This window comes from Fodinicola feengrottensis (assembly GCF_039530045.1).
In the GTDB taxonomy this organism is placed as follows: Bacteria; Actinomycetota; Actinomycetes; order Mycobacteriales; family HKI-0501; genus Fodinicola; species Fodinicola feengrottensis.
In genome coordinates this window covers 219,825-277,495 of the sequence record NZ_BAAANY010000008.1, presented here as the reverse complement: position 1 = coordinate 277,495, position 57,671 = coordinate 219,825, and the positions used below count along the sequence as shown (strand labels likewise).

The 57,671-nt window shown below is 64.5% G+C and carries 56 protein-coding genes, 1 pseudogene and 1 riboswitch (1 of these 58 only partly in view); of the genes and pseudogenes, 35 read left to right on the top strand and 22 right to left on the bottom strand.

Translation table 11 applies throughout. The features are described 5' to 3' along the window. Window positions 1-48: 48 nt before the first annotated feature. Both ABD301_RS42375 and ABD301_RS10990 read left to right on the top strand, forming a co-directional pair. Window positions 49-384, top strand: a complete 336-nt coding sequence (locus tag ABD301_RS42375; RefSeq protein ID WP_425551930.1) for a sigma factor — start codon at window positions 49-51, stop codon at window positions 382-384. Further along, window positions 338-445: pseudogene (locus tag ABD301_RS10990) on the top strand (transposase); the annotation flags it as partial. The gene ABD301_RS42375 and the pseudogene ABD301_RS10990, both read left to right, overlap by 47 nt. Window positions 446-811: 366 nt before the next feature. Here ABD301_RS10990 and ABD301_RS10985 read toward each other — a convergent pair. The 4 genes from ABD301_RS10985 to ABD301_RS10970 form a co-directional block, all read right to left on the bottom strand. Next, on the bottom strand, window positions 812-958 hold the full coding sequence (locus ABD301_RS10985; RefSeq protein WP_279582345.1) for a hypothetical protein: 147 nt from the start codon (window positions 956-958) through the stop codon (window positions 812-814). 23 nt (window positions 959-981) lie between these two features. Beyond that, window positions 982-1,776, bottom strand: a complete 795-nt coding sequence (locus tag ABD301_RS10980; protein WP_344309514.1) for an arginase family protein — start codon at window positions 1,774-1,776, stop codon at window positions 982-984. A gap of 13 nt (window positions 1,777-1,789) precedes the next feature. Then, the gene (locus ABD301_RS10975) at window positions 1,790-1,921 is read right to left on the bottom strand and encodes a hypothetical protein (protein ID WP_279582331.1); all 132 of its coding nucleotides are present in this window, start codon (window positions 1,919-1,921) and stop codon (window positions 1,790-1,792) included. 696 nt (window positions 1,922-2,617) lie between these two features. Next, window positions 2,618-3,514, bottom strand: coding sequence for a hypothetical protein (locus ABD301_RS10970; RefSeq protein WP_344309511.1), 897 nt, complete (start codon window positions 3,512-3,514; stop codon window positions 2,618-2,620). 749 nt (window positions 3,515-4,263) lie between these two features. Between ABD301_RS10970 and ABD301_RS42370 the strand changes: the two genes are divergently transcribed. The 7 genes from ABD301_RS42370 to ABD301_RS10935 all read left to right on the top strand — a co-directional run bounded on the left by ABD301_RS42370 (window position 4,264) and on the right by ABD301_RS10935 (window position 7,468). Continuing rightward, window positions 4,264-4,587, top strand: coding sequence for a CsbD family protein (locus ABD301_RS42370; protein ID WP_425551921.1), 324 nt, complete (start codon window positions 4,264-4,266; stop codon window positions 4,585-4,587). 324 nt (window positions 4,588-4,911) lie between these two features. Then, on the top strand, window positions 4,912-5,361 hold the full coding sequence (locus tag ABD301_RS10960) for an Asp23/Gls24 family envelope stress response protein (RefSeq protein ID WP_163572256.1): 450 nt from the start codon (window positions 4,912-4,914) through the stop codon (window positions 5,359-5,361). After that, entirely contained in the window at window positions 5,358-5,717 is a 360-nt protein-coding gene (locus tag ABD301_RS10955) for a hypothetical protein (protein ID WP_279582330.1), read from the top strand. Before ABD301_RS10960 ends, ABD301_RS10955 begins: the two co-directional genes overlap by 4 nt. 70 nt (window positions 5,718-5,787) lie before the next feature. Further along, window positions 5,788-5,964 (top strand): DUF2273 domain-containing protein, encoded by a 177-nt coding sequence (locus ABD301_RS10950; protein ID WP_163572275.1) that lies wholly within the window; start codon window positions 5,788-5,790, stop codon window positions 5,962-5,964. A 3-nt stretch (window positions 5,965-5,967) separates the two neighbouring features. Further along, a complete protein-coding gene (locus tag ABD301_RS10945) occupies window positions 5,968-6,375 on the top strand; it encodes an Asp23/Gls24 family envelope stress response protein (protein ID WP_344309507.1) in 408 nt (135 codons plus the stop codon). After that, entirely contained in the window at window positions 6,372-6,899 is a 528-nt protein-coding gene (locus ABD301_RS10940; protein WP_163572255.1) for a DUF6286 domain-containing protein, read from the top strand. The genes ABD301_RS10945 and ABD301_RS10940 overlap by 4 nt, the downstream gene beginning before the upstream one ends. Continuing rightward, window positions 6,896-7,468 (top strand): Asp23/Gls24 family envelope stress response protein, encoded by a 573-nt coding sequence (locus ABD301_RS10935; RefSeq protein WP_344309505.1) that lies wholly within the window; start codon window positions 6,896-6,898, stop codon window positions 7,466-7,468. The genes ABD301_RS10940 and ABD301_RS10935 overlap by 4 nt, the downstream gene beginning before the upstream one ends. Window positions 7,469-7,830: 362 nt before the next feature. Here ABD301_RS10935 and ABD301_RS10930 read toward each other — a convergent pair whose 3' ends face one another. Then, window positions 7,831-7,986 carry a hypothetical protein gene (locus ABD301_RS10930; protein ID WP_344309503.1) on the bottom strand — a complete coding sequence of 52 codons (156 nt, stop codon included), beginning with the start codon at window positions 7,984-7,986 and terminating at the stop codon, window positions 7,831-7,833. Between the two features lie 668 nt (window positions 7,987-8,654). Here ABD301_RS10930 and ABD301_RS10925 point away from each other — a divergent pair. Both ABD301_RS10925 and ABD301_RS42365 read left to right on the top strand, forming a co-directional pair. Further along, the gene (locus ABD301_RS10925; RefSeq protein ID WP_279582329.1) at window positions 8,655-9,653 is read left to right on the top strand and encodes a ferritin-like domain-containing protein; all 999 of its coding nucleotides are present in this window, start codon (window positions 8,655-8,657) and stop codon (window positions 9,651-9,653) included. 1,013 nt (window positions 9,654-10,666) lie between these two features. Further along, a complete protein-coding gene (locus ABD301_RS42365) occupies window positions 10,667-11,164 on the top strand; it encodes an ATP-binding protein (RefSeq protein ID WP_425551920.1) in 498 nt (165 codons plus the stop codon). Window positions 11,165-11,385: 221 nt separating this feature from the next. Here the strand turns inward: ABD301_RS42365 and ABD301_RS10920 are convergent, their stop codons facing one another. The 5 genes from ABD301_RS10920 to ABD301_RS10900 form a co-directional block, all read right to left on the bottom strand. After that, a complete protein-coding gene (locus ABD301_RS10920; RefSeq protein WP_279582326.1) occupies window positions 11,386-13,188 on the bottom strand; it encodes an ABC transporter ATP-binding protein in 1,803 nt (600 codons plus the stop codon). 159 nt (window positions 13,189-13,347) lie between these two features. Next, window positions 13,348-13,983, bottom strand: coding sequence for a fasciclin domain-containing protein (locus tag ABD301_RS10915; RefSeq protein ID WP_344309499.1), 636 nt, complete (start codon window positions 13,981-13,983; stop codon window positions 13,348-13,350). 246 nt (window positions 13,984-14,229) lie between these two features. Further along, a complete protein-coding gene (locus tag ABD301_RS10910; RefSeq protein WP_344309497.1) occupies window positions 14,230-14,811 on the bottom strand; it encodes an RNA polymerase sigma factor in 582 nt (193 codons plus the stop codon). 163 nt (window positions 14,812-14,974) lie between these two features. Then, window positions 14,975-15,427: an anti-sigma factor domain-containing protein gene (locus ABD301_RS10905; RefSeq protein WP_425551919.1), complete on the bottom strand. Its 453-nt coding sequence runs from the start codon at window positions 15,425-15,427 to the stop codon at window positions 14,975-14,977. 635 nt (window positions 15,428-16,062) lie between these two features. After that, window positions 16,063-17,535 carry a hypothetical protein gene (locus ABD301_RS10900; protein ID WP_344309494.1) on the bottom strand — a complete coding sequence of 491 codons (1,473 nt, stop codon included), beginning with the start codon at window positions 17,533-17,535 and terminating at the stop codon, window positions 16,063-16,065. 979 nt (window positions 17,536-18,514) lie between these two features. Here ABD301_RS10900 and ABD301_RS10895 point away from each other — a divergent pair. From ABD301_RS10895 to ABD301_RS10885, 3 genes are all read left to right on the top strand, one after another. Continuing rightward, on the top strand, window positions 18,515-19,891 hold the full coding sequence (locus tag ABD301_RS10895) for a DUF4331 domain-containing protein (protein WP_344309492.1): 1,377 nt from the start codon (window positions 18,515-18,517) through the stop codon (window positions 19,889-19,891). Then, window positions 19,888-20,274, top strand: a complete 387-nt coding sequence (locus tag ABD301_RS10890) for a hypothetical protein (protein WP_344309490.1) — start codon at window positions 19,888-19,890, stop codon at window positions 20,272-20,274. Before ABD301_RS10895 ends, ABD301_RS10890 begins: the two co-directional genes overlap by 4 nt. Before the next feature lie 154 nt (window positions 20,275-20,428). Continuing rightward, window positions 20,429-20,815, top strand: a complete 387-nt coding sequence (locus tag ABD301_RS10885) for a twin-arginine translocase TatA/TatE family subunit (protein WP_344309488.1) — start codon at window positions 20,429-20,431, stop codon at window positions 20,813-20,815. An 844-nt stretch (window positions 20,816-21,659) separates the two neighbouring features. On the opposite strand, the gene ABD301_RS10880 is transcribed toward ABD301_RS10885, so the two are convergent. From ABD301_RS10880 to ABD301_RS10850, 7 genes are all read right to left on the bottom strand, one after another. Further along, complete coding sequence (locus ABD301_RS10880; protein WP_344309486.1) at window positions 21,660-22,391, bottom strand: MerR family transcriptional regulator; 732 nt, start codon at window positions 22,389-22,391, stop codon at window positions 21,660-21,662. Between the two features lie 36 nt (window positions 22,392-22,427). Next, window positions 22,428-23,612 carry a cytochrome P450 gene (locus ABD301_RS10875; RefSeq protein WP_344309484.1) on the bottom strand — a complete coding sequence of 395 codons (1,185 nt, stop codon included), beginning with the start codon at window positions 23,610-23,612 and terminating at the stop codon, window positions 22,428-22,430. Between the two features lie 1,070 nt (window positions 23,613-24,682). Further along, window positions 24,683-25,867: a C40 family peptidase gene (locus tag ABD301_RS10870; protein WP_279582319.1), complete on the bottom strand. Its 1,185-nt coding sequence runs from the start codon at window positions 25,865-25,867 to the stop codon at window positions 24,683-24,685. Between the two features lie 1,249 nt (window positions 25,868-27,116). Next, window positions 27,117-27,701, bottom strand: a complete 585-nt coding sequence (locus ABD301_RS10865; RefSeq protein WP_344309482.1) for a GNAT family N-acetyltransferase — start codon at window positions 27,699-27,701, stop codon at window positions 27,117-27,119. Window positions 27,702-27,719: 18 nt separating this feature from the next. Next, window positions 27,720-27,833, bottom strand: a riboswitch (SAM riboswitch). A 150-nt stretch (window positions 27,834-27,983) separates the two neighbouring features. Beyond that, window positions 27,984-28,880 carry an alpha/beta fold hydrolase gene (locus ABD301_RS10860; protein ID WP_163572241.1) on the bottom strand — a complete coding sequence of 299 codons (897 nt, stop codon included), beginning with the start codon at window positions 28,878-28,880 and terminating at the stop codon, window positions 27,984-27,986. Window positions 28,881-28,893: 13 nt separating this feature from the next. After that, window positions 28,894-29,301 (bottom strand): VOC family protein, encoded by a 408-nt coding sequence (locus tag ABD301_RS10855; RefSeq protein WP_344309479.1) that lies wholly within the window; start codon window positions 29,299-29,301, stop codon window positions 28,894-28,896. 91 nt (window positions 29,302-29,392) lie between these two features. Further along, window positions 29,393-30,376, bottom strand: coding sequence for an AraC-like ligand-binding domain-containing protein (locus ABD301_RS10850; protein WP_344309477.1), 984 nt, complete (start codon window positions 30,374-30,376; stop codon window positions 29,393-29,395). Between the two features lie 509 nt (window positions 30,377-30,885). Here ABD301_RS10850 and ABD301_RS10845 point away from each other — a divergent pair. Then, the gene (locus tag ABD301_RS10845; protein WP_279582315.1) at window positions 30,886-31,263 is read left to right on the top strand and encodes a DUF6283 family protein; all 378 of its coding nucleotides are present in this window, start codon (window positions 30,886-30,888) and stop codon (window positions 31,261-31,263) included. A gap of 218 nt (window positions 31,264-31,481) precedes the next feature. Here ABD301_RS10845 and ABD301_RS10840 read toward each other — a convergent pair whose 3' ends face one another. Further along, entirely contained in the window at window positions 31,482-32,504 is a 1,023-nt protein-coding gene (locus ABD301_RS10840; protein ID WP_344309474.1) for a DUF2637 domain-containing protein, read from the bottom strand. A 535-nt stretch (window positions 32,505-33,039) separates the two neighbouring features. On the opposite strand from ABD301_RS10840, the gene ABD301_RS10835 reads away from it, so the two are divergent. The 7 genes from ABD301_RS10835 (at window position 33,040) to ABD301_RS10805 (ending at window position 38,501) form a co-directional block, all read left to right on the top strand. After that, window positions 33,040-33,375 carry a DoxX-like family protein gene (locus tag ABD301_RS10835; protein WP_279582314.1) on the top strand — a complete coding sequence of 112 codons (336 nt, stop codon included), beginning with the start codon at window positions 33,040-33,042 and terminating at the stop codon, window positions 33,373-33,375. Then, entirely contained in the window at window positions 33,368-34,267 is a 900-nt protein-coding gene (locus ABD301_RS10830; protein WP_344309471.1) for a DUF3419 family protein, read from the top strand. The genes ABD301_RS10835 and ABD301_RS10830 overlap by 8 nt, the downstream gene beginning before the upstream one ends. A 4-nt stretch (window positions 34,268-34,271) precedes the next feature. Beyond that, the gene (locus ABD301_RS10825) at window positions 34,272-35,042 is read left to right on the top strand and encodes a DUF2071 domain-containing protein (protein WP_344309469.1); all 771 of its coding nucleotides are present in this window, start codon (window positions 34,272-34,274) and stop codon (window positions 35,040-35,042) included. Beyond that, window positions 35,039-35,758, top strand: a complete 720-nt coding sequence (locus ABD301_RS10820) for a class I SAM-dependent methyltransferase (protein WP_344309467.1) — start codon at window positions 35,039-35,041, stop codon at window positions 35,756-35,758. The genes ABD301_RS10825 and ABD301_RS10820 overlap by 4 nt, the downstream gene beginning before the upstream one ends. A 43-nt stretch (window positions 35,759-35,801) precedes the next feature. Beyond that, window positions 35,802-36,221 carry a hypothetical protein gene (locus tag ABD301_RS10815; protein ID WP_344309465.1) on the top strand — a complete coding sequence of 140 codons (420 nt, stop codon included), beginning with the start codon at window positions 35,802-35,804 and terminating at the stop codon, window positions 36,219-36,221. Next, a complete protein-coding gene (locus ABD301_RS10810; protein ID WP_163572233.1) occupies window positions 36,218-36,619 on the top strand; it encodes a TetR family transcriptional regulator in 402 nt (133 codons plus the stop codon). Before ABD301_RS10815 ends, ABD301_RS10810 begins: the two co-directional genes overlap by 4 nt. Before the next feature lie 343 nt (window positions 36,620-36,962). Then, a complete protein-coding gene (locus ABD301_RS10805) occupies window positions 36,963-38,501 on the top strand; it encodes a M4 family metallopeptidase (RefSeq protein ID WP_344309463.1) in 1,539 nt (512 codons plus the stop codon). An 80-nt stretch (window positions 38,502-38,581) separates the two neighbouring features. Here the strand turns inward: ABD301_RS10805 and ABD301_RS10800 are convergent, their stop codons facing one another. Both ABD301_RS10800 and ABD301_RS10795 read right to left on the bottom strand, forming a co-directional pair. Further along, window positions 38,582-39,532, bottom strand: coding sequence for a hypothetical protein (locus ABD301_RS10800; RefSeq protein ID WP_344309462.1), 951 nt, complete (start codon window positions 39,530-39,532; stop codon window positions 38,582-38,584). Between the two features lie 320 nt (window positions 39,533-39,852). Further along, window positions 39,853-40,737 (bottom strand): aminoglycoside phosphotransferase family protein, encoded by an 885-nt coding sequence (locus tag ABD301_RS10795; protein ID WP_163572272.1) that lies wholly within the window; start codon window positions 40,735-40,737, stop codon window positions 39,853-39,855. Window positions 40,738-40,917: 180 nt separating this feature from the next. On the opposite strand from ABD301_RS10795, the gene ABD301_RS10790 reads away from it, so the two are divergent. The 7 genes from ABD301_RS10790 (at window position 40,918) to ABD301_RS10760 (ending at window position 50,857) form a co-directional block, all read left to right on the top strand. Continuing rightward, window positions 40,918-41,292 carry a type 1 periplasmic-binding domain-containing protein gene (locus ABD301_RS10790; RefSeq protein ID WP_344309461.1) on the top strand — a complete coding sequence of 125 codons (375 nt, stop codon included), beginning with the start codon at window positions 40,918-40,920 and terminating at the stop codon, window positions 41,290-41,292. Between the two features lie 642 nt (window positions 41,293-41,934). Next, window positions 41,935-44,445, top strand: coding sequence for a hypothetical protein (locus ABD301_RS10785; RefSeq protein WP_344309460.1), 2,511 nt, complete (start codon window positions 41,935-41,937; stop codon window positions 44,443-44,445). Between the two features lie 168 nt (window positions 44,446-44,613). After that, window positions 44,614-46,524 carry a hypothetical protein gene (locus ABD301_RS10780; protein WP_344309458.1) on the top strand — a complete coding sequence of 637 codons (1,911 nt, stop codon included), beginning with the start codon at window positions 44,614-44,616 and terminating at the stop codon, window positions 46,522-46,524. A 41-nt stretch (window positions 46,525-46,565) separates the two neighbouring features. Further along, complete coding sequence (locus tag ABD301_RS10775) at window positions 46,566-46,868, top strand: hypothetical protein (protein ID WP_344309457.1); 303 nt, start codon at window positions 46,566-46,568, stop codon at window positions 46,866-46,868. Window positions 46,869-47,034: 166 nt separating this feature from the next. Next, window positions 47,035-49,683: an ATP-binding protein gene (locus ABD301_RS10770; RefSeq protein WP_344309454.1), complete on the top strand. Its 2,649-nt coding sequence runs from the start codon at window positions 47,035-47,037 to the stop codon at window positions 49,681-49,683. A gap of 42 nt (window positions 49,684-49,725) precedes the next feature. Beyond that, on the top strand, window positions 49,726-50,181 hold the full coding sequence (locus ABD301_RS10765) for a hypothetical protein (RefSeq protein ID WP_163572221.1): 456 nt from the start codon (window positions 49,726-49,728) through the stop codon (window positions 50,179-50,181). 94 nt (window positions 50,182-50,275) lie between these two features. Next, window positions 50,276-50,857: a DUF6891 domain-containing protein gene (locus tag ABD301_RS10760; protein WP_344309451.1), complete on the top strand. Its 582-nt coding sequence runs from the start codon at window positions 50,276-50,278 to the stop codon at window positions 50,855-50,857. A 10-nt stretch (window positions 50,858-50,867) separates the two neighbouring features. Here the strand turns inward: ABD301_RS10760 and ABD301_RS10755 are convergent, their stop codons facing one another. Both ABD301_RS10755 and ABD301_RS10750 read right to left on the bottom strand, forming a co-directional pair. Next, on the bottom strand, window positions 50,868-51,272 hold the full coding sequence (locus ABD301_RS10755) for a hypothetical protein (protein ID WP_344309449.1): 405 nt from the start codon (window positions 51,270-51,272) through the stop codon (window positions 50,868-50,870). An 11-nt stretch (window positions 51,273-51,283) separates the two neighbouring features. Next, window positions 51,284-51,676, bottom strand: coding sequence for a hypothetical protein (locus ABD301_RS10750; protein ID WP_344309447.1), 393 nt, complete (start codon window positions 51,674-51,676; stop codon window positions 51,284-51,286). A 205-nt stretch (window positions 51,677-51,881) separates the two neighbouring features. Here ABD301_RS10750 and ABD301_RS10745 point away from each other — a divergent pair, with 205 nt between their 5' ends. The 6 genes from ABD301_RS10745 to ABD301_RS10720 form a co-directional block, all read left to right on the top strand. Next, complete coding sequence (locus ABD301_RS10745; protein WP_344309445.1) at window positions 51,882-52,319, top strand: GNAT family N-acetyltransferase; 438 nt, start codon at window positions 51,882-51,884, stop codon at window positions 52,317-52,319. Between the two features lie 130 nt (window positions 52,320-52,449). After that, window positions 52,450-53,970, top strand: coding sequence for an HNH endonuclease signature motif containing protein (locus tag ABD301_RS10740; RefSeq protein ID WP_344309443.1), 1,521 nt, complete (start codon window positions 52,450-52,452; stop codon window positions 53,968-53,970). 90 nt (window positions 53,971-54,060) lie between these two features. Then, window positions 54,061-54,978: a right-handed parallel beta-helix repeat-containing protein gene (locus ABD301_RS10735; protein ID WP_344309441.1), complete on the top strand. Its 918-nt coding sequence runs from the start codon at window positions 54,061-54,063 to the stop codon at window positions 54,976-54,978. A 93-nt stretch (window positions 54,979-55,071) separates the two neighbouring features. After that, a complete protein-coding gene (locus tag ABD301_RS10730) occupies window positions 55,072-56,142 on the top strand; it encodes a hypothetical protein (protein ID WP_344309439.1) in 1,071 nt (356 codons plus the stop codon). A gap of 19 nt (window positions 56,143-56,161) precedes the next feature. Then, the gene (locus ABD301_RS10725) at window positions 56,162-57,130 is read left to right on the top strand and encodes a threonine ammonia-lyase (RefSeq protein WP_344309437.1); all 969 of its coding nucleotides are present in this window, start codon (window positions 56,162-56,164) and stop codon (window positions 57,128-57,130) included. 27 nt (window positions 57,131-57,157) lie between these two features. After that, window positions 57,158-57,671, top strand: partial view of an amidohydrolase family protein gene (locus tag ABD301_RS10720; RefSeq protein ID WP_344309435.1) — the 5' portion only. The gene runs 467 nt beyond the window's last position; only the first 514 of its 981 coding nucleotides appear in the window; its start codon is at window positions 57,158-57,160; the stop codon falls past the right edge of the window.

Here is a 57,671-nt window from a genome sequence, read left to right as displayed (position 1 = left end):
GACCCAATCGCGGTGACGTCAAGCTGCTGGGGTTGATCGCGGCCGGCGATCACGCCGCCGTCGAACCCTTTCTTCCACCGACACCACAACGCCTGCCTCGCATCGGGGGCCCGCATCGTCACCGACCCCAGCGCCACAGCGGACATCTCACAAGAAGCATTTCTCTCAGTCTGGCTCCAGGCGAAGCGCTTCGACCCCGCACTTGGGACCGTCCGCACCTGGCTCGTCACGATTATCCACACAAGGCCACCGACTACATACGCCGCGCACGGCGCGACTGGAGGGATCCCGTTTCCGTTGATAGTGATGTTGATGTTCACTGGTCGTGACTGGGAGGATGGGAATGGGGACTCGGCGGAAATTCACCCCGGAGTATCGGGGTGAGGCTGTGGCCTTTGTTACTGATTCGGGTCGTGCCGTTTCGGATGTTGCTCGGAGTCTTGGTATTCGCGAAAATGCGTCGCCGTCAAAATTACTCAATCTGGCGCCCGAATCGTTGGACGGGCTGTACACCAGTTGGGGCATGGAAGGCTTGAATGACCGCCGTGCCTCATCGGGGCGACGCTCAATAGCGGGTTCGGCTGTCACGGCGCCGGTCTTGGTGGACAGCAGGATCAGAGCGGGCGAGCGGCTGTTGATCTGGGTCGATCGGCACGGCCGGCAGGCTGTGCCTCGCCACGTAACGGCTGCGGCCTCGTCGGCGATGGCGGCACAGTCGCTGCGGGTTGCGCTTTGTCGGCAGGCTACGACGCCGTTGTCAGTCGCCGACTCGACCGGGCCAGGACTGACCGATGGGCTGTGGCCTGGCCAGCTATGCCGCGTCTTTGCAGGCCACGTTCAGCTCATCGCTGCGACCTGCGGCGAGGGTCATATACGCCACGAAAGCCGCGATCAGCACTGCGAGCGCCAGACTGACCGGTCCGATTCCCCCCCAGCCGAGTCCATCTCTGCTGGCCACGCCAACCACAAGGTCGCCGCCAGCTAAGCCTGGCCACGCGTCATCGCCGCTGCCAGCCTGCGGATCACCGCAAGCTCCGAAGGGTCGTCGGCGACTGGCGCGTACTCGGTGATGGCTGCTCCGACCACGTTGCCCAATCCGCTGATCAGGTCGACAAGCTGCTGCGAGCGGACACCATCCGGTTCGGGATAGCCGACGGAGGCGAACTCGGTGGGATCGAGCACGTCCAGATCGACGTGGACATACACCGGGCCGATGACCGCTGCAAAAGCCTCTTCCAGATCAACGACACCGTATCTGCGCAGCCCCGTTTTCCTGATATATTCGTGCTCTGAAGCACCGCCAGCCCGCTCCCCCGCAAGAATCACCTGTCCTGGAGCCAAAGTCCAGCTCGGGGTGAGGGCCGGCGGGCCATCGCCGAGAAGTGTACGGACGCCCATCGCGTGGAACGCGCCCGTCTTGAGCTGTCCCGGTCCATACACGTCCGGATGGGCATCGATCCACAACACGGTCAATGCATCCCCGTAGCGTTCAGCAATGGCCGCGATAGGCAGCACGTCCACACTGCATTCACCTCCGATGATCAGGACAAAATCATCGAGCTGGGCTAGCGCGGCACCAATTTGTCTCTGGTTACCCACCAGGGTGTGAAGCGCACGCACACCGTCGACGATATCCACGGCACCGTCGCCGGTCGGGACAGTGACCACGGAATCGGCCGGCACCAGGTCGGCCGCCCTCCGCGCCCCCGACACCAGCCGGGGCGCCGTCGGCACCGCCGATCCTTGCCATTGCGGAACAGAAAGCACAATTGTCACGAAGTTGTCCTTTTCAGAGAACCAGAGAAGCGATCAGCATCAGCGGCGATCCGATCCAGCGACATGACTCGTCTTCATCTGTCCAGCCGGACCGGTGCTCGCGCAGCTGCCGCCGCATCTCGTCCACCTGCCAGGAAACCTCCACTTCCCCACCCTACGGGCAGACTTTGATCACCACCATGCCCAGGGAAAACGGCCGGCAGCTCTCCTCCGACGCTCGACCTCTGGTGTGCGACGGCACAGTGACCAAGCCCAGACCCACTGACTGGCAGAGATCCTCGCTTCGCGGACGCCCGACAAGCGTTCGGCCACCCGCCCAGCTCCTACCTGCCGACGAACTGGTCGGCTTCGGCGAGCTGGTACGAAAAGAATGTGCCGGGATAGGTGTGCGAAGGGCGACATCCCTATCGAGAGAGTGGAAGTGGCACACACGGACCTGCAGACCTTGGATCCGTCCGGGGAGTGCTCTCACCTGCGCAACTGTGGGCGCTGATGGCCGCAACCACACAAAACCTCGCCACCACGCACGTGCCCAAATGACGATTGTGGCCACGACCATCGTCACACCGCGACCCCTTGGACAGCGGCAGGCGAATGACAACTAAAAGTAGCGCGACATCGATCTGACAGCGCAGCCCCCTAATCTCAGATGTATGCACGGTAAGCGCTCCGGAGATCCTTGTAGAGGCCCGCGTCGCGCAGGGCATGGGAGCCGTCATGCTGACCCTGGCGACGTGAGTCTTGATAACACCCAAAATCTTGATCCACGGGTCTTGACTATTTCTCGTGGGTCCGATGCCGACCCGCTGACCGTTAACCGCTTGGAGGCAATTGGCGCCAGCTACCAGAGCGTAGTTGCCGCAGCACTGGAGAGTCGGCGGGTGGATCCGGCGAGGAACAGGCCCGCGAGGGTGGTATTGAGGGCGACCAATAGGAGTGGCAGGCCCACGGTCCCGTGATTGCTAAGCGCTATGAGGGTTGGCCCAGCGGTCACGGCCACGCCCGTGCCAATCCAGGCGAAGGTCGCCGGGAGATGGAGGCGTTTGTTGCTTCTGTCCCACACCAGCGCCATGACAGCGAGGCCTCCTGTAAAGATCAGCACGCCGGTGACAAAGAGAAGAGTCCGTTGCGCGACGGTGTCGAAGCCGCCCGGAGCTCCAGCGGCTCGTCCGAGTACTGACCACGCGACAAAGGCCATGGCACTGCCCACGGCAACGATCGTGCCTATGGCGGTCAACCAGCGCCGGCACCGAGATGCCGTTGCCAGACTCGCTGTCCGCGCCGAGAATGCCTCAGGCCAGCGATCGCGCACATAACCGGGAAACGCCGCGAGCAGGCCAATTGCCTGAACAACAAAGCCGCCGTACACAACGGCATAAACCCAATACTGGAGTCCGTTGCCGGCCGGAATCGCGGGTCCGCCCACGGTCGCCTGCGCTAGCAGGCCCAAGGGAATGCCCACCGCTATCGGTACGAGCAAACCGCTGCCTATCCACATGGGGACCAGCACCAGCAGCACTGGCAAGCGGCGTCCCCACCGGAATGTCAGCCCCAGCACCAGTGTCATCGCGCCCAATTCCATGGCAGCCGTGACAACATCCCCGACGACGTGCCGAAAGTCGATCAGCTCGGCTGCACCTGCCGGTCCAGCCGCCCCGGTGCTGATCCCCAGCACCCACAGTACTTTCAGTACCAAGTAGGGAAGGCAGGCCGTGATCGTCGCCCAGCAGACGGCCAACCGGAGCACCCCAGGTCGGACGTACCTCGTACGTACACGATCCCGCCCGGGTTGTTCCATTCCGCGGTCCTCACCGAAAACTGCGTACCGCCGTGGCAGCTTGCTCTCGTTCACCACAGTCACTCCAACCGCTCCAGATGTACTACCTGCCTTCTTTGTAGTGTCCCAGGCCGCGGCCAACCTCAGCCAAAAGAGGGAGACTCTTGACCAGAAGACCGATCCTTGATCCGTCCGGATCGTCCTCCGACGCTTCCTCACAGTCTGGGCAAGCACGCCGGCCGACCGCCAACGGACAAGACCTCGGGGTGATCGGCGGATCGCGCTCGGCGGGAGTCTCGGCCGAGCATCTCTTCTTAATATCTGTTGACGATTTCCCTGAACCGCATCGAGGGTCCGCAACGAAGGTTCCATGACGGTACAAACAAGGGTTAACGAGACAGCACTCCACTTCGCCTCGTACGACTCACAGACAAAGGGAGAGACGTTCATGAGCAGCAAAAGTAACCGACGGCGCTGCAACGGCGGCAGCATTTTCGGCTTCCTCAGCATCGTTCTGAACATCCGCGGTGGATACCGCGGCGGCTACGACAACTAGGTCCCCTTCACACGCACCGGGTTCCCGTGCCGCCTCCAGCGCGCGGGGGCCCGGTGTTTCCACACCAGCAGGATTCTTCCAACCTACGAAAACGATTGCACCGACGAGCCAAGATTTTCATGGCTGGATGCATGCTGTCAGCTAGAGTTCCGCAGTGAGCGCCGTCACATTATTGGTGTTGGTGGTGGCCGTGATGAATACGAATGGACGGGTTCTTTCCTGGTGTACGGCGCCCGATCGGCGCGCGCCGGTATCCGTGAGGAGATGTGCGATGTCGTTGGGTGACAGGATCGGCAACAAGGCCGAAGATCTGGGCGGTAAGGCCAAGGAGGCGACCGGCAACGTGACCGGCGACGAGAAGCTGCAGGCCGAGGGCAAGACCGACCAGGCCAAGGCGGGTCTTAAGGACGCTGTCGAGGACGTAAAGGATGCTGTCGGTGACGCCGCCGACAAGCTCAAGGGTGTCTTCAAGAAATAGAACACAATCGCAACCACGTCGCCAGTGGCAACTCGGGATTCTGGGTCGCCGCTGGCGACATTTTTATCTGGAGCCACAGCGATCGCCGCGTCGTTCTCCCATCCCACGCCGAGACCATCTCTTAAGTGCACGATCGAGCAATAGCAATAAATACTCGCCACGCCGCACTCTCTGGGGGTCACCTGGAATCCGCTTCGACTGAGACCCACGCCACACCGATGCTGCGTGACGATCGCGTCGCCACTGGGTCCTACTGGTGTGCATGACAGCGAGAGGCGCCCGGTTTCTGCCGCAGACAACAATTTTCTAGCCGAGGAGAATGAGATGACGAACCCGACCAGCACCAAAACTCCGGCGACCGTGCCCACCGGGGCGTTGGTGTCCACACACGGTACGACGACGGTCTCGGACAGCGTCGTGCAAAAGGTCGCCGGGTTGGCCGCACGCGAGATCCCGGGTGTGTACGACTTGGGCGGCGGCGCAGCGCGGGCGTTCAGCGCGATCCGCGAGCGGATTCCGGGGGCGTCTGCCAGCGCCGGTCAGGGCGTATCGGTTGAGGTGGGCGAAAAGCAGGCGGCGGTCGATCTGCAGATCCTGCTCGAGTACGGCGTACCAATCGCCGATGTCGCGAACGCCATTCGCCGCAACGTGATCAATGCGATCGAACGCATCACCGGCCTAGAGGTCGTCGAGGTCAACATCAACGTCAGCGACGTGCACATCCCGGGCGACGGCGCTGGCACCGATCCGGCCGACACCGCTCGGGTCCAGTGATCGCGGACACCCAGGTCGACGCTGATCGCATCGCTGTCGCTGTGCAGGCCGGGCGGCACGTCGCGCGCCTGCACAGCGGCCGGTTCGGCGAGCTCGCCACCTACCTTCCCGGCCGCCGGATTCCCGGCGTACGAATCGGCCTCGCCGAGGTCAGCATTGGCGTCGTCGGGATCTACCCGGCCACGGTCGCTGAGATCGCCCGTGACGTACGTACCGCCGTCGCCATCACTGACCGGCCCGTTCACGTCCACATCTTGGACATGGTCATGACCACACTCGTCGTCCCGATCGTGCTCGTGGCACCGGTGGGACCCTCGGTGTCGGCCGTAGTGGCAACGCCGTCCATTCATTCGTAGTTCCTCGACCGGCCTTGTGTGCTGCTGGCCGATCGGCACCACCCATCGGCACCAGCAAAGGGAGAAACCCATGACGACCACACAGCTCGGTCTGTTGACCGGCCTACTTCTTGGCATCGCCGCCGCATTCGGCGGGTTCGGCGCATTCCTGCTCGTACTCGTCCTGGGCGCGATCGGTCTGCTCATCGGCCGGTACTTGGACGGCAAGCTAGACCTGTCCCAGTTCACTGGCCGCGACCGTTTCTGACCGATGACCACTACCGCCGTCCTGAGCCCACCGAGGCTCAGCGCAGATTTCGACCAGCCTGCGCCTGGCACAACCACGATCGCTAACCGTACGGTCGAACGCATCGCCGGCCACGCCATCACCGAACTCGACGGTGTCGGCGGCTCGGCCCGCCGCGTCCTGGGCGTCGCGCTCGGAAACGAAAACCTCGACGCCTCAGCGAACGTCGCCGCGACCGTCACCGGCAACAGCGTTGTCCTCACTGTCCAACTGTCTGTGTCCTACCCGCAATCAGTCACCAGGACCAGCGAAGATGCCCGCACCCACCTGATGCGCCGGATCCACGACTTCACCGGCCTGGCGGTGTCGCGGGTGGACATCACCGTCACCGCGTTGCACAGCGGCGCCCCGAGCAACAGGAGAGTCCTGTGAAACGCCGACCTCGCCGCAGCATCCCAGCCACTATCTGTGCGCTTGCCGCGCTCGCCGTCAGTGTGGTGGTCGGCGTGGTCGCGGTCCAGATGATCCTTGGCCAGACGCCTTGGATCAACTACCTGGTCGCCGCACGCTCGCTCCACGAGATCCACTGGAATGACCTGATTCCGGCAGTCGCCGGCGCGGTCATCGCCGGGGTGGGCGTAGTTCTCTTGTTGACCGCCTTACTGCCAGGAAAACCGACTGTCCTCCCGCTGGCCGGCGATCTACCCTCGGGCGCGACCCGCCACAGCCTACGGTCCACCCTGCGTGCCGCTGGGTCCACAGTGGACGGAGTGAACGGTCTCGCATTGAACTTACGTGGCCGAAAGATCTCGGCCACCGTGCGCACCGACCGAACCAACACCTCGGGCCTGGCCGACGCGGTCCGCGCAGCCCTGCAGAACCGACTCGACCAGATAGATCCGGCCAGAACTCCGAAAATCAGGATCCGCGTACGCGCGACCAGGAGCCAGTCATGACCAGCCTCAACCGCCCCGCCCGCCTCAACCGCGCCCTGCTGAGCATCCTGGGACTGGTCCTAGTCGGCAGCGGCGGCCTCGCCATCGCCCTCCACTTCGGCAACGTCCCGATGCTCCCGGCCAGCTCACCTCTCGTACCCGGCACTGACGCACCACCGGTTTGGTCCCTGTACGTCACCGTCGCGGTCTGCGTCGTGGTGGGGCTGCTAGCGCTGCGCTGGCTGGTCGCACAACTCGCTCGCAAGCCCAAAAGTCACACCTGGCGAATGGAAAACGACCCCGACCGCGGCCGCACCGAACTGGCCGCCAGCACCGCGATCGCTCCGTTCCTGGCCGAAACCCGCGGCTACCCTGGTGTCCACGACACGTTCGGAACGCTGGCCGGTACCAGGCAATCCCCCGCCCTCGCCCTAGTCATCACCACCGAACAAGACGGCAGCCCCACCGACATCCAGGAACGGCTCGACAGCCACGGCCTACCGCGACTGCGCCAAGCCCTGGACCTCGACACGCTCCCGGTCACGGTGGAATTCCGATTCACCGACAAAACCCACGCACGCGTCCGCTGAACCCCGAATATTCCCACCCCCGGGAGCTCGGCGTCACCATCGCGACAAAGGCGTTTCGCCGGCTCTGGCGCCGAAAGCGATACCCTTCGCTACCCAATGACGAGCTGAGCCCGGGTATCTCAGTGCGGCCGCCCCACCGAGAAGTGATGGACTTGCTGCTGCCGACGCCCCCAGGAATCATCGTGCTGGTGAATTTCATGGACATAGTCAGGTCCAGCATCGCCGAACGCATTGGTTTCTCATCCGTACCGTCAAGATGCGGGCGATCGCGTACCGGCCGGCGCTGGGGAAAATGCCCGGGAATTCGATGACTCATTGTCCTGCTAGGACTAAAGAGTTATCGACGAAGAAAGCTTCTTTGCCTAGCGGACCGCGCCGGTCGCGGCCACGGCACTCGGCGTGACCGGGACGCTGCGCCCCTGCTCGACGCTGACCGCAAAAGCTGTCGCCAAGCTGGCTGGTCCGACACCGGACGCGATGACCTTGATGCGATGGAGCGACGTGCCCGTGTCCGTCACGTCGAAACTCTCGACCGGGACTGGTGGGCTGCCCTTCCCGCGCAGCGCACATAACCAACCGGCATCGACCAGACACCCCAGTAGTCAGTGCTTGCAGAAACGGCGCGCCAAAGTCGGCGAAGAATATCCGTCCCGAACCAAACCGATTCGGTCTCCGCGACGAACACCATTCGAAGTATCCCACTCCGTTCGCCGCCGTCAACGCACCCGGCCTGCTCGACACGATCAACAACCTGCCCGTGCCGACCGGCTTCGTGCCCTCCGCCGAAGTTCTCGCCACCGTCGGAAAAGGCACCTCGACGTGACCGGTAGCAGCCAAGACCTCACCGTCAACGGGAACGCCAAAGTTATGTGCGGCAACGGCCAAAGCACCAATGCCACCGTCTACATCATCGACACCGCCCAAGACGTTACTCGCCGTAGCAACTGTGGAGCTGAACAACCCAAGGGGCTGGTTTAGCTCCGTTCTTGTGCTGTGGTAATGCGAAAGCAAAGTCAAAACTTATCGACTGAAATCAGAACCAGGTAGCCAGTGATCACGAACTAGTAGTAGCGAGGAGTCCCACCTCGGCAACAGATAGGGGGTGTTTAGTCAGCGGCGTCCGGGAGGCGCACACGAGTGCCGCGCTTCAACTCTGGATCCGTGACCACCGGGCGACATCTCGACGATGAGGGTGATCGCCCAGCAGTTCGAGAAAGGCCCATCTGTGTTCGGAAAACGCTTTGTCCGTGATCTGATCAGTCGCAGCGCTGAAAACGGCCCGGACCGTCGCAAGTTCCTCGTGGCCGCTGGCGCGGCCGGGCTCGGCCTGGTCGGTACGGGTGCGCTCGCGACCGCCATCGCGCCGGTGGCCAACGCCGCCACCCGGCCCCCAGCCCAAAAAGAGACCGTGTCGTCAGCGGCGATCAGTGACGCGGCGATCCTGAATTTCGCGTTGAACCTGGAATATCTGGAGGCGGAGTTCTACTCGTACGCCGTCCACGGTCACGGTCTGGCCGACAGCCTGACCACCGGCACCGGCGCCCGAGGTGGTGTCACCGGCGGTCGCGCGGTGCCATTCCTGTCCCGTACGGTGCGCCAATTCGCCCAGGAGATCGCGGGCGATGAGCTCGCCCATGTGACGTTCCTGCGCACCGCGCTGGGTAGCGCGGCCGTCTCGCGGCCAGCGATCGACATCAAGAACAGCTTTACCGCGGCTGCGCGGGCTGCTGGTCTGATCGGCGCCCACCAGACTTTTGATCCATATCAGAACGAGAACAACTTCCTGCTCGCCGCGTTCATTTTCGAAGACGTCGGCGTGACCGCTTATAAGGGCGCGGCGCCACTGGTCAGCAACAAGACGTATTTGGAAGCCGCCGCCGGGATCCTGGCGGTGGAGGCGTACCACGCGGCCACCATCCGCAGCTCGCTCTACCAGCGCGACCTGTGCACCGCGGCGAACAAGATCTCCAATGCCAGGGACAGCCTGGACGGAGCAAGCGACGATGACCAGGGCATCACGCTCAAGGGCCAGGCGAACATCGTCCCCACCGACAGCAACGGTGTGGCCTATTCCCGCAGCGCCGGCCAGGTGCTGAATGTTGTTTATCTCAACCCGAAGAAGACCACCTCCGGCGGATTCTTCCCCAAGGGCGTCAACGGAGCCATCAACACCAGCGCCGGCTGATCCACAGGCTGACAGAGCGAGCCCGGCGCCCGTTGCTCGCACGAGCGCCGGGCCGCGATGAAAATGTGTTGATAACCCTGACGGGCAGCGTCATCCGCCCAGCGTTTGTGGCCGTGAAACGCGTACGTCGCTCCTGAACGTAGCAACCAAGCTCACCGCCGACGCCGGCGATGCCTGTTCATATGACTGATCACGGCTGCCAGCATGTGCCCTGACGATATGGTCGGATGCATGGATCGAACTAGGCGGCGCAAAGTGGAAGCTTCGCGATGAGTGTAGGAGACTATCCGCGGGTGCGTCTCGCGCACGTCCATAGTGAGACGAGCCTTGAGCTGGTTGTCTTCTCTTCGACCACGACTCGCTATTCATTACATCCGTTGCCCGTGCGCCGGCCAGCGAGTGGAGTCGTCGAAGATGTGGTGAGCTGTGGTTCCTGCGGTACGACGGTAAAGATACGGGTCTTCAGTCCCAGGCTGCGATGGCAACTGAAGCTGTGTTGGTTCAGCGTATTCTTGATCGGCGTGGTGATCGAGGCAGTAGCAGTCAACTACCAAGTTGTGCTGGACGACCAGGACAAGGCACGTGCGTTGCAATATCTGCTCTACATTCCAGGCTGTATCGGCCTTACCGCTGCGATCATCGGACTCATAAGGTTCTTCACGGAGGACGGCGTACGCCTTCCCTCATACCTGCGGGACTCTCGTCACCGATTGCGGCGCAGGTGAAGGAGCAGATCGAACAACGTTGACCGGCTCCGCCAGACGTAAGCTGGAACTACTGACTGAATCACACCGTGCACCCGGGCTGCCGATCAGATCCTGTGTCCCGGACGTTTCGCGGCTTTTAGGTGATACCACTGTCACCTCCCGGTTTGTTCGTTCACGACTCGTTTTCGGGTCCGAGATCGCCGTCACAGTCGGGTTCTGACAGTCGCTTCACCGCTCTTGTGACTGGTGGGTTTAGTCAACACGTGGGCGGGTACTAGTGCTTCAGAACCACGCCGTGTCGGGGGGATGAACATGTCGGTGCGACCGACCGCGCCCAACGCTGGCCACCAGAACGAGTACGAGCTGACGGTTGTGGACGGGGATTCCTTGGAGTTGGTTCGACGTTCAGTTCGCGAGCTGATGGCTGGCTATGTCGGCATCGCGATCGATGACGCTGTCTTGGTGGCGTACGAGTTGGTCAGCAACGCTCTACGCCATGGCCTTCCACCTTGTGCATGCCGGCTGATAGCGGTTGACGAAAGCCGTTCCCTCCGCATCGAGGTGGACGACGCATCGGCTGATACTCCACGGGTACGAACACCAGACCTGTCTGGCGGACGAGGACTGTTCATCGTGAACCAACTGGCATCATCCTGGGGCGTCATTTGCCAGGACGCCCACAAGACGGTCTGGGCCGAAATGAATCTGAGCCACTCCGGTGATAGGCACGCCGACAACGATGTTATGGACAGCAACGGACTCCCGCACCGAGGAGGTGGTTTGGGAGTCCATCGAGCTGAATGACGAAATTTGTTCTGAGGTGGGTTTAGCGGCGGCCGTAGCGCCCGCCGAGCCCGCCACGGATACTCAGGACGATGTCCAGAAAGCCGAAGATGCTGCCACCCCGGTAGTTCCGACGGTTGCTGTTGCTCTTGCTCATATTTTCACCTCCTCCTAGTTTTTCGTTGTGCCCTAACTTGTCTTACATAAACTATTCGTTTTGGGGTTGTACGCGGTTCAGTGTTCTAAGCGATTTCTTTTACGGGTTCATCCGTGGTCAGGAGTTGGGTTTGCGCCAGGGTGCGGTAGAGGTCGCTAGCACTCAAGAGGTCTGTGTGTGAGCCGGCGGCGTCGACGGTGCCGTTGTTCATAACGATAATCTGGTCAGCGGCGACCACTGTGGACAGTCTGTGCGCGATAGTCAGTACGGTGGTGCTATCGCGCAGGTCGTCCAGCGCTTCGATGAGAAAGCGTTCGTTGATGGCGTCCAGGTTCGCGGTCGCCTCGTCCATCAGCAGGATTCTCGGCCGTCGAAGGAAAGCACGGGCTATCGCGACCCGTTGTCGTTCGCCGCCGGACAGTCGGGTGCCGCGGTGGCCGACCAAGGTGTCCAGCCCGTCGGGCAGCCTGTCGACCAGTGCGCTGAGTCTGGCCCGGCTCACAGCGTCGTCGATCTGCGTCGAACTGGCTTGGGCGTCGGCCAACAGAAGGTTGTCCAGTAATGAACCCGAAAGAACAGGCGCGTCTTGTTCGACGTAAGAGATCATCGAACGGAGTCTGCGCAACTTCCACTCCTTTATATCTCGGCCGCCTATCGTGATCGTGCCGGCGTCAGGTTCGTAGAACCTCTCCAGCAGAGCAAAAACGGTCGATTTCCCGGCGCCGGACGGCCCGACGAACGCGGCTGTACTGCCGGCCGGGATCTGGAAACTGAGATTGCGGTGCACCGCGGCCGTCGTATCCTGGTACCCGAACCACACTTTGTCGAACCGGATTCCGGCGGGCCCGGGCTGCGCGGGTCGGCTTCGGGTTTCCTTGCGCAGCTCGAATGACTCGATTGGCAGCGTGTCGACCTGGTGGATGCGGGCGACGGCCGCCGCGCCAACCTGCAGTTGTGAGATGGCTTGGACCAGTTCGGTGAGCGGTTCGGCGAGATAGAAGAGATACAGCAGGAAGGCGATGAGGTCGGAGACCTTGAGTCCGCCTGAGGCCACTCGGGCACCGCCGACACCGAGGACGGCAAGGAATGCGATCTGTAGCGAGAGGCCGGTGGATGTGCCGGCGATGGCCTGCCATTTGGCTTCGAGTACGCCCTGTTTCCAGGCCGCGCGGGCGGTGTCACTGATTGCGTCGATCTCATGGGATTCGGCTCCGGCGGCTTTGACCGTACGGAACGCACCAAGAACTCTTTCCAGCGCCGATCCCATGGCGCCGACGGCTTCCTGCGCGCGGCGGGTTGCCTCCCGTATACGGGGCATCATCGCCGCGGCGATCAGCCCGATGACCGAGACGACGCCGACCGTGACACCCAGCAGTGGCAGGTCGACGACCCCCATCAGCACGATGGTGCCGACCAGCATCAGTGAGTTTGTCGCGAGTTGGACCAAGGACTGGGTGGTGACCTGGCGCAGCAGGGTGGTGTCCGCGGTAACCCGGGACATCAGGTCACCTGGCTCGAACCTGTCCACGTCACGCATACGCAGCCGCATGATCCGGCCCACCAGTTGCCGACGGGCGGCCAAGACTACAGATTCGGCGGTCCTTTCCAGCAAGTAATACCCCAGTGCCGAAATCACTCCGGCACCGATTACCAGGGCGGTCAGTAGGGTGACCGCGAGCCACACCGAGCGGTGTTGCCCGAGCGTGTCAATCACCGCGGCGGCGGCAAGTGGCTGGGCTAGGCCCGCAGCGCCGCCCAGCAGGCTCAGCATGCCACCGAACACCAGTACCCGGCGTAGACCCTTGGTGTACGCCAGCAACGCCCGCCACGGCCGTTCCTGCTCGACCACCGCGTCCGTGGATTCGGGGACCGCATCGCTGTTCGTCACCACCATCGCCTCCCGGGCCTCGTAGGACGTTCGCTGTCAGCCATCAGTTGGCTTGCTTTCGCGTTTTTCGTGACAAACAGTGAATGGACCGGCCCGGGAAATACTTCCCGGGCCGGTCCAGTCATTGTTCGTTAACTTGGTTGTCCGTGCCCCGAATGCTTATTTGGGCATCAGGACGGTGTCGATGATGTAGACGGTGGCGTTGGCGGTCTGGACGTTGCCGCAGATGACCTTGGCGTTGCCGTTGACGGTGAGGTCTTCGCCGCTGCCGGTGACGTCGACGGTGCCTTTTTCGACGGTGGTCTGCATGCCGATGACCTGCTCGGGGGTGAGCTTCTTACCGGCGATCACGTGGTAGGTAAGGATTTTGGTGAGCATTGCCTTGTCGGCGAGGACCTTTTTGAGGTCGGCGGCCGGGATTTTGGCGAAGGCGTCGTTCGACGGGGCGAAGACGGTCGCGGCGGGCAGGCTGTTCAGGGTGTCGACCAGGCCGGCTGCCTTGACGGCGGCGACCAGGGTGGACAGCACCGGGTTGGCGGAGGCGGCGTTGGCCACCGACGCGCCGGACATTCCCTGGAAGCTGCCCGCGCCGGTTTTCGGTACGGCCGCGCAGCCGGTGCCGAAGTTCTCCCCGACCGGAGCAGTCGCGGCCGCTGAGGTCGGCGCAGTGGCCGGCGCCGACGTGCCACTAGCCGTGGGAGTCGAGCTACTGCACGCGGTCATGCCCAACGCCAGTGCACCAGCCGCGGCCACCACACCAATACGAGCGATCTTGCTGGTGCTCCACAGATTCACGGTGGAACTCCTTTCCTGAATACCGGCCCAGCCGGGAACGAGGTACGCCCGGACGGTGTCCAGACGCAAAACGAGTTAGTACGGCTTTCTTGTCGCGCTTCCGAGCTATGTTCGAAGCACCAGCCAAAGCGGATTGCGTGTCGACGAATAAATTCACTGACTGGCTTGGCCACCTGTAGGTCGTGTCGCAAGATGGACAGATACGGAAAGGTGGTAAGTGGCGTGACTGGTGAGATCGGCGGCCCGTTAGTCGCGATCGTCGACCAAGTCACCGAGGGTCCGCTTCAGCGCCCGCAAAGCGGTGATGGTGCGCGTCTTTACAGTGCCCAGCGGAATGCCGGTGGCCGCTGCGATCTGGGTCTGGCTATAGCCGCGAAAGTACGCCAGCACAATGAGTTCTTGCTGGCGCCGCGGCAGCCCGTTCACCGCATCCAACGCACGCAGCACCGTTTCCGCTGTCCACACCTCCTGAAATGGACTCGGCCAGGTCACACCGGACGCGCTGGCGTCAAGGTCGTGCAGTGACCCGACGCTGGTCGACTTTTCTTTCAAGGAGCGCCGAATGTGATCAATGGCCCGATGGTGGACGATCGTACGCAGCCAGGTGACCGCGCGGCCCCGGCCCGCCTGAAACCTGGCAGACCCGGTCCACACGGACAAAAACACGTCCTGCACCACGTCCTCAGCGCCGGCGGCATCGGGAATGATTCGACACGCGTACCGAATGCAGAAGTCGTGGTGCCGACGAAAGAACAGTCCGAACGCTTCGTGATCCCCCATCGAGATCCGCCGCAGCAGATCGACGTCGTCCGTTCCCCAATTGGTCACTGGTGGAGTTGCGGCGATGTGAGACGTCTTGCCTGCCCGCATCCGCACATCACCTCTCGTTCCTGTATCCCACAAAGCCGTCGTCTTTTACTTCCGGACAATAAAATCTGAACGCGTGCCACTAGCTGGTCCGCGTTGATGGAAAACGAGCCTTTTGGAAGATCTAGACCTGGCTGACTCCAGTGGCCACAATCTGTGTGGGCCGGGCCGGAGTGGCCGTACCCGGCTCCAGACTGATAGCGAACGTCGACGCGGCCGAGACCATGGCCAGCGAAGCCGCGAGCCGGTGAACGACCGGGCGCTGGTTGCTCGTGTCGAAACCGGCCAGCGGGCGCGCCACGGTCGTACGGCCCGCGTTGATGGCCCAGGCCCAGTATTTGGTCCCGGCCGGGCTCGGCAGCAACCCATCCGCGATGAACTCGACTGTTGCACCGCTGGCCACCAGATAGCCGACCGGTTCACCAGACGGCGTGGTGAGCGTAGAAATACGCGACCGCGGCTGCTCCAACTCCCTCACCAACTGTTGCTCGGCGGCGGCCCGCCCGCTTTCCCGGCTGTCGACAGCCACGTACGTGCCACCGGCCGCCGTGACAACCGCCACCACGGCTGCCGCCACCAAGAGACGGTTTCGCACCTGCCTTTTTCGCGGCGGTACAGGGTCTTCCCGGCTGGCAATTGGCTTTCCCGGCTCTTGCACCGTTATCACAGATGTCGGGCATTGATAGTGGGTCCGCCGGTGAGCACGGATCAGACCGTCCGCCACTATCGTGAGCCGAATTCGGTCCCCCAACTCCGGCGGCGGGTCGTCATCATCGCCGTCTAGGAAGAGCCCATCGAGCACAGGCAGACCCAGCGCCCCAGTCAACAAGATGGCCTCTTCCTGGCAAACCGAGCAATGGGCCAGGTGATCGGCAAATATGGCTTCCTCCAACGGTTCCAGTGCGTTCAGCGCCCATCCCGCTGCCAGGAGTTCATAATCCACATGCCGGGGATCGTCTTCGGCGGCATTCACCGTGCGTCTCGTTCACTGCCGACTGACGCAGACACAGCCCGCGACCCATCACGGTGATGGCCGGTGGAGATCATCGCTCGGCTGACTTTCATGTCTGTCGTTCGCGCACAAACGGCGTCTGGATGTGACGCTTTCCCCGATCGCGGTCCGCCGGCCCACACGGACCAAGATTTAGCTGTGGAATAAGGAAGTCGGGGCGACGGACCAGCCGTCACCCCGACTCTTTGACTCACTTGCGACTAGCGCTGCGAGCCGAACACGTCGTGGTCAGCTGAGCTGTAGCCGTACTGCGGGGCGAACGAGGAGCCATCGAGCCCGAACGGCAGGCTGGTGGCCTTGCGCGAGGCGGTGCTGTCCGACTGCGTGTCGGTGCCGTGCCGGTTGGTGACCGTCGAGCTGTTGTCTGCGGTGTCCTGGTGCGCCTGGTTCAGCACACCGGTGAAACCGTCGTAGTTCGAGTTGCCGGTGGCCAGGAAGTCCACCGAGCGATCCACGCTGCCGCTGACGCCGTGCCGGTCGCCGCTGAACAGCGACTCGGCGGCCTGGTCGTATGTGACGCCGGGCGCGCTAGCGAAGCCGCCGCCGGTGAACGCGCCGGACAGCGAGTCGACCGAACTGGTGGCGTGGTGCTCGCTGCTAGCACCGTGCCGGTTCGCCTCGACCGAGTCGGTGCTGTGCTTGTTCGCTTGGGTGTGCGCGAATGCGCCGGTCACGCCGTCGAAGGACACCGGGATGGCAGCTGAGCCACTGTTCTCGATGGCGGAGCCGCCGTCGATGTTCCGGCCGTTGGTGTTGACCAGGCCCGCGGTGGCGTTGTGGAAGTCGCCCTGCGGGTTGGCGGTCAGCTCCCCGATGCCGAAGCCAGCTGCGGTGTCGCTCGCGTTCTCGTTGTGCTCGGAGGTCGCGGACGTGCTGTGTCGGCCGACGTACGACTCGGAACGGTCCGAGGTGTTCGCCGAGGTCTGCCGTGCGGCCGTGGTGAGTCCGCCGATCGACAGCGGCGAGGAGAACTCGCCGTCGGTCGAGCTGGTGCCGGTGGCCGAGCTATGCCGGCCGTGCTGGCTGGCCGCGAAGTCGCTCGCATTGGTGACAACACCGCTCGGGTCGGCGGTGATCGGCGCTAGGCCCAGCCCGTACGAGCTGCTGTTCGCCGAAGTCTGCCGCGAGGTGGACGTCTGGGTGTCGCCCCTGCGATCGGTGGACTGCCGCGAGTCGCCAGATGACGAGGAGTTCTGGGTGGTGTCGGTCAGATCCAGGCCCCCGATCGAGATCGGCGCCTGCCCGGCGACCGTGGACTCGCTGGATCCCGCGACGGCGCTGTGCCGGCCGCCCTGCATCTGCTGGTACTGCGAGTGCGCTCCGGCGATCGCAGCCGGGTCGATGGTGATGGGGCGTACGTTCAGCCCCAGCTGCTGGGAAGACGAGGACGCCCGGTACGCGGTGACCGTTGTCTTCTTGCCCTTCGAGGTGTGGGTGGCGCTGCTGGTGCTGGTCGAACCGCTGTTGGTCGTCGCGCCCAGGTGCGCGCCGCCGAGCGAGATCGGCGCGGACGCGGTGGCGCCACCGGTGTGGTCGGACTGCTGCTGGCTGGCTCCCAGCTTGTCCAGGCCGATCGGCGACGCGGTCGCGGCGTTGGCGGCCACGGCGCCGCCCAAGATGAGCCCACCGGTGATGCCGGCAGTGAAAAGTCCTCGGGTGATCCAAACATTCATGTGCTGCGAACCTCCATTGGTCCTTCAGTCGTGATCACGGAACGCAAACGGACTGGCCGCCGCAAGAAGCTCCGACGACGGGACGTATCTTCTGTCCGTTTTATTGTGAAATGTGGAAAGATGGCGAGACGCCCGCTTCCACCGAGGCCCGTCGAGTCCACATTCCGGATTCGGCGTGAAGGCTTCGACGGTTTGGACTTGGCGGCATTTTTCTTGCGAATGCAGCACTTTTCTCACTTTGCGCGACATGCAGTAGTCACCTGAACGCGATCAGTCGACTATTTGCGACAAGTCGCCAGGCCCCGTTGGGTCCGAGGCTCCACGCCCTCGCAAGTGCAACTGAGATGACTGGGTACCTGCGACCTTGTCGACATTCCACACGCGGCCCGGAGAGCATCCCGGGCGAGGTCCTCTTGCAATCTATTGGCGATTAGGTTTCTCGGGCTCTGATAGTGAACCAATTTTTGCTCGGCGACGAACCTCTTGCTGAACGATGGTTGGCTTTGGCACGCTCCGCTCTCAGCACGAGCCCATCTATAAAGGTCCGTGCGTTCTGAGAGGACTGCCATTGTCACAGTCCTGTTCTCGAGGTTGACGTGTGTACTTGGAGGGACAGACCATGGGTGAACCAACGCGTCGCGGTTTCTTGGCGCTCGCAGGAGCTGGAGCTGCGGCAACCGCCGGGGTCGTACTTGCCGCCGGCGACGGCGCGACAGGACAGGCCACTGCCACAAGCGGCACTGAGTCCACCGACAACGCATCGAGTGCAACGGAATCATTCGTCGTGCACGTGAAGGACGCGCGACGCGGTCAGATGGCGATTCTGGTAGGCGAGCGGGAAGTGTTGGTTACCAATCCGGAGTTGGCTCGTCAGCTCGCTGGTGAAGCCGCATCTGGAGCGGTCTGAATTTCACCGTGCTCAACGCATCGTTTCTCGATGTCATTCGCTGCCCTTCTCTCGACAAGGAACTGATACGTTATGTCCTCGCATCGCGAAGCGCCTGAAATCTCCAAGGACCCGGTCGCCGACAATACTGATGTGTATGCGTTTGTCAGCCCTGACAAGTCGGACACCGTCACCCTGATCGCTAACTTCCTGCCGTTCCAGAATCCTTACGGTGGCCCGAACTTCTACGAGTTCGGGGACGACGTGCTGTATGAGATCCACGTTTCCAACAATGGCACGGCTGCCGCGGACATCACGTACCAGTTCCGTTTCCACACCACGATCCGCAACAAGAAGACGTTCCTCTACAACACCGGGCCGATCGCGTCGCTGAGTGACCAGACCTGGAACCGCCCGCAGTCGTACACCGTTACCCGCGTCGAACACGGCCGTAGCCAAACCCTTGGCCGCAACTTGTCTGTGCCGCCGGTGAACATCGGCCCACGCAGCACCCCGAACTACACCTCGCTGGCGAGCCAGGCGGTCCACAGTCTCGGATCTGGCGGCCGGGTGTTCGCTGGCCAGCGAGCCGACGGATTTTTCGTTGACCTCGGGAGTATCTTCGACCTCGGTACGCTGCGACCGTTCGAAATGGCGCACTTGATCCCGTCCGCGGCCGCCCCGGGCGTCAACGGCCTGCAGGGCCTCAACGTCCACAGCATCGCGCTCCAGGTCCCCATCACCGATCTGGTTCGCAACGGCCGCAAGCCAACCGACGTTATGGACCCCAAGTCCGTCATCGGGGTGTGGGCCACCGCCAGCCGCCAACAGTCCCACTTGCTGGACGACCTGCTGGGATCGATCTGGCACGGCTCGTACAAACAGGTCTCACGACTGGGAAACCCACTATTCAACGAAGTCATCGTCCCTATGGCCGAAAAAGACCAGTGGAACCGACGCCAGCCCCACGACGACCGCAAATACGCCCCGTACGTCATCAAACCCGAACTTGCGGGACTTCTGCCGGTGCTCTACCCCGGGGTGTTCCCGAAACTGGCCGCATACACCAAACCCCGCGCCGACCTTGCCGCGATCCTGCTCACCGGCATTCCCAAAGGCGTTGTGCCCGGATTCCAGAACTACACCGGAACTACCCAGGCAGACATGCTGCGCCTCAACGTCGCTGTCCCACCGGCCAGCTCCCCTAACCCACTCGGGCTGGTGGCTGGCGACGCCGCCGGATTCCCCAACGGACGCCGCGTCTTCGATGATGTCGTCACCGTCGAACTGCGCGCGATCGCCGGCCTCACCATTCCCCTGGTGGACCCGACCTTCACCCCTGACGGCGCGACCTCGGCGATCAAAGACGGCACCAGTAACACCAACTCTGACTACTTGGCTACCTTCCCGTACCTGGGTACACCCGCTGGCGGCTACCAAACCAAACCCGGTATTCCGGCCGCGTCATGACCGACGTCGTCGAACACCACCATCACCATCCGACGACCGAGAACCCACATGCGGGAAAAGGCCTGTCTGTCGTCCTGGATATCGGCGGCGACATCGGCGCCCTCGTATTGGACATGCCCTCCGAACTGGAAGGCATGGAAGTCGAGATCCGCACCCGTACCAGCGAGCAGGAGGCGTCTTCACGTCGCGGGCCTGATGCTGTTCCCCGGCCACATGTCGCGGTAGTGCCACGCCGCGCGCCTGATGGTCAGGTGGTGCACTCTGCGGTGTTCTTCGAACTCGCCGCCGGTCCGTACGAGGCCTACCTTCGACGCGGCGAAACACCAACCCTGCCGGTGCACATCACTGGAGGGCAGGTCGCCTTCGCCAACTGGCCAGAGTAGGAAATCCGTTTGCCGACAACGATCAACACGCCGTTCCCACGAGCAACCACCTAAAAGGCCGCTGACCGTGCACATTCTCGGTAGGCCGACCGCTCTCGACGGCGGCGCTGGGCAATGACAAACGTGCGCTCTTCGACGGGAAGCGAGTAGGTCGGTGTTGGACAACCTGGATTTCACCAAGGTCATCCTGCTGTTGGTGGTAGCGATGCTGGTGGTCGGTCCCCAGCGGCTACCGGGCTTGATCGAAAGCGCAGCTCGGCTGCTACGCGGCGCAAGAGACATGGCTCGTACGGCAAACACACAGCTCCAGCAAGAGCTCGGTGTCGACCTGGACGTGACCGACCTGAACCCGCGTACGTTCGTCCGCAAACACCTCCTGACCGACGACGACGAGATGGCCCTGCTCGGTCCGCTGCGAGATGCCTTGGGAGGAATGGACGAAGCTGCCGCGGCCCTGACCGCCGACACCCCGATCCCACTAACAAAGGCCACCCCTGCGCCGGACCACGGGCAAGCCCGCGCCGATCCAGCCAGCACCTGAGTCCGACGGCGGAGTTGTACACAGGGCGGCGCCAAGCTATGGCGCCGCCATAAAGGAAAATCTGAGGACGCTGGGCGCAGCCGGATACCAGGGATTTCGGAATATTCCGGTCTCTGGTCTAGACGAGCTGGCTCTTGTTCTGACCGCACCAAAGACGCTGACCACGAACGACCAGCGCAGCCCGCACACCTGCGCGCCACCCACGTTTGACGTTAAGCCACTGAAAGAGTACGTGTTCATGACCTGAGCCGAGAACGTTTTGCCATGGATGATGCCCAGGAAGACCTCGCCACGAATTCTCGCGGGTTTCCCGCGCCGTAAACACTAACCTCGTACGCGACGGCGGCGCCGAGCCGGACGCGGCTTGCCAGTCACGACACGGTGATCGTCATCGTGAGTCACGGTCCAACAGAACCGAGAATCACTCGACCCCGGCCTCGATCTGCGCACGGGCGACTTCCCGCCTCGGCGAACCAAGAAACAGCCAGCGTCTCTCTGTCGACCTTCCACATGGCCGCGACCTGGACGGCCCACAACGCCACGTTTGCACCTCGCGTCACAGCTGGGCGGCGCGCGGCAAGAACGATGCGGTAGTCGGCGGCGCCTGTTCCGAGCACCCACTGGTCGTGCCCCGGCACCGGCGAGGTCTGCCGCATCTGGCCGAGGTGTACGGCGCCGAGGTATCCAAAACGACGATCTCCACGATCACCGACCGGGTCGTGGAGGGCACGGATGTGAGGGAAACACCCGCCCCGGGTGATGTCGGAGATTAAGAACACCGAAGGAGCTGTAGTTTGGCCGTGACCGTCGCCGGCGGATCCGCTTGCGAGGTACGTGCCTGGTGTCAATCCACGGGCAGATTGCTGAGTAGCTCGTCGAGTCGGCGCCAACTGGGCGATGTGGCCGGGCCATCCTTACGGATCATCCGGACGATTATCGGGTCGGCGGCCGGTGCCGGGTGGTCCGGGCTGGGCGGTTGGATCAGTAGCCAGCGGCGTGTACGGTCGGCCAGCGCCGGCAGCCGCGGGTCGGCGGCTGGCCAGTCGTAGGCGGTGTCGTATGCACGGTAGATCTCGCGGAACTCGGGGTCGGCCATCGCGGTCAGCTTGTCGGCGATCCAGCTGGCGGCGTCGTGCGGCGAGACGGTGTGCATGAGGATCCAGAGGTCGCGTTCGATCCGTATGCCACGCTCGCTGAGGCCGAGTTCCTCCAGCTGCCGCAGGTAGTCGGCGATCTCGGTCGACACGAACAGCTCGTCGCCGGCCCGCAGCCGCGCGACCTGTTGTCTGGTGCGCTCCAGCCGCCGAATACGGGTGCGCAACGTGCTTTCGATGTCGGCGATGGCCGCGGCGAACTGGTCTTCGCCGGCGGCCAGCAGCTCCTTCACCCGGGACAGCGGCACGCCGGCTTCGGCGAGTGTCCGGATCTTGATCAACGCGATCGCGTGCTCTGCGCCGTAGCGCCGATAGCCCGACGCGTCACGCTCGGGCTCCGGCAGCAGGCCACGCTCGTGGTAGTGGCGAACGGCCTTGACTGTGCAGCCGGCGGACGCGGCGAGCTGGCCGATGGTGATCATGCGCGTCTGGGTCCCTCTCGTTTTGGTGACGCAGCACTACCATGCCACCGGCAGGCGCTGCACACCGTAGATGTCCGTCCCTTGGCGCAGCGGCACCTCCTCGGCCGGTACGGCCAGGCGCAGGTCCGGGAATCTGGCGAACAGGGCCGGCAACGCCACCCGCAGCTCGGTCCGCGCCAGCTGCTGGCCGAGGCACTGGTGGATGCCCTGCCCAAACGCCAGCTGGCCGCTCGTCTGCCGGCGTACGTCCAGCCGGTCCGGATCTGAGTACTTGTCCGGATCGCGGTTGGCCGCGGCGAGGGAGATCGCGACCGTCTCGCCGGCCCGGACCAGCTCGCCGTCCAGCTCGACATCGGCGATCGCGTACCGGGCGCCGGTATGCGCGATGGTCAGATAGCGCAGCAGCTCCTCGACCGTGCCTGCGGCGAGCTCCGGCTCGGCCCGGAGCAGCGCCGCCTGCTCGGGGTGGCTGAGCAGCGCGTACGTGCCGAGCGAGAGCATGTTCATCGTCGTGTCGAAACCCGCACCCAGCAGGAACGTCGCCACCCCGGCCAGCTCGGTGTCGGTCAGGTCGCTCGCCGTCAGCTCGCTCAACACGTCGTCGGTCGGAGCGGCCCGCTTGGCCACCACCAGCCCGGCCAGGTAGTCGATCATGGCCTGGTACGCCGCGTACTGATCCTCCACAGACGTGTCCACCCCGGACAGCACCGAGATGTGGCGCTGAAACGCCTCCCGGTCGGCGTACGGGACACCCAGCAGCTCGCAGATCATCAGCGCCGGTACCGGCTGCGCGTACGCCGCCACCAGATCCGTTGGTGAACCGTGCTGCTCCATCGCGTCGAGATGGTCTCCGCAGATCTCTACGAGCCGGTCGGTGAGCTGGCGCATTCGTCGTACGGTGAACCGCCCGACCAGCAGCCGACGAAAACGCGTGTGCTCAGGCGCGTCCATCGCGGTCAGCGTCCCGGGCGGCGCCGGACGCAGCGTCCCGATGTCGGCGAGCGGATAATGGCCAAGCTCGTGTCGGGAGCTGAACCGTGGGTCCGCCAGCACCGCGCGTACCTGCGCGTGCCCGGTCACCAGCCAGCCCAGATGACCATCGGGGAACAACATCCGGCGCACCGGCCGCTCGCGTAGCCCGGCCAGTCCGGCGGGCGGGTCGAATGGGCATCGGGGCGACCGCTCGGTCGGCAGCTTTACCGCGTCCTGGGGAATATTCATCGGAAATCCTGTCTCTGTCAGCCATCGGAAGTACGGCGTCATCCGTACGACTGACATGCTCGAACCCTGCCCCAGGGGCAAGGTCAACCCCCTGAAAACACAGGATCGCTGGCTCGGCTGCCTTACCCACAAGCCGCCCGGATCCCGCCGCGATGCTGGCCCGGATCCGTTCCTCGTCGTGCCCGCCGCATCAGCTCAAGAAAAGGGAAGTCCGCGGGCTCGATAACCGCCAGCGGTGTCCGTACCGCTTTGACACGTTCTCACCTGACGCGAAGAATTTCACGACGTGGGGGATCCGATTCACCTTGTCATCACCATTGTCAACGGACACTTGTGTCTGCGGTTTGGCGGTCTGCTCGTCGGGCACCGGTGGCTGGTTTCCCACTGTGACAGCTCGGCAATGTCTCGACCAGCTGCGCGTGAGAAAAGGCGTCGCGAGGTCTTTCTGACTGACGATCGCGCCAATGCCACTCTCGCGTCTCCGGTCGCCGACCGACAATGAATTTCTACTCGCCGAATCGGTAGGCCGCCCCTTACTGGGTGCTCGATCGGCTGCCTCCAGCCCAAAGAGTTGCCTTCGTTTACACGACCTTTTCGAGTCCCGTTCGAGGAGGTGGGTCAGGTACTCGACCGATCACCCTCTTCCTGAAAAGGCTAGCGAGTCGACCCCGAGAACGGCTGCACGGAAACCCTTCCGTAGATCAGCTCTTGACGACAGAACATCTCCGCGTTCTTGACAGCGTCGCGGGGCGGCAACATTTCTGCGCTGCTGAATTTATTGGCCCCGGACGTCACCTACCCGGCATCGTGGTTACACCGACAAGTCGACTTGGATCCGTTCTAAGACTGCCTTTTCCACGATGGACGTATCCCCGCAAATCGACGTGCTCGATGATCGCAATGGCTCGCCGCCGTCATTCTTACGCCTCCGTCTGAAACCTAATCCGCGGTCTCCCGCAGAAGATCGCTCTGCGCGGGTGTTCGCGGTCGAACCTCCGATGGGCCCGGAAACTGCCGGCATGGCACTTCGCCGCCCTGGCCCAGCACGCGGATCGGGGATAAGGACATTGTCATCGCAGGGGTGTCGTAAGGCCGAGAAGAAGCCGCTGGAGCTCGGTCAGGATGGGGACCTTGGGCGGCGCCGTCTCGGTTGGTGTTTTAGCAGGCGGTTTGTTAGGCCTGTCAGACGGCGGGACCGATGCCGGCGGCGTAGAAGGTTTGGTCGGCGTTGACGGCGTACCCGGGGGTTTGCTCACTGGCGGTTTGGTGACCGGAGATTTACGCACTGGCGGTTTGCTCACGGGCGGCCCGGTTTGACTGCCCTGCGACGGGCCTCCGCCACCGGAAGGGATTGTCGGAATGGTTCCGGATTGGCCCGGCGGCACCGCGCCGACCACTCTGGTGGCGCCGAAGAACTCGGCCCACCAGACTGGCGCGATCCGGACCACGTCACCGGATTGCGGCGCGTGGATCATCTTGCCGTTGCCGAGATAGATCGCGACGTGGTGGATACTGTCCCAGTTATTCCGGTCTGTGGCGAAGAAAAGCAGGTCACCGGGCAAAAGCGCGTCGACCTGCACCGGCCGGGTGATACGCCATTGCGGCCGGGCTGTACGCGGCAGCGAAATCCCCGCGTACCGGTATGACTCCTGCACCAGGCTCGAACAGTCATAGGAATCCGTGCCCGACGCGCCAAAGACGTACGGCTTGCCTTGCTGGGCTAGCGCGAATGCGACTGCCTGCAGGGCGGCCGGTGCGGCCGCGCCGCCCGGACCGAGGGCGGACAAATACTGATCGCCCAGCTGGAGGTTGAAAGTATCCATAGAAACCGTCGCGGCGGCGAGCTGGGATGCGTATGCCGTCTGCAGCGTCTTCAGGGCGGCGCTCTGGCTGTTGAAGTGCTTTTGCAGCGCAGCCTGCTGGGCCTGAACCGCCGCAGCGTCCGCGTACGCCTCGGCATACCCCTGGCCAGTTTGCACGACCGCCTGCGCGGCCGCGTTGAAGTCGGCATCGAAGGTCAGCTGGCGCCGCGCAGTCGAGACGTCGACCGGCCCGTCGCCCAGCATGCTCAGGTACGGCATCTGCTGGTTCGCTGACGTGCCACTTATGAATAAGCGGTATGCCTCGGACGCGGACGACCACCGCTGATAGGCGGCGCCCACCGCCTCTTGCTTGCCTGCCAGATCCGCCTTGAGCTGCGTCAGCTGCTCAGATAGCGCCTCAACGGCGGCCTGCTGGGCTTGCACGGTATTCACGACAGCAGGGACCGGCGGCGGCGCAGGTAGTCCTGTCGGCGGCGTGAGAATGCTGCCGTCCGGCAGCACCGGAACCGGCGGGACGGTGGTCCCCGGGTTCGGAACCCCAGGCGTTGGAGCGGCTGGCGCATCCACATATGCCGCAGATATCAGGCTGTTGAGAGGACTGAGCGGAAGTTGCGCAGCCGCGGCCCCCGACGCACTAACCAGGACCGTCGCACAACCCGCGAGCAGAATGACGGGCATGCGCTGCGTAACGCGTGTCGCCCAGCGGCGATCGACCGGTGATGTCTGATTACCTGCCACTGTGACCTCCGACTCCAGATACTCCAGATTGCGCGCGAGGTTGCGGCTAGCCGCGTCGCTGATCGCCGCCCCCTCCACATCGCTCGAGTCGTCGTCATTGTTCTTGCCGCCGTCTCAGCGAACAGAACCCCGGCGCAGCGCGACCAGTCCAGTGCCGACAAGCCCGCGCAGGCGACCAGGGATCTCCGACGATCCGGACCGATTTCAGCGCTGCCGCTGATCAACTAACCCACAAACGCTTGACCGAACACAACCCCCATCAATGTCGAGCGTGCTCCCGGGCCGAGCGCGCTGACTGGGACTACACGGCATCGCCTCGCCATACCTATGTATTCGCGGGCTACGTTCTCGCGGTTCAGAGATGCGTCACATTTCATCGTTTCGGGTGGGCACCGGCAGCAGGGGACAAGTCGCGGCAACGGACCATTGTGTCTGGCTCTGGCGCAAGGTTGTGATCGATTTGGGCGGGCGAGGATAGATACTAAGAAACTACGCGACGCCGGAGCAGGTCGAGGTTGGCTCGATTGCACATTGCCTCTTGATGGATTTCATCCGGCAACCTTCGCCTTCGACTGTTCGGCTGCACTCGGGCGTCCTGGTGTACGGATTTCTGTTTGCTGTGAGGACAAGGCCGCGGAACTGAACGACGATACCGTCGACTGGTTGCCGACGGTTTGTCCGTCTCCAAGCCGATGGCTGCGGGAGGCCGCACGGTTCTCGCCGTTGGCCGCCGCGCGATCCCATTCGGTGCCGTGGTGTCACAGTCAGGTTCCCATCTGAGGACACCGCGGCCACTGGTTCAAAGCGACGGCAAGGCAAACGGGCAGTGTGAACGCGCGGCGATGAGCCCCGATCGGCCGCCACTAGCGCAGGAACAGAGCGGATAGCCTCGCGACGATCCTTCTGATCGTCGACCATCCGTGAACTCGAGAGTCTCGTATCGCTAACCCCGGGGCGTTGCGACATCGGTCCATGCCATGCGCAAACAGCTTGGGGTGCCCTTGAGCCGGGTTGGATCTCCGCCGGGTGGCGGCACCAGCGCCGCCTCCGCGCACGTAGCTCCGTTCGCGCGGTAGAACTGCTGCGCGGCCGTGTTCTGCTTCAGCACCCACAAATACATCCCGTTGCCGGTCGCTCGCTCGGCAACCGCACGCGAAGCGCAGCCCAGCAGGTACGTACCGTGGCCTGTCCGACGCTGGTCGTGTGCGATATGCAAATTATCGACCAGGCTCCCCCATATCGGATCCTCGTCGAGTACGACGTGAACAAAACCAACCAGCCGGTCGCCGCTCTCGGCGACGACAGTCACACTGTTGGCAGGTCCGGCGAACCGCGCCGACCACACCGCGCTCCGGTCGGCCTCAACGTCACCGTCCAAAAACGAGTCGGCGTACGCGCCCCGATAATGCCGGCGCCAACTATCGGCATGCAGCAAAGCGATCCGTTCGGCATCCTCGGCGCAGGCGGGTCGAAACCGTACCGGCGCGAACTCACCGGGCACAGCGGTCTCGCCAAAGAATCGGGACATCAGCACACAACTCCTCTGCTTCGCGGCTTGCCCGACACACACATCTCGGGCCCGGTCCTCACCCGGAGCACCCCGCCCACCCAGGAGGGTTGCCGGCCAGCGAGCCGGGGCTTTGCGCTGGCACTCATGACCTGTACACGACGCTAACACCACCGACCCGCCAGCGGAACTCAGCCGCCGCTATCAGCAGGTCTCGTCCGCTTGACAGCCGAAACATTGGTGTTGCACAGTGAAATTGCGTGCCATCTGACTGTCGTCCAGACCTCAGGCGCATGACCGGATTCAGCACCAAGCGAATGCCGCGGAGACCGAAAGTCGCCAACCCGACAAATGCCAGCGGCTCGCCCTCTGCGCCGGTGAACCATTCAGGTTCCCTGACTGTTTTCGGTGGTGGCAAAGAATTTCCAGGAGAGCCGGTAGGAGCGCTGTCGGGTCCACGTTGTGCTGCTGTTTTTCCAGGACCCGGTGGAAAGCGCCGGGAATAGCTGTGGCGACTGCCATTCCGCCGTTGACCATCCACGCTGGGCTGGCGCCTCCAGTAAGCACCAGCGTTGGCTGCGTCAGCGTGTGGAGGCGCACGGTCGGCAGGGCATTGCCCGGCCCCATCACGGCGGCTTCGTACGCCAGGGTATGCGCGATCGCCTCACTGGCCGGCCAGGACGGGTCGGCCCGCATGGCGGCGACCACCTCGGCGGGGGCCTGCGCTGCACCGGTCAGGAACAGCGCGACCGCGTCCCCCGGCCGGCCAGCGTCGACCAGCTTTCCCAGCTGTAGCGCGAAATCAGCAGGCAAATAGGGCGCGGTCTCGTCCACGTGGTATGGCGGCTCCCACAGCGCCATCCGGGTGATCGGGGCGCCGCGGTGGGCTGCCTCCAGCACCAGTGCGGAGCCGCTGGACCCGCCGAACACCATCGCTGATCCACCGGCCGCCGCGATGACCGCTGCCAGGTCCTCGACCTCGCGGTCCACGGCGTACGGCCGGATATCGCCGCTCTCGCCGCGGCCGCGACGGTCGTAGTTGAGCACCGTGAACCAGGGCGCCAGCGCTGTCGCCACGGCAGCCAGTGTTGGATGCGTTTTGTCGGTGAAGGCACCGTGAACGAGCACGATCGCCGGTCCGTCGCCGGTCCTGTCGTACGCGATCGCGGTGCCGTCCGCCGAACTCACTACCTTCGTCACTGGGGGGCGTCCTTCAGTCGTTTGGGCCGACCAGGCAGAGAGCTTCCCAATGGTGACCGTCCAGATCACTGAAAGCGCGCTGGTAACGGCCGCCTTCGTCGCGGGCTTCGCCAAGCGCGGTCGCCCCCGCCGCCAGCGCCTTGTCGACCAGACTGTCGACCTGTGCGCGGTCCTGCAGCCCCAACGCCAGCATCACCTGGGTGCTCTTGGTCGGATCGACGATGTCGTTTGTGATGAACGAGGCAAAAAGCGGCTTCTTCAGCAGCATCACCTGGGTCCGTTCGCTGATGATCACCGACGCCATGTCATCGGTCGCACCGAAAAAGTCGAAGCCCAGAGCGGTGAAAAAGGCCTTGGACCGGTCCAGGTCCTGGACCGGCAGGTTGACGAACAGCGTCGCGGCCATCGTGGTGCCCTTCATTTTGGTGGTCGTTCGCGCCCACTGGTGCGAACAACGACAGTCTGTGCGGCGCCAACCCGGTCGGTCTTGGGTTCTGGCGCCAGCCGCTTGACTATCCGTGCACACCAGCCGCGGCCGCTGGCAGCAGGCAGCTGCGGCGGTACTCGACGGGCGGCAATCCGTACGTACGATGGAAAAGGCGGCTGAAATGGGCCGAGTCGGGAAGTCCCCACCGGGCACCGATGGCGCTGACGGATATCGCGTGCAGCACCGGATCGGCCAGGTCCTGGCGGCATTTCTCCAGCCGCCGATGCCTGATCCAGGCTGCCACCGTCGTGTCTCCGGTCTCGAAAAGCCGGTGCAGATAACGTAAAGAGATGTGGTGGGTGGCCGCGACCAGGCCTGGCGTGAGGGCGGTATCGGCCAAGTTCGCGTCGATGAAGGCGTGGACGCGTACGAGCATCGTCCGCTGCTGCACCTGTGCCGACACCGCCTCGACGCGGTCGATCCGCTCCGCGACCGCGGTGGTGATCAGGTCCATCACCACCGTCGACAGTCGAGCCACGCTGGCGGGTTGATACGTCTCGATGTCGGCCGCAACCCTGCGCAGCAGCGGCGCCGCCAGCGCGCCGGTGCCCTCCGCTGTGATCGGGACCGCAGTGAGCAGGCCGATCGAGCCCGCCGGCAGCGCCAGCATCTCCCGCGGGAAGCTGAAGACAGCGAGCTGGACGCTCGAGTCGTACGCAAGCTCGTACGGGCGGGCAAAGTCGTAGATCGCGAACTCACCGCTGCGCAGCTGCGAGGCCCGGTCGTCCTGCAGCAACCGCGGACTCCCTGAAATCGCGAGCACCACCCGATAAAGCTCCCGGCTGTCACGGCCAATCTGCCCGGCCGTACGCCGCACCCCGTGCGGTGTACTGGTCTGCACCCGGCCCACCCGCAGCGGACCGAGACTGTCCGCGTGCATCTCACCCCGCAGCGGCACACCCGGATCCACATACACATCAAGCGGGCCAAGCAACTCCGCAGCCACACTCCGCCAAGCCTCGCGGCGCTGCCTCGCCGGCACATCATCGGCACGAATCAAGATCGTCATCGCACTGTCCTCCGCCGCCAATAGTAGGGACGCGGGCCTTCCACGGATACCGGCAAACGAGCTGGCACAACAGCTCTGGCCAGCCCAAAGATGCGGTTCACTGCTGGCAAGACATCCCATGATCAGGGTCCTGCATGCAACAACTGGAGGACCTCGCAACCTTGCGCGGCGGCAAGAACCGCGCACACGCCCGACCCGCTCAAGGCTGTCTAGGTGTCGGCGGACGATCGCCTACTGGCCAAGGCACCGCCGAGCAGTCCGGGCCGCTCCTGGCGGCGCCTTTCAAACAAGACGACAGAATTGTCCACCATTAATGGTCCGCAAGAGGTCATCACGCGGGCCCCCAATCCTGGATCCAGCATCCGGTCGAGCCGGCCAGCGCCCGCATGACGGCCAGCAAGGCCGGCAGGCTGTCGCCAGCTGCCTTCGATGCGGACGGCCTCCAATTACGGGTCCTGGAGCAATATGCAGTCGTGGCCACTGAACCCGACGGACGAGGGTGGGCAGCGGTGTCTGTGACCACCACCTACGACGAGCCGGACCAGCGCCCGTACCAGATCGAGCCCTGTACGACCTGCCCGTGGCTCGTCGATTCCGCAGTCGGCAGGTTCCCGGCGGAGGTCTTTCGTCATAGCGCACGCACCGCCTATGACCTGAACGTCGAGCGGTTCGCCTGCCACAGCTCTCCCGGTGACGAGATAAGGGCCCGCGCCGGGTTCCTGCTCTGCGGTGCCGCAAGCAACCTGAGTATTCGCCTCCACCGACCTAGCTCCGAGGAGATTCGCTGCGACCGCGACCTGTACGCCAGCTACCACGACCTGGCAGTCGCGAACGGCGTTGACCCCGACGACGCCACCCTCGCGTCGTGCCGAGACAAAAACACCTAGCTCGACCGCGGCGCCACACGCGAGAGACGAAATACATCGCCCCACGAGGTAATCGATCACCACCGTTTGGCGTACGCACACAACGCCTGCCGCGACGACCACCAGCTCAGTCTTTTCAACCCGGACAGCAATATCTCGACTTCTACTATTCGAGCTGATGCCGATGAGCGAATGGTGCGGAATTCCTAAGGGCTCGACAGATGTCGTCGGTCTGCATGTTAGTTTCGCATGATCGCCGAGGCGCCAGCGTGGGACTGGTCGCGGCCATCCACCGGGCGCGGGGCTAGAGGTAAACGCCTCGCCGACTGGCTGCCGATCAGCCCGGAATCGGCGATCATGCTCAGCACGTGCGGCTCAGCCGCATGTCCCGCATCAAATTGCCCCGACCGGCCTTGGGAACCGTCGGCCCGATCAGAGCTGAACGCGCCATTTATCTGGGGTCTACGGCATGAAGTTGCACGATATCCTCCAGTCTCTGAGGAGTCGCCATGCTTGCCAGCCAGACGACCCTCCTCCTTCCACCGCCGGATGACCGAACGCCCGTAATCTCTCGTACCAGCCACCTTGTCCAACTCAACGCCGTTGGGCGTGTGACCCACTGCGCGCTGCCGGCAGAAGTAGTCCCACATCACCTCATGTGCCGGCCGAGCCTCAGCACCCACGTCGCGCATCGAGCCGGCATCGCAGGTTTGATTAGAGTCCACCATCGGTGCCTCACCGTTGGCGACAACCGTCTCGAGATCCGCACCCGTCCCGTCATCAGAATGAGCGTTTACCTCCGCGGAATTGGGCTCGCGAAGACTGTCCCCCTTTGCAGTCCCACGCGTTTCAGCTCGGCGGCCACCTAAGAGCTCAACGGACAGCAGCAGCGCCACAGGTGGCCACCCAGCTACGAGTACTGCCTGCCACGTTATCTCTGGAGCGGCGGCAATATTTGACGCGAGCGATACCGCAATCCCTAAGATAAACGCGATCCACGCCAGCAACCGCGTCCGCCAACTCATTCCCCGGTTGGATTTCAATAAAACGCGAGTCGCAAGAAGCAGGAGCCCATCAACAGCCAACGGCCACAGGCTGGCGCTCACAGAATCAGCGCCGCCCATAGCGGCGAACATCCGCTGATGCTGGTACGACGCGTACGCGGCCACGGCAGCGACCACGCATCCACAGAAACGCCGCAACCACAGATCTCCATCAAACGGTCCCCGAAGCAGCGACCGATCATCCTGTTCAGCGCTCATCGGCGGTCCTCGACAGCAGTGCCACTTAGGTCAAGGCTGACCGGATTCGCCAGCGAACTATCAAGGCCTCGGCAAAGTATTGAACTGCTCGCACGCCCAAATACCCACAGATCGCCAAACCGCCCAAAGCGGCGTATTTTCGCAGGCCCCAGCATCGAAAACCTCACTCCATCAGCTCTGGTACACAGCTTTAATCGTGAGTTTTCCCAAGTGACGGCGGTTATCCTTGCTGGTCGAGCCCTGCCAGGGGCACACAGTTGCCAGGCCAGCAAACACCAGCACCGCACCGAGCCAGACGGGCGGGTGCGCAGGTTCGAATCCTGCCAGCGGCACACAGTTGCCAGGCCAGCAAACACCAGCACCGCACCGAGCCAGACGGGCGGGTGCGCAGGTTCGAATCCTGCCAGCGGCACACAGTTGCCAGGCCAGCAAACACCAGCACCGCGCCAAGCCAGACGTCTTGAGCGATCGCTTAAGTCCTGCTACGGTCCTGTTCATGCAAAGATTTGAGCGACCGCTTAAGTGGTGGGCTCGGGTGCCCGTCGCGGCGGTCTGGGCGTACGAGGGCCTCTACTGCAAGGTGCTCGGCGGTGCCGGCGACCAGCGGGCGATCGTGGCCAGCGTGCCAGGGTTGCCGGCCGGCTGGGTGACGGCGGCACTGGTGACGATCGGCGTGCTGGAGACGGCGCTCGGCGCGTGGGCGTTGTCGGGTGTACGCGCGCGGCTGGCCGCCGTCTTACAGACCGCGGTCATCGTCGGTTTCAACGCTGGCGGGCTGGTTTTCGCGGGAAATGAGATCGCCGAGCCGGGCCGGCTGTTGGTGCAGAACGCCGCCTTTCTCACGCTGGTCTGGGTGCTGGCCCGTGGCTGAGGGCTGGGCGGCGCTGCGTCCGCGGCTGCTGTTCGGCCGGATGTACGAGGACTCCGATGTCGAAGCGGCGGTATTCGCGCAGGCCAGCAGGGTGCTGGCGATCGCGTCGGCCGGCGACACCGCGGCCGCGCTCGCCGCCGCCGGGCATCGGGTCACCGCCGTCGACCTCAATCCGGTGCAACTCGACTACGCCCGGCATCGATGGGCTCCCGAATTTTGCCGCCCCCGAACTCGAGGATCCGGGCGGGGACCGACAGTTGTGGGGACCAGCGAGGCGGGCCTGGCGGAGCGGATGCTGGCCGTCGGTCGGTTGGCGGCGCGTACGCTCCCCGGCTGGCGGCCGGCCGCATTGGAACGCTTTCTGCGACTGGGCGATCCGGCCGTCCAAACGCGATGGTGGCGCGATCACCTGGACAGGCCGGCTTTCCGCGCGTTGTTCGCCACTGCGATCCGGCCGCTCGCGGCATTGTTGCCGGCCGGTCTGCGAGAAGTGGTCGAGCCTCGGTTCGACGTGGTGCTGCGACAGCGGCTCGAGGCGGGGTTCGGTCGCTACCCGAATGCGACGAATCCGTGGGCCTGGCGCCTGCTGCTGGGGCGCGAGATTCCCGAAGCGTCGATGCCGTTGGCGACCGGCGTTGAGTGGGTACGCGCCGATGTCGCTGACCATCTTTTGGCTGTGCCGGCGGGATCGTACGACGCGGCAACCCTGTCCAACGTCCTGGACGGGGCGCCGCGGGAACTGGCGGGGCGGCTGGTCGCCAGCTTGCGGCACGCCGTACGTGGGCCGGTCATCCTGCGGACTTTTGCTTCCACACCGCCCTTTCCTGGCCGGCTGTTGCCGGACCGAGCGCTGCTCTGGGGTTCCGCGGTCCAGCTCGACTATGGACAGTGACGAGATGTTGCAGGCTTTGCGAAGGCATCCGCTCGCGATGCGAACAACGTTCGGGCATTCGTTGATGCTGATGTACGCGTTCGAACCGGCGTTGCTCCGACCGATGTTGCCGCCGGGCGTTGAGTTGGACACATACCAGGCACCCGACGGCGGTGAGTACGGCTTCGTCGCGGTCGGTGTGGTGTCGGCGCAGCATTTACGGCCGACGGTGTTGCCGGCCGGCTGGGGTGGTGACTTTCTGTTGACCGGCTATCGGATTGTCGCGCGTTTCCCGAACCCGGCCGGTCGGACCATGCGCGGGCTCTACATTCTGCGCAGCGACACGAATCGGCGGTCGATGCAGGTCGGCGGCAACCTGCTGACCCGCTATCGCTACCAGCTGGCGGATATCAGGATCGATGTGGTGGGGCCGAAACTGACGGCCACCGTGGACAGTCGTGATGGTCGCGCGGATCTCGCCGTGGTCGCGGATCTGGAGTCGCGACCGTCGCCCAGCGCGCCCTTTCGCAGCGCCGCCGCGGCGCGGCGATTCGCCGGACCGCTGCCGTACACCTTCGACTACGAAGCAAAGACCGGCTCGATCGTGGTGATCAAGGCCAATCGGAACCGGTGGCAACCGCACCCGGTTTCGGTGCAGGTCAAGCGAATGAACTTCTTCGAGCATGGCGGTTTCGCTGGCAGCGAGCCAGTATTGGCCAACGCGTTCCACGTCGCCGATGTCGATTACGGCTGGGAGCGCGGATCGCTGCGAGGATGGGATGGTTCGATCCGATGAATGGCGTGCGGCAGATTCTTCGCTTCAACTGGCCGAAATTCCTCCTGTCTGGAGTTCTCGTCGGGCTCGCGCTGATGCTCCCGTTCCCGCAGCCCTGGCGGCTTTTTGTGCAGGGGGCGGCGCTGATCGGCGCAGCCTGGGTGACCGTCGGCATCCTGTTGTGCTGGCTGGTCTACGACGTGTCGCGGCTCTACGACTGGAGCTGGGTTTTTGTTGTCTTACCGAACAAGCCGAGTCGTTATGCGGTGCTGAACACCGGCCTCGACGAGATCAGCGGACGGCTCGCGGAACTGCTGCCGGGCTCCGAGGCGACGCTCTTTGACCTGTACGACAGCACCGGTCGAGACGGCTCGATCCGTCGCGCTCGCAACCTCGTCACACCTCCGGACGCGATGATGCGCGCCACACCGGATCAGCTACCCGCGCAAGACGGCTGTTTCGACGCTGTTTTTGTTGCCTTCGCGGCACATGAACTGCGAAATCCGAGCGACCGCCGCGCACTTTACGGCGAGATCTCCCGGACCCTGCGACCCGGAGGCCGCCTGGTGCTCGTCGAACATTGTCGGGACGCGGCCAATATTCTCGCGTACGGGCCGGGAGCCTGGCATTTCTACCCGAGAGCGGAATGGCTGCGGCTGGCCGCCGGCGCCCGTCTCACGTTGGTGGCCGAAGGCGCCAAGACACCCCTGGTTCGCGTGATGGGATATGTAAGATGATGATTTTTCGGCCTCGACTGGTCGACATCCTGCTCGGAGTTCGGTGACTACCCAACTCCGGCTGGTCGGTGTCGCGCTGGTCGCGCTCGGGTTGGCTCACCTGGTGCTGCCGCGGCTGCTCGGCTGGTCCACCGACTTCGCCGCGATCCGCCCCCTGACCCGACAGATCATGCACTGCCACACGTTTTTCATCGGTGTCGTGTGTGTCCTATGTGGACTCGGACCGTTGCTGCTGGCCAACGAGCTGCTCGCGCCAGGTCGGTTGCCGACGGCCGTACTCGCCGCCGAGACGGTGTTCTGGGGGCTGCGGTGGCTGGCACAGTTCGGGTTTTTCCCGCCGCGGGTGTGGCGCGCCCGGCGGCTGTACGTCGCGGGTTTCGTAGGATTCAGCGTGCTTTGGACGTGGGTGGGCGGAGTCTTCGCGCTGGCGTTGGCGTGTTCCTTGGGAGTCTGGTCGGCATGAGTGACACCAAGCAGCGGCTGCTCGACGGCGCGATGGCCGCTTTGCGCGAACACGGGATCGCCGGCATGTCCGCGCGTACGATCGCGGCCGCCGCCGGTGTCAACCAGGCGCTCGTCTTCTATCACTACGGCAGCGTCGACGAGCTGCTGGCCGCCGCCAGCCTGGTGGCCGCGAAGGCGAGGGTGGACGACTACTCCGACCGGTTCGCGTCCGCCGGTTCAATGCGGGAACTTCTGGACATCGGCCGGGTGATGTTCACCGAGGAACGCGCGCTCGGGAACGTCTCGGTGCTCGCCCAGCTGCTCGCCGGCGCCCAGGGCGACCCGAAACTCGCCGAACCGGTCGCCGTGCCGTCCGCGGTCGCATCACCCGCGCCACCACGCCCTGAGCGCCACTAGCGTTTCATGATGGCGAAAACTCCCCAGCCGAGATAGTCACGTTGGTACCGGCAGCACCGGGAGGTTCCGCCGTCCAAGCGCGGCTCATCGGTAGGTTATTCACATTCACCAAAGATGACCCAAGTAGCCATCTGTTTATACGTTTATACGTCGATTGCCTTGTCTGGCGGGGGTTCTGCGCCGAAGCTGAGAGACGCTCGGGCCCAGCACCACCCCCGTACATCCCCTCGCACATCCCAGCCTTGCCGCCGCCGCGTTGTCGCGCCTACCGGCGCCTTCACCTGGTGACGGCTTTCCTTCAGGGGCTGGTAAATGTGTCCACCTTCCCCAGAGGAGATGAACCATGAAGGCAAAACGTGCCGTCGTCATCACGGCGGCGTGCTTCCTGGCGGTGAGCGCCGTCAGCACCGCACCGGCCACCTCGGCAGCCGCGGCGACCCCGGACGGGCTGGCGGCCAACGCCGCGGCCGCCGTGGTCGCCGCCCACAACCCCGCCCTGCATGCCAGCGCCGACGACCAGTTCGTCGCGCACCCGGTGATCTCCTCCGGGAACCTCAAGTACGTGCCCTATGACCGTACGTACAAAGGCATGCCCGTCTACGGCGGTGATTTCGTCGTAGCGACTGACGCGGTTGGTCACGTCCTGGCCACCACCACGGCGCAGGACCAGACCATCAACCTGCCAAGCGTCACGCCTGCGGTGTCCGCAGAGCGGGCCCGCGCCATCGCACGGGACGAGGCCGCGAAGAGCGGCACCGTTGCGAGCGTGACCACGCCGACTCTGATCACGTACGCACTCGGCTCCCCGCGGCTCGCGTGGACGGCCGACACCACTGGCCAGGACTCCGACGGGCCGAGCAAGCTGAGCGTGTACGTCGACGCGTTGACCGGTCGGGTGCTCAGCACTCAACAGCACGTGCTGCACGGCGACGGTCAAGGCGCCTGGAACGGGCCCAATCCGCTGCACATCGACACCACCCATTCCGGCAGCACTTACAAGATGACGGACCCGAACCACCCCACCGAGACCTGCCAGGACGCGGCCAACAACACCACGTTCAGCGGCCCGGACGACAGCTGGGGTAACGGCAACGCCACCAGCAAAGAGACCGGCTGCGTGGACGCCACTTTCGTGATCCAGACCGAAAACAAGATGTTGTCGCAGTGGCTCGGCCGCAACAGCTTCAACGGCAGTGGCGGCGGCTGGCCGGTACGCATCGGCCTGAACGACGAGAACGCCTACTATGACGGATCCGAGGTCCAGGTCGGCCACAACACCGCCAACCAGTGGATCAGCTCGCTCGACGTGGTCGGCCACGAACACGGTCACGGCGTCGACGACCACACCCCCGGTGGCATTTCCGGCCGCGGTACGCAGGAGTTCGTCGCGGACGTGTTCGGCGCCTCCACCGAGTGGTTCGCCAACGAGTCCAGCAGCTTCGACGCGCCCGACTTCCTGGTCGGCGAGCGGATCAACCTGGTCGGCAGCGGCCCGATCCGCAACATGTACAACCCCTCCGCGCTGGGTGACCCGAACTGCTACAGCAGCTCCATCCCCAACACCGAGGTGCACGCGGCGGCCGGCCCCGGCAACCACTGGTTCTACCTGCTCGCAGAGGGCAACAACCCCACCAATGGCCAGCCGACCAGCCCCACGTGCAACAACTCCAGCGTCACCGGAATCGGCATCCAGAACGCGGCGAAGGTCTTCTACAACGCCATGCTGATCAAGACCACCGGCAGCTCCTACCTGAAATACCGCACCTGGACGCTGACCGCGGCGAAGAACCTGACCCCCGGCAACTGCGCCACCTACAACTCGGTGAAAGCGGCCTGGAACGCGGTGAGCGTACCGGCCCAGTCCGCCGACCCGACCTGTTAGCCATCGATCTGTCCAGCCTCACCTGAATTGCCCGTACCAGCCCGGAAAACGGGCTGGTACGGGTCATTTCACTGTACGGTTCAGTCCCATTCCCAGCTCATGCCGAAAGTGCCAGGGCCGAAGTCCAGCGCCACCGCATGCGCGTCGCCAGTCGGTTCGATCACCAAGCCGCGACTGGTGGCTATTTTTTCTCCCGTTTGTAAGGAAAACTGCTCGATCCCGGTGGGCAGCATCCGCGGATCGAACCGCACCTCGATCAGGTATTCACGTATCAGCTCTTTGAACTTTCGGCACTGAGTGTCGTTGTCCTGAGGATACGGCGGCCCGGGAAACCGCAGCACGTACTCGATCACCACGGTCTCCCGTTTTTTCAGCGGGCGATCGAACAACAGCTCACCGATCAAGAACCCGGCCTGCTCGTCGCGGGCCATCCGACCGAATCGGCAGGCACGGATCGGAACGGTCTCCGGCAACGGCGTTGTCGCCGCCTCCACGTCGATCACCATCACCGAGCGGTCCACCCCATCGCGCTCAGCTCGCAGGACCTGACGAACCGCCATGCTGCGTACGCCGCGATCCGCCGCCACGGTGATCAGATCATGGTGACTGATCGGCACCAGACCGATATCCATACCAGCGTTGAACTTCTCCAGCAACGAGGAAACACTGGCTCTGTCCGCACTCCACAAGGTATCCAGCGACACCCGTTTCTGGCTCCGACTGACCCGACCACGCGGGCGCGGCGGCGCGAGCAGACCCGTCAGCGCCCCGTCCGCCACACCCAGCACGCCCTCCAGACACCGCACCGCGACCAACGACCCGGCCCGCTCGGGCCGGCGCCGGCCCAGCTGCCAGTAGCTCAGTGCCGTGACGCTGATCGGAATACCTCGGCGGCGCAGCCGATACTGAATCCGGTCCAAACTCAACCCGCTCGCCTCGATCGCCGCGCGAAGCGCGACCGCGAACGGCTCGGCGGTGCCCTCGACCACCACTTTTTCGCCGTACGGCTCATAAGCCGACTGATCGACCATCTCACCCACCTGAGACCGATCTCCCCCGTTGCCGGACAACTCCCAAACACTCACCCGAGACAGCGGCCGCCAGCACCATAACTCCATTACCCACGGATCGGAAGAATCACTAGAAAAGCCGTGGAGTTACTGGGGTGACTTGCGGCTAATTGGGATAAATATGCGAATTATCCGCCAAGAGAATATCCAGAGAGGGGTCGACGAGTCTGGGCAAGCAAAAAGGACCGACTCCGCGAATGTAACGAAACAACGCACAAAACGGACAAAAACCGAGCCATACCATTACACTCGCTCGCCATGTGACCTCATGCGGCCATGGTTCACTCCAGTACGGCGGCGAGCGTCCGGCGGGCGTTGTCCGCCATCGCGGGATTGGTGTCCAGGTAGTAGGGCAGGGCGCTGGTCGCCTGCACGATCGCCCACCCGCGGCCACGCTCCCACGCCGCCTCGTCCACCTCCAGCGCATCCCGGTACGCCCCGCGGCCGTCGGCTGTGAACAGGTTCCACGCAGGCATCAGGTCCACTGCCGGATCGCCGACGCAGACCGCACCCGGGTCGATGACAGCGGCCAGTCGGCCGTCCCTCAGCAACAGGTTGCCGGGCATCAGATCGGCGTGCAGCCAGCCGCCCGGGCCGGCGTACGGTGCCGCTTCCAGGCACCGCCGCCAAACCCGCGCGATCGCCCGCACATCAACGAGGTCGACGCTGTCCGCGAGCACGGCCCGCAACTGGTCGGCGCTGCCGGCGAGCGGTCCGCCACGGGAACGGCCGTCCCACCCGCGACCCTCGGTGTCGAGCTCCCCCAATGCGCGTACGAACGCGGCCAGGTCGCGGGCCAACTGGATCTCGTCGCTCATCCTGTCCGGGTTTGCCGGCTCGCCCTGGATCCATCTGTACGCCGTCCACCAGCCCGGATAGAGCTCATGCGGGGCTTGCAACGCGAGCGGCTCCGGCACCTGGACCGGGCTGACCCGCGCTATCCGCCGGGCACTGTCCTGCTCTTGTGCCAGTGCCGTCCGGGTCGGCTCGTCGCTGGAGGGCAGCAACGGAAACCGCAGCACGACCTCGGATCCCAGCCGGAACAATGCGTTGACAGTGCCGTCCGACGCGACCGGACTCACGTCGTACCCGCGCCACCGCACAAGCCGCTCCCCCACCAGTTGGGCAACGGCGTCAACGGTCAGATCGACCTGGCCCTCATGCATTCTCACGTTATGGACTTTAGTTATGTTCGGTTTCAGTAGTACATCGTGCCGTGCCAGTACGTGTCCGTGCCGGCCGACGAGACTTTGTGGGCTTCCACTGGGAAAGCCGCAGGTCACACGCCGTACTAGAGGTCCGATCACCGCCAGCGTTTCACCGCGACCTCCGCCAATATCAGGACCATGCACACCGACGTTGAGGTGGCCAGGCTGCCAGGGCTCCTGCTGTCCGCGCGTACGAGTCTGGTGACGATCGGCCACGGCCGCGACGAAAGCTCGGTGGCCGCCGCGACCGCGTTCGTCGACGGGTGGCTCGCGGTCGGCGGCGAGATCCTCGCGGTCGTCGACTGGCCTGAGGAAGCGGCGTCCTGGCTGCGACCGGCCGAGCGATTCGTCGCCGGCGGCCCCGACGCCTGGGTGGTCACCGCGCGTCCCGCGGGGTTCGCCGCGCTCTGCCGGCGGTTACGCACCACCACCTGGGATCCAGCGCGTACGTACCGCCTCGCAGGCCTGGCCGACCCGAGGTCGCGGTCAACTGGGGGAACCTCGCGGCTCTGATCGTTTGGTGAGTGGTGTTTGCTTTTGTACGGGATCGCGGCGGGTCCGTTCGGTGCGTGAGTGGTTGGCTGGTTCGGTGCCCTGTTTATCCGGTTGGGGTGGTCGGGTTTTCGTGGGTAGGGGCCGGAATTTTCGTCGAGTGTGGGACTTTGTTCCGCTCTGGACGTCGAGTGCGGGTTAAAGTCCCGCATTCGACGCCGGGCCTGTCACTGGCGGGGCTGATGTGACACTTGAAGCGCTGTCGTCCCGTATGTTGGGACGGGGAAGGTGACCCTGGCCAGGCGAGTCACTTCAGCACCGATCGTCCCAGGAACCTCAGAAATCCCAAAAATTCTCGCGCGCGCGGCCTCAAACCCACCCCCCACCCGATCACTGGGTGGGGGCTACTTCATCAAGTAACTACGACAGTTTCACGCCGTAGCACGTACTTCGGTGGATCCAGGCTTGACGTGTGACCGGTCAAGGTCCTGGTCGTCTGCCTGGAGGCCACTTCCCACAGCCGAACCGTTGCGTACGCGTCAGGCCCTGTCGGTAGGTTGGTGATCTTCCTGACGCAGCGGCAGAGAGACTGGGGGACGTGTGGGCAGGGGCCGGCCGATTACCCGAGACAACTGGCCCGAGTCGGGGCCGTACCGCAGGTTGTTGGAGTTTTACGACCAGATTCACCGCGAAAACCAGCTGCGATCGCTGACCGAGATCACCGCCCGCGGGAACCAGTCGCCGATGGCACTTGGCCTTGGCACCACCGCTGTCAACGACATTCTGACTGGCAAGAGGCAACCGGTAGACGAAAAACAGGCCGCAGCGCTGGCTCGCGCACTCGGTGGAGGTACGGACGAGGCTGAGCATGTCGAGAAGCTCTTCCGGTCCGCCCGCTTGGACAAATACAAGCGACCAGCCAAAACCCGAGAGCCGGGCGGACCCGGCACAGCTGAGCTGGATGCGACTGGGCTGGACGGGACCGGGCTGAATCGGACTGGGCTGGATCGGACTGGGCTGGATCGGACTGGGCTGGATCGGACTGGGCTGGATGCCATAGCCAACCTGCTTGCTGACGCGATGCGAAAGCAGTGGCTGACGGCCGCCCACGACCGCGGCCTGCTGCTGCCCGCGCCATTGCCCGTACGGTGGCGGCGCAGCACTGAGCCGGTGGCCGGCGCAGTTTCCCAGGCCACCCAGTTTCGGGACGACGGCTCGTCGTTTGATCCCCTGCCGGGTTTCACTCGGGTGACTGCCCATCGGCTGCGCGAAGGCGGCCGGGACGGCCTGCTGAACGTCTACGGTGGCCTTGCGTCCGGCCGGCTGATCATCGCCGGTGGTCCGGGCGCCGGAAAGAGCTCGGCGGCGGTGCATCTGCTGCTGGACGCGCTTGGCCACCGCGGCCGGCTGATGGATCACGAGCGTACGAAGGTACCGGTCCCGGTTCTGTTCACCCTCGGAGATTGGGATCCGATGGCCACGCCGGTGGTGGACTGGCTGAGCGAAAAACTCGGCGAGATCCCGCTCCTTCGCGGCCGTCGCGGCCATCGGCTCGGCCGCGAACTGCTCGATCAGGGACGGATATCGGTGTTCCTGGACGGCCTCGACGAGATGCCCGAGCCCGCCCGCTTTCGCGCGTTGCAGGCCTTGAGCAAGGACGCCACCACCTTCCGGCTCGTGCTGCTCTCCCGCACCGAGGAACTCGCCGACGCGGCCGGCCAGCATCCACTCATCGGAGCCGCGGCCGTCGAGCTGCGACCACTGGACGCCAAGGCCACCGCGGAGTACTTGCTGCGTCCGGTCACGGATCCGGTGCCCCAGCCGTGGCTGGCCCTTACCAAAACGCTCACCAGTCAGCCGGACAGCCCGCTCGCCGGCGCCTTGACCAGTCCGCTCGACGTCACGCTGCTGCGTGACATCTACACCCCCGGCCTGGCCGTGCCGGGTCTGGGCAACGTCGATGAACTGCTGGACACCGATCGGTTTCCGGACGCGACGTCGATCACCAGGCACCTGCGCGACTACACCGTGCCGGCCGCCTATGCCCCGCGTCCAGGGCAGCGCACGCCGTACGCCGAGGGCACCCCGCACCGAACGCTCGCCCTGATCGCTCGCCGGCTGGGTTCTCGCGACCTCGCCTGGTGGACCATCGCCACCTGGTTGCCGGGTCCGTTGCGGATAGTGATCAGTTGCGTCGCCGGAATGGTGGTGGCCGGGTCCTGCTACGGGCTGGCCAGCCTGGCGGTCAGTGGCGGTCGAACCTGGCCACTGGTCTGGCTGGAGATCGCATTCTGGTTCGCGCTGATCCTCGGCATGCCGGCGAGCCTCGCGGTCACCCTCGCGTTCACTCTCACCGCTGGACGTAAAGACGCAGGGCCGCCTTATCGCGCTCTCGTCCGGATGTGCGTCATGGTGGTATTCGGAGCCGCCCTGTCGCTGCTGCCCGGCGTCATTCTGGGCGGTTGGAGCCTCAGCCTGTCCACTTTCGGGTTCGCGTTCGCGGTCGTGTACGGGATCTCCGCTCGTACGCGTGGCGCCGCCATGCTGAAGTCGCTCAGCATCCGCGCTGGGCTTGGCTCGGCTCGCCGGCTGGGCTCCGCGCTGCTGCTAGGCCTCCTGTTCGGCGCCGCTGACGGCCTGTTCGGCCTACTCGCCTACCTGATCCAGGGCGGCGGCGTCGTACCGGCGGTCGAGTACGGGATCACCGGTGTCGTCGCCTGTCTGCTCATCATCACCCCGACCGCGTGGCTGACCGGAGCGTTCACCGACGGCCCCACCTCGGGTCGTACGGACTCGGCCGATCCGGTCCGGGCGTGGCGGGACGACTTCCGGCTGTGGCTTGTCGTCGGCGTCGCGATCGGGGTGGCCAGCGGGATCAACGGCTGGCTCGTGTACGACACACCCGTCTACGGGTTGGCCGGCGGTGGTCCCGGCAGCCGGCTCGCGGACGCGCTCGCCGGCGGCCTGGCGCTGGGGATCACCAGCGGCCTGATCCTCAGCCGGGCCTGGTTGACGACCGTCACCCAGATCTGGCTCACGCTGCGGCACCGCACCCCGCTAAGGCTGGGCCGGTTCCTCGACGACTGCCGGCGACGGCACCTGCTGCGTACGGTCGGGCCGATCTACCAGTTCCGGCACGCCGAGCTCCAGGATCATCTCCGCGAACGGCCGTAGGGCCGGCTTGTCGTCCGCTCACCGTCCGCTCTCGACGACCTATATTGCCTGGCCAGAAGGCATCTACCGGGCGCACGGCGGCTAGCTGCGTACGCACCGACCAACCAGTCGGGTTGACTCGGCGGGCACAGCTGTCGTCGGCGAACGCGCCCTTCGAGAACGGAATCCATGAGCGGATCGAACGGCGAGGCTGACCTCGCACCGCGGTCGCCAAGTGTCGACGACCTGGTGGGGTGGGAGTTCGTACCGCAGCCAGCAGCCGTCCCGTCGCCGCTCGCCAACGATGCGCCGGTGTGGGTCGATGAGCACCCACCCGCCCAGCCTGGTTGGTCCAAGTACGGGCTGGGGGGCATGCTGGCCGGCGCCGGCGTTTTGGTGTGCTGCGCTGGAATGCTGGTCACCTCGCAACTGGCCCGTCTCCCCGCGGACGACGTGGCGGTGCCAGTCATCGCCGTTGTCATCAGCGTGATCAGCCTCGTCCTGCTGGTGCTCAGTGGCGTCGTGTCCGTGTTCGTAGGGATGCTGCGCGAGTCCTCGGCTGTCGTCGCTTGGCGCAGGGACCGTCAGGAAACTTTCCGGCTCGCTCAGATCTCGTGGGCCGAGGCGGTTCGGGCGCACGACGAGCGGGAACAGTTCCGTACGAGCACGGGTCCGGTCCTGTTTCCGATCACGTTGCAGGGCAATGACCAAATCGACGTGTTCGGCGGTACGGCCACCGGGTGGATGTGCCTACTCACCACCTTGAGTTTGCCGCGGTTGGGTGGTGGGGCCAAAATCCTGGTGCTCGACTTTTCCGAATACCAGGTCGCCGGCGGACTCGCCCAGATCGTCGGTGAGTGGGGGCGCCACGTACGAACCCACGAACTGCCCGCGGCCCTGGACCAGTTCGCGCTGTTGCAAGGACTTCCTCCTGACCATCTGGCCGAAGTCCTGGCCGAATCTCTCACGTCCTTGCGAAAGGATCACCAGGACGCGGCCAGCCTGCGCCGCCTCGACGTCCGGCTCATCAAGGCGGTGGCCAGCCGTCTCGACGGGCCTACCACGTTCGCCAGGCTGGTGGCCGGAATGCGGTTGTTGTGCAGGCTGAATCTGCCGGATGAGGGTTCGCTGAGTAACGAGGAGCGACGAGCCCTTGTCGGATGTATCGACGACATGGTGTCCGGCGATCGGGAAGTCGAAGAGCTGCGGTTTCTCATCGATCAGTTCGATTTGCTGGCCCATCCCGGTGAGGGGCAACGGGGCAACACACCGCTGTGGCCCGAATCCGGTTTAACCGTTATTTCAGCCGTATCACCGTTGGACAGTCGACGGGACATGACCGAAAGAGTTTTGTCGCACCTGGTTCTCCACCAGCTGCGCGACGACCGCGGCGGAGCAGCCCCGAATGTCCTCGTGGTCGCCGGCGCCGACAAACTCGGCGCACCCAGCCTGGAGTCGTTGTCACGACAGACTCGACGCCTGGGTGTACGACTTCTGCTGCTTTTCGAGCACCTGCGGGAGGACGCCGGAAAGCTGCTCGGAAAACCCGGCAGTGTGACCATGCTGATGCAGCTCGGCAATCCGGAAGAAGCCCGCATCGCGGCCGACTTTATAGGCCGCGACTACCAGTTCTCGCTCTCGCAGATCACCAAGCAGACCGGCGAGAACCTGACCCACGGATCAAGCCAGTCATGGGGAGATTCGCAAAGTAGGTCATTGACAAACTCACTGTCGGGGTCGGACGGCGAGTCATCCACCTGGGAGGCGGATTCCGGGCGCTTGTTCTCTCCGGACTCGAAGTCGAGATCGACCTCGACCGATATGGGGGTGTCGGACAGTCAAACCTTTGGGTCCAGTTGGCAGGACGCGATCAACAAGTCCCTCACGATTACCCAGTCTGAGGGGACGACGGTCGCCCGTGGGTACGAATACCTGGTGGAACCAGTGGTGATCCAACGACTGGACCCAACCGCTTTCATCCTGGTGAACGCCGGCCAGGAAGCGCGGCGCTGGGTGGACGGCGACTGCGACCCCACCATCGTGGGCCGTGACGGAGTATCACCGGTCCCTTATCGCGACGCGATCCCCGCTCAGTATTAGCGCGTGTCATGAGAAACAACCAATGCAGGAAATGAGGATCGATGGCCAGGGACACCCACGCCGACAGTCGTACGGACGCTGGAGACGCGCCGGAGCCAACCAGGGCAGCTCAGGATGGGCGTACCCGGCCGGAAAAGAACCCGACCACGCTCCCGCCGCCTGAGCGATCAGGGGCCCGGGAAAAGGCGGCCGCGACCGACTCGTTCCAAAAAGAAAAGGGCGCCTTGGCCGACAGCGTACAAAAGGAAAAGAGCGCCCTGAGCGACAGCGTACAAAAAGAAAAGGGTGCTCTGAAAGATGCCGCACAGCGGGAGAAGGGCGCCTTTGAGGATTTGACCGGGTGATTCCTCGCGCTCCCACGATCCTGGACTCGTTCGAGTTTCACCAGATCAGCACCACCCCACGAGCTCGGACCCGGCCAGCTGAACCGGCCGCGGCGAAGGAGGTGGAAAACCGTATCCGGGCGCAACTGTTCGCGGCGCTGACAGCTGCTCACGGTGAGGTCGGCGGGTGCAGGGCGGTGCCATCGCGATCGCGTGGGATCGGCTGCCCGGCAGTCGTACGCTCCGGCTGCTGGTCGGCGGCCGGCCCGGCTTTCCGCCTGTGCAAAGCGATTCAGCCGCCGGCGGCGAGGTCCCGGTGTTGTACCCACCAGGCAGTCGCGGGCGGCTCCTGGAATCAGGGTCGTTGCTGCGGCAGTGGCAGGCATTGCCTGCCTGGCTGCGGTGTACGGGCCGGTCTGATCCACTGTGGACGGCCGGCGGGGACGCTGCCACCGCGGTGCCGGGCCGGGGTGGTTTCGAGGACTACGTGGCGCACCTGGCCGATGGTTTTGGGTGGCTGGTGCTGGCCGAACCCGCCAGCCCCGCGGCGGTGGCCGAGGAGCTGATCGACCTCGAGGTGCGGCTGCCCAAGCTCCGTTCGCACGTGAACTCCGAGCCGGACCGCATCAGGCTGGCGCGCAGCGAGTCGCGCTATCGGGAACTGGCCCGCGCCGACAGCGCCGGAATGTGGAATGTCAGCATCCTGGTCGGCGCTGCCGATCCCGAGCGGGTCCGAAGGGCCGCGAGATTGTTGTGCAGTGCCAGCGATCTGGACGAGATCCCGTACGTACTGCGAGCCGGCGATCGAGTCGGCGACCTGGCGGAAACACTTGAGTTGGATGAGCATGCAGGCGACGGATTCTCGTCCCCGTTCGCGGCGGCCGGTGAACTCATCGCAGCCATCGCACGGCCGCCGCGCCGTGAACTGCCCGGCATCCGGGTCACTGAACCGCCGGTGTTCGACGTCACGCCCGAGGACGACGGCGAGATCCATCTCGGGTCTGTGCTGGATGACGCCGACCGTCCAGTGGGCGACTATCGCGTCAGGTCCGACACCCTCAACCGCCACACGTTCGTCGCTGGCGCCACCGGGTCGGGAAAGTCCCAGACCATCCGGCACCTGCTGGAGGGACTACACCATCGCGGGATTCCCTGGCTGGCCATCGAACCGGCGAAGGCTGAGTACGCGGGCATGGCCGGCAGGCTGGACGGCCACGTCTCGGTCATCCGGCCTGGCGATCCAGACGCGCTGCCCGTCGGCCTCAACCCGCTGGAACCCGAACGCGGATTCCCACTGCAGACCCATATCGACCTAATCCGGGCGCTGTTTCTGGCCGCTTTCGAGGCTGAGGAACCCTTTCCCCAAGTCCTCGCGTACGCCTTGAGCCGCTGCTATGGCGAGCTGGGCTGGAACACCGTGCTGAGCCAGTCGTCGCTCGCCGGTGTCACGCCGCGCTATCCCGGTTTGGCCGATTTGCAAACCACGGCACTGAAGGTCGTCGAGGGAATTGGCTACAGCCAGGAGATTTCCGACAACGTACGAGGATTCATCAACGTACGGATGGGCTCTCTGCGACTGGGCACGCCCGGCATGTTCTTCCAGGCGCGGTATCCACTCGATATCGCCGGCCTTTTCCGGCACAACGTGGTTCTGGAGATCGAGGACCTGGGCAACGACCAGGACAAGGCGTTCTTTATCGGTGTGGTGCTAATCCGTCTGTACGAGCACTTGCGGACCCAGCCGACGGCCTCGGGCCTGGCCCACGTGACCGTGATCGAAGAGGCGCACCGGCTGCTCAAGAAAGTCGAACCGGGCAGTCCGGCGGCGCACGCCGTGGAGCTGTTTGCCGGACTGCTGGCCGAAATCCGCGCCTATGGCGAGGGAATCATCGTGGCGGAGCAGATCCCCAGCAAGATCACCTCGGACGTGGTCAAGAACACCGCCCTGAAAATCATGCACCGGCTGCCAGCAGCCGACGACCGTGGCACCGTCGGCGCGGCGATGAACCTCGACGAGGACCAGTCCCGCCATGTGGTCGGCCTCCCCGCAGGTCAGGCGGTGATCTTCGCGGACGGAATGGACCGACCGATCCGGATCCAGGTTCCGCTCGGCAAAGACCGCGAAAATCCCGGCAAAGTGACGGCAAAGGTCGCGCTGGCCACCGTTGCGGACTACATACCACCGGCGACGCTACGAGAGTGGGACGAGCCGCGGCGGCTCGCGGCTGATCCACGGATCGTGCTGTGGGCCGAGCTTCACACCATCGCGCACCTGGTGGGACGGGAGCCCCCGCTGCCGCGGCCGGCATGGCTGGACGGCGTCATCCTCCGCAGCGGCCGACCACAGGTCCACCTGGCCGTCCGACTCGGCCTCGAACACGCGGTCGAGCAGCGGTACGCCGGCCTGATCGGCTACTACCAGCCCGAAGAACTGATCCGCCATCTCGTACAGTCCGCTGACTGCGCCATCAAAGGTGGCACCGTGCCGTGCCGGTACGACTGGCCCGAGCGAGGGTGGCAGGCCGGCAGATACCGGTGGGCCGACGTCTGGGACACGCTCAGGTCCGATGCCATCGATGAGACCCAGCCTCATCCAGAAACGCGGGCGTGGGCATGTCGAGGTCTGGACCTGACAGCAGCCACTGTGCCTGGGCAGCGCAGCGAACTGCGAGAACATCCGGACCTGTGGCGGCCCGCCGAGACCATCGTCACCGGAGACGATGACTGGCGGGCCGCCATCGACGCGTTGAGCCGCGCCACCGATCCGGTCGATCGCCTCACGGCGGCCACCAACCACCTGCGGACGGGCGATTGGCTACCAGTTGTTCTGCTCTGACCCGGCCACCACGTTCGGCGTTATTACTGGAAGGGCAATGCCATGGCCCACGAATTCACCCGCGGACCGCAGGACGGTCCCACCACCCCGGATTCGGGTGAGGTGACCGGATCAGCCACGGACCGCTCGCGCGGAGGCACCGACAAGAACGCCACCACCCTGCCGCCTCCCGAGACCAGCCGGGCGGTTGAAGACGAGGAAATCGGCGTCGCGGCGGCACCGGTGGCCGAGTACGAGGCAAAAGACGAGCAAGGAGACTTCTCGACCCGGGTCGCGCAGCACGTCGAGAAACTGCAAGGGATCGGCAAGGACGGGATAGATCATCTGCAGCAATGGAAAGCAACGGAAGCGAAGGTCGAAATACCCACCGGACACGACGCGACCAGCCCCGCCTCGCCGCCAGTGTCGGGCGCGGAAACCCTTTTGGTGGACGGAGCGTTCGTACTCGCAAGCGTCACGAAGGCGATCAAGAATCGGCTCGAAAAAGACCCCGACTGATCGCGCCCGAACGTTCGGCTTGGCGGTCGCGGATCATTAGGAACACCGCGGGGCGCCCGACTGCCCTTTCGGTCGCTGCCGGCACAATCGACCCATGACCGAGAGCACAGTACGCGACGAGTTGCAGCAATATGTCCAGATGCAGGTCGATATCGCCGAGGACGACTTCGAGTCGATCGTGGCCGAGGCCGTGGACATGTTCGCGGACGACGGCGAGGATCCGGACCAGCTGCAGCCGGTGGCGGCGGAGTTGACCGCCGCCGCGATCTCCCGGCGGCTGGCCGAGCAGGCCGACTGGCCGGCCCACACCGACTCAGATCGGCTGACCGCCGCATTCGCCGACCTCACCGCGGCCGGCATCGTGGCGCGGGAGAACTTCTCCTGCTGCCAGGGCTGCGGCCACGGCGAGATCCTCGACGAGGCCACTGGCGACGACCGCGGCTACGCCTTCTACCATTCCCAGGACGCGGAGAGCGCCGCCAGCGGCCAAGGCCTCTACCTCGCGTACGGCCTGGTGAACCACAGCGAAGATCCGGCGGACACCGAGCGAATCGGTCACGAGATAGCCGAGGCCGTCCGCCGCAATGGCCTCCAGGTCACCTGGGACGGCAGCGTCAAGACCCGCATCCACGTCCCGCTGACCTGGCAGCGGCGCTGGACGGCCCCCGCCCCCTGAGTGCCCGTGGTCAGTGCGCTGCCCTTACGCGCCGCGTACGGAAACCGGTGATCATGCTGAGCACCCCAGCGACGACGGCCAGGATCAGCCCGGCGGCCATGATGACGTTTCCCGCCACCGTACCGATGTTGGAGGAAACCAGGTTGGGTTGCAGCTGATCGGCCAACGATCCGACCCCGACGATCCAGAACGCGATGAGCACACCAAAAACCGCGTGCCACCACCACCGGGCGGTCAGCACCACGAGCACCCCACACGCGGCGATGAAGAGGATGCCGGGTGGAATGGAGATACCGAACACGCCGCCGTCCCCGGCGAACTTCGATGGAGTGGCGATCCACTGCACGATCAGGCCGGAAATGCCGATCAGCAGTCCAGCGAAGGAAATCAACGTACTACGGTTGAACCGAAACATTGTGGTCTCCTTTATCGGCGGCGGGCGTAGACAACCGCCGCCACCGCGAAAATGGCCGCTGCGACGAAACTGAGCATCTGGAGCCAGCCGGCCGCGAAGTCAAGAGTGTGGTAGGGCTGGAGCAGCCGGACTGCGAACTCGCCCGCGGCAAGTCCCCCATAGATAAAGAAAATACTCATGGCCGCGGCCAGCAATGGGGTAAAGCGCCACGGGACCAGCGCCACCAGTACCGCGACGGCGGGATAGATAAAAGGACCCGGCCCGTCGTATCCGGTCGCCTCGTCGCCGACGGCGGCCAGGACGAGGGCCACGCAGGTCGCGATCAGCAGTAGTCGGTGCCGGCCACCCGCCCGGCCGATCGCCGTCCAAGCGCGGCGGGACGATAGCTCTGTCTGCGCTGTCACGAGACAGCCTCCTTCTATACGGAATTCGATGCCGGTCCAGACTGGGCTGCTGGGTCGGCGATCACGTCGTGCGCAAAGCGGCTTCGAACGTACGCAGATTTACGTACTCGGACGAGACTGACGCGCGATCGGACTGACCGTGGTCTGCGAAACTCCGCCGGAACTGGTTCTACTCCGGCCGCGACACCCACATTAGGGTCGTTTCATGATCAACGTACGCGAGATCGAAGCAGGACAAACAAAACTCGCCGCCGAAACGATGTTGGCCCTGCGGCCGCGATGGCAAACAGCTGACGCCGTGGTCGCCGTGATCGACACGCACCTGCGCCCGGAGGGATATCGGCTGGTCGGAGCTTTCGAACAAGAACGGGAAAACGCTCTCTCGATCATGGGATTTCGCGAATTATGGTCGAGCGCATGGGGACACCACCTCTATGTCGACGATTTGTTCACGCTGCCAGAGGCGCGGCGTCGCGGTCACGCGGATCTGCTGATGGAGTGGGTAAGAGACGTTGCGCGAAGCCTTGGCTGCGAGGCGATCAATCTCGACTCAGGCGTAAGTGCCGATCGCGCCCCGGCGCACCGCCTTTACATGCGCCACCGGATGGTGATTACCGCCCATCATTTCACCGCCACCGTATAGCGACACGAACCTTTCACCAACTATGGGCGCGCGGGTCGGCGGACGCTCCTGCCCAGTGCGGCATGCTGAACGAAACCCTGAGATAACCCCAACGAAATTCAGCTATTCGAACAGGTGTACGATGTTCGGTATGGGTTGGACAGTGCGGTGGTCCCATGGTCAGTCGGCGGCGCCGGCTGATCTGGAGGATGACGCGCTGGTCACCGATGTGGTGGAATGCGAGCGGATGCGGGCGATGATTGATGCCCGTCAGGTGGCGTCTTTCGCTGAGTTGGCGCGTCGCCGTGTGGTTGCCGGGCCTTCGTTGGTGAATGAGTCCACGGTCGCGACGCGTGAGCGGGTGGTGAAGTGGTGTGCGGCGGATTTCGCGCCGGCTCTGCGGGTGGCGCAGGTGACCGCCCAGCACCGCTTGGACACCGCGATCCAGCTCTATAACGACTTCCCGGCTGTCTGGAAGGCGTTGGCCGCCGGGGTGATCACCACTCCCAAGGCCAGGATCTTCCTGGAGATGCTGGAGAAACTTCCGGCTGATCTCGCCGCGGAAGTGATCGATGCGACGCTGCCGGACGCGGGTGACCGTACGCCTGGGCAGCTGCGTAAAGCGATCCAGCGGGCGATCATCGCGATCGATCCGCAGGCCGCCCAGGATCGTCACGAGGAGGCGAAGCGACAGCGGCGGGTGCAGTCGTCGCCAGCGGATGACTCGATGGCGTGGATGCGGGCTTATTTGACCGCTGATGAGTTGGCGTCGATCATGTCGATCCTTGACGCGTACGCACATTCCTGCCCGGACGATGACCCGCGATCGATGGACGTCCGTCGCGCGGACGCGCTGCTGGACCTGATCACCGGCGGCAGCCTGGGCTATATCCCGCCACCGCAACTCCCGGACAATGAGCTCCCGGACAATGACACCGACAACAGCAACGGAGCCAGCCAACCCGCAGCCGACGACACCGGTGTAAGCGCCGGCGGTGGCACCGACGACTGCGGGTACGAGCCGTCCACTTCCCCAGCAACTGCAGCGGGTTCCGCTTTCCACCAGCGCCCGCGCAAGCCCGGCGTTGACCTGCGAGTAGTCGTCGGGGCCGGCACACTGCTCGGCCTGGACGACAAACCCGCCTTCCTAGCCGGGTACGGCGCGATCCCGGCCAGCATGGCCCGCCGCCTGGCCAAAGACTCCACCTGGCGCCGACTACTCACCGACCCCAGCTCCACCAAGCTCATAGAAGCCGGTCGGGCACGCTATCGACCATCCACAGCATTGCAGGAATTCATCGAAGCCCGAGACGTGACGTGCCGCTGGCCTGGGTGTCGCTGTGCTGCCCAGCGTTGCGACAAGGACCACTCCATCCCGTTTCCGGACGGGTGCACCTGCAAAGAAAATCTCCTCTGCCTGTGCCGTTTCCACCACCGGCTGAAAACACACTCCGACTGGAAAGTCAGACTCGACCCAGACGGCACCTACACCGTCCTGAGCCCCACCGGACGCGTCTACGTCACCGAGCCACCACCACCCGGAGAAGACGTCTGCCCACCCACCAGAAACCGGCGACGCGGATCGATCTACCTGAACGACAAGGACGAACCACGCGTCCAACCGCCCCCACCCGAAAAACCCACCACCTGGCCAGCCGAACCACCATTCTAAGGGGATTCCCGCTGCGCCGTCGGGACCAGTCCCCTAGAGCGCCCATAGGGTCCCGAGCCGGATCTATCGGATAGAACCGGAAGGATGGCTATGCCAGGTTTGAGAACACTGTCCACGGGAACCGTGCTGGCGATGCTGGTCGCACCGTTCGCGGGCTCAGCGGCCGGGCCGGTCCCGCAGCAGAGCGCCGGCGCGCACGCCGGCACCGGTGCGGCGTGTACGCGACACGTCGCCAACCCGCGGTCGCTGGCCGCGATCCAGCCGGGCGACGTGGTTTGTTTCAGCACTGTCTCCAAAACCAGCCGGCTGCACATCACCAAAAGCGGCACGGCCGACAAGCCCATTACGTACTCCGGAAAAGGGCAGCAGGTCGGCGGGATCGACATCGACGCGAGTTACGTCGTCGTGGACGGCTACACCATGACCAAGCCATCCGCGCCCGGGATCGAACTGCACGGCGACAATGTCACCGTGCAAAACAACACTGTCACCGCACCCAAAGGCGACGACGGCGACGGGCTGCGCTTCTTCGGTAACAACCTGATAATCCAACACAACACGATTTCCAAAACCGACAACAGCACCGGCGCCCACGCCGACTGCATGCAGACCTTCGCGACCGGCGACGACGACGTGGCGAGCCAACACGTACTCATCGACAGCAACCGCTGCGAACAGGTCGACAACATGTGTTTGATCGGCGAGGGACCGAACTCCGAGGCCGGCGACGGCAGCGGCATTGGCGTCTCGCAGGACTGGACTTTCAGCAACAACTACTGCCAGACCCAGCAAGCCTCCCAGACCCTGATGATCGACGACATCCAACACCTCACCGTCACCGGCAACACCTGGGCCGCCGGCCCGGACCACGCCATCGGCCTGCAGAACCACTCCACCGACGCGCACGTCAATGACAACAAACTCGATCCGTCCATCAAATGTGAGGTCGGCATCGACAGTTCCTCGAAGAAGGGCTACCAGGGCCCCACCCCACGCTGCGATCCGTAAACGCAACGACAAGCCGCGACCGTACCAACTTTCGGATGGGTGGTTGGCAACTTTCGCGGCTTGGCGCCGCGAGGCGCCGGTGGTGGAGTTGCGGTGCGGCTGAATGTGCCGCACAGTGCCCGGATCGCCGCCGCACGCGGCGGACGTGGTGAGCAGGGGGAGGCCGCGATGGCACGGACTGGCAATCGACGGGCAGCTTGGCTGCTGGTCGTTCTTGCCCCATTGATCGCCGAGTTGGCGTTCGGCAGCACTCCGATGCATCTGGCTTACCTGATTTTGTTGTGGCTGCCCATTTACGGCGCCGGCATTCTGCTGGTACGAGAGGCGGTCCGCCGCTCGGGACGTGGGTGGCCGAGCATCGTGTTGCTGGGAGTGGCGTACGAACTGGTGGAGGATGGATTCGGGCTGCAGGCACTGTCCAGCCCGAATCTCTACCATGCGGCGGGCTGGGCGCCCCGGATTTTCGGGCTGAACCTGGCCTACTGGGAAGTGAACGTGATCTACCACGTCATTTTCAGCGCGGTGATCCCGATTCTGCTGGTCGATCTGCTTTTCCCGGCGCACCGCGAGGTGCCGTACCTGAAAAAGACCGGGCTCGTCATCACCGGAATCGTCGCCCTGATCGGAGTGGGCTTGCTCCGAGTTTCGGTGCCGCCGAGCCAGGATCCTGGATATGTGGCTCCGCTGGCGGTTTTCATCGGTTGCCTGATCCTGGTGGTCGCGCTCGCGATCATCGCACTGAAAGTGCTCCCCCGCCGCGGGCAGCCGGTACGATCGGCCGCCTCGGTGCCACCCGTCTGGGCGCTGGCCGGGCTCGGACTCGTCGGGGTGCTGGTCATTCTCGGGCTGCTCTTTCCGTTTGGTGGAGCCAAACAGCCGGCATTCACCCACGGCGCCTGGGCTTTCCTGCCAATGGGGATCGCGGCCGTTCTGGTGGCCGGTCTGGTCGTGCTCGTACGCCGCTGGGCCACTTCCACGGCGTGGACAGACGAGCACTCGCTCATCCTCGCCGGCGGAGCCCTCCTCGGTCACACTGTCTTTGGGATGGCGACCGTCCACACCACCTTCGATCGCCTCGGGTTGGTGGGAGTCGCGATTCTCACCGTGCTGCTGGTCCTCTGGATGAGACGTCTGCTGCGTACGCGGGAAGAGCTGCCGGTCTGAACGGGTAGGCTGCGGTGTCGTGCCGCAAACACGTCTCGACATCGCTCGGATCCGGGCGGCTCAGCAGGTCATCGACCCGATTTTTCGCAACACCCCGCTCTATCGCTGCGAGGCGTTGGAGCCGCATCTCGGGTGCGCGGTGAGTATCAAACTCGAGACGGCGAACCCGGTCCGCAGTTTCAAAGGCCGCGGCTCCGAGCTGGTCGCGAGCCAGCTGGCCGACACTGGCTCGCGAGCCCTGGTGTGCGCCAGCGCGGGCAACCTCGGTCAGGCCCTCGGGTGGTCCGGGCGCGGCCGGGGGCTGGATGTCACCGTCGTGGCATCCCGCTTCGCGCCGGCGGTCAAGCTCGATCGCATTCGCGCGATGGGTGCCCAGTTGGAACTGGTGGACGGCGACCACGAGGTGGCGCGCGAGCGGGCCGCGGCCATCGCGCGGTACGACGGTATCCGGCTGGTCGAAGACAGCCTGGACATCGAGACCTGCGAGGGCGCGGCGACGATTGGCCTGGAACTGGTCGACACCGTGCCGTCGTTCGACACCGTCCTGATCGCGCTCGGCGGCGGTGCGATGGCCACCGGCGTGGGTCACGTGGTGAAGGCCTTGGCACCCGGGACCGAGGTGATCTGCGTCCAGCCGCTGGGCGCACCGGCGATGACACACTCGTGGCACCAGCGGCGCGTCGTCAGCACCGACTCGACCAACACCATCGCCGACGGCGTCGCCGGCCGACATCCCATCCCGGCCGTACTGGACGACCTGCTCCTGGTCGCCGATGACGCTGTTCTGGTGCAGGAGAAGTCGATCGTCGCCGGCATACGACTACTCCTGGACCACGCCGGCCTCGTCGTCGAACCGTCGGCCGCACTCGGCATCGCGGCGATCCTCGAAGACCCTGACCGCTTCGCCGGCCGGCACATCGTCACCATCGTGTGCGGGAGCAACGTCGACATGGACGCCTATCACCGCTGGGTTGGTACGTCCCGCTGATAGATATCACCTGACAGGAAGTTTCTGATGACCCTCATCGCCATCGAAGAGCACTGGATCATGCCGGACCTGATATCGGCGCTTCAAGCCCTACCTGAGTCACAACGCGACGAAAGCCTTGCCTTCAACGAAATGGGCGACAAGCAGCAGCGTCTGCAAGATCTCGGAGACGGCCGGATCGCGGCCATGGACGCGCAGGGAATCGACGTGTCCATCATCGCCCTCACACCACCCGGGACCCAGCCGCTGCCGCCCGCGGACGCGATAGCTCTCAGCCGCGCAGCGAACGACACTGCCGCGGCTGCCGTCGGAAAGCACCCGACCCGGCTCCGGGCGCTTTCCACGCTGCCGATGTCGGCGCCCAAGGAAGTCGCGCGCGAGCTTGAACGGGCCGCCGGCCTGGGTCACGTCGGCACCATGGTTTACGGCCGATCGGGCGACCTTTTCCTGGACGACCCGGCGTACGACGACTTTTTCGCTACCGCGGCGCAGTTGGGCCAGCCGGTGTTCATCCATCCTCAACTCCCCTCCAAAGCCGTCC

What these genes read in the sequence shown, in the direction of transcription:
- ABD301_RS10925 (WP_279582329.1), top strand. Translation starts at nt 8,655, where the DNA reads ATGAGGGTGATCGCCCAGCAGTTCGAGAAAGGCCCATCTGTGTTCGGA.
- ABD301_RS10735 (WP_344309441.1), top strand. Translation starts at nt 54,061, where the DNA reads ATGCCAGGTTTGAGAACACTGTCCACGGGAACCGTGCTGGCGATGCTG.
- ABD301_RS10855 (WP_344309479.1), bottom strand. Translation starts at nt 29,301, where the DNA reads ATGAAGGGCACCACGATGGCCGCGACGCTGTTCGTCAACCTGCCGGTC.
- ABD301_RS10755 (WP_344309449.1), bottom strand. Translation starts at nt 51,272, where the DNA reads ATGTTTCGGTTCAACCGTAGTACGTTGATTTCCTTCGCTGGACTGCTG.
- ABD301_RS10765 (WP_163572221.1), top strand. Translation starts at nt 49,726, where the DNA reads ATGGCCCACGAATTCACCCGCGGACCGCAGGACGGTCCCACCACCCCG.
- ABD301_RS10805 (WP_344309463.1), top strand. Translation starts at nt 36,963, where the DNA reads ATGAAGGCAAAACGTGCCGTCGTCATCACGGCGGCGTGCTTCCTGGCG.
- ABD301_RS10890 (WP_344309490.1), top strand. Translation starts at nt 19,888, where the DNA reads ATGACCGACGTCGTCGAACACCACCATCACCATCCGACGACCGAGAAC.
- ABD301_RS10945 (WP_344309507.1), top strand. Translation starts at nt 5,968, where the DNA reads ATGACCACTACCGCCGTCCTGAGCCCACCGAGGCTCAGCGCAGATTTC.
- ABD301_RS10760 (WP_344309451.1), top strand. Translation starts at nt 50,276, where the DNA reads ATGACCGAGAGCACAGTACGCGACGAGTTGCAGCAATATGTCCAGATG.
- ABD301_RS42365 (WP_425551920.1), top strand. Translation starts at nt 10,667, where the DNA reads ATGAACATGTCGGTGCGACCGACCGCGCCCAACGCTGGCCACCAGAAC.
- ABD301_RS10840 (WP_344309474.1), bottom strand. Translation starts at nt 32,504, where the DNA reads ATGAGCGCTGAACAGGATGATCGGTCGCTGCTTCGGGGACCGTTTGAT.
- ABD301_RS10865 (WP_344309482.1), bottom strand. Translation starts at nt 27,701, where the DNA reads ATGTCCCGATTCTTTGGCGAGACCGCTGTGCCCGGTGAGTTCGCGCCG.
- ABD301_RS10790 (WP_344309461.1), top strand. Translation starts at nt 40,918, where the DNA reads ATGCACACCGACGTTGAGGTGGCCAGGCTGCCAGGGCTCCTGCTGTCC.
- ABD301_RS10900 (WP_344309494.1), bottom strand. Translation starts at nt 17,535, where the DNA reads ATGAATGTTTGGATCACCCGAGGACTTTTCACTGCCGGCATCACCGGT.
- ABD301_RS10745 (WP_344309445.1), top strand. Translation starts at nt 51,882, where the DNA reads ATGATCAACGTACGCGAGATCGAAGCAGGACAAACAAAACTCGCCGCC.
- ABD301_RS10895 (WP_344309492.1), top strand. Translation starts at nt 18,515, where the DNA reads ATGTCCTCGCATCGCGAAGCGCCTGAAATCTCCAAGGACCCGGTCGCC.
- ABD301_RS10935 (WP_344309505.1), top strand. Translation starts at nt 6,896, where the DNA reads ATGACCAGCCTCAACCGCCCCGCCCGCCTCAACCGCGCCCTGCTGAGC.
- ABD301_RS10775 (WP_344309457.1), top strand. Translation starts at nt 46,566, where the DNA reads ATGGCCAGGGACACCCACGCCGACAGTCGTACGGACGCTGGAGACGCG.
- ABD301_RS10820 (WP_344309467.1), top strand. Translation starts at nt 35,039, where the DNA reads ATGAATGGCGTGCGGCAGATTCTTCGCTTCAACTGGCCGAAATTCCTC.
- ABD301_RS10960 (WP_163572256.1), top strand. Translation starts at nt 4,912, where the DNA reads ATGACGAACCCGACCAGCACCAAAACTCCGGCGACCGTGCCCACCGGG.
- ABD301_RS10740 (WP_344309443.1), top strand. Translation starts at nt 52,450, where the DNA reads ATGGGTTGGACAGTGCGGTGGTCCCATGGTCAGTCGGCGGCGCCGGCT.
- ABD301_RS10795 (WP_163572272.1), bottom strand. Translation starts at nt 40,737, where the DNA reads ATGCATGAGGGCCAGGTCGATCTGACCGTTGACGCCGTTGCCCAACTG.
- ABD301_RS10825 (WP_344309469.1), top strand. Translation starts at nt 34,272, where the DNA reads ATGTTGCAGGCTTTGCGAAGGCATCCGCTCGCGATGCGAACAACGTTC.
- ABD301_RS10800 (WP_344309462.1), bottom strand. Translation starts at nt 39,532, where the DNA reads ATGGTCGATCAGTCGGCTTATGAGCCGTACGGCGAAAAAGTGGTGGTC.
- ABD301_RS10850 (WP_344309477.1), bottom strand. Translation starts at nt 30,376, where the DNA reads ATGACGATCTTGATTCGTGCCGATGATGTGCCGGCGAGGCAGCGCCGC.
- ABD301_RS10780 (WP_344309458.1), top strand. Translation starts at nt 44,614, where the DNA reads ATGAGCGGATCGAACGGCGAGGCTGACCTCGCACCGCGGTCGCCAAGT.
- ABD301_RS10875 (WP_344309484.1), bottom strand. Translation starts at nt 23,612, where the DNA reads ATGAATATTCCCCAGGACGCGGTAAAGCTGCCGACCGAGCGGTCGCCC.
- ABD301_RS10810 (WP_163572233.1), top strand. Translation starts at nt 36,218, where the DNA reads ATGAGTGACACCAAGCAGCGGCTGCTCGACGGCGCGATGGCCGCTTTG.
- ABD301_RS10950 (WP_163572275.1), top strand. Translation starts at nt 5,788, where the DNA reads ATGACGACCACACAGCTCGGTCTGTTGACCGGCCTACTTCTTGGCATC.
- ABD301_RS10880 (WP_344309486.1), bottom strand. Translation starts at nt 22,391, where the DNA reads ATGATCACCATCGGCCAGCTCGCCGCGTCCGCCGGCTGCACAGTCAAG.